General features: G+C 59.4%; 42 protein-coding genes and 2 pseudogenes. 28 read left to right on the forward strand and 16 right to left on the reverse strand.

Annotation, left to right across the window (positions count from 1 at the left end; all coding sequences use genetic code 11):
• The first annotated feature begins 230 nt into the window (after positions 1–230).
• The 22 genes from ACRER8_RS03350 (at position 231) to nuoN (ending at position 26583) form a co-directional block, all read left to right on the forward strand.
• Positions 231–2456 carry an NADP-dependent isocitrate dehydrogenase gene (locus ACRER8_RS03350; RefSeq protein ID WP_431744932.1) on the forward strand — a complete coding sequence of 742 codons (2226 nt, stop codon included), beginning with the start codon at positions 231–233 and terminating at the stop codon, positions 2454–2456.
• Between the two features lie 325 nt (positions 2457–2781).
• The gene (locus ACRER8_RS03355) at positions 2782–3222 is read left to right on the forward strand and encodes an NUDIX hydrolase (protein ID WP_431744933.1); all 441 of its coding nucleotides are present in this window, start codon (positions 2782–2784) and stop codon (positions 3220–3222) included.
• A 70-nt stretch (positions 3223–3292) separates the two neighbouring features.
• A complete protein-coding gene (mnmA, locus tag ACRER8_RS03360) occupies positions 3293–4423 on the forward strand; it encodes a tRNA 2-thiouridine(34) synthase MnmA (protein WP_431744934.1) in 1131 nt (376 codons plus the stop codon).
• A complete protein-coding gene (gene hflD / locus ACRER8_RS03365) occupies positions 4423–5043 on the forward strand; it encodes a high frequency lysogenization protein HflD (protein ID WP_431744935.1) in 621 nt (206 codons plus the stop codon). Before mnmA ends, hflD begins: the two co-directional genes overlap by 1 nt.
• 132 nt (positions 5044–5175) lie before the next feature.
• On the forward strand, positions 5176–6546 hold the full coding sequence (gene purB / locus ACRER8_RS03370; RefSeq protein ID WP_431744936.1) for an adenylosuccinate lyase: 1371 nt from the start codon (positions 5176–5178) through the stop codon (positions 6544–6546).
• An 84-nt stretch (positions 6547–6630) separates the two neighbouring features.
• On the forward strand, positions 6631–7797 hold the full coding sequence (locus ACRER8_RS03375; protein ID WP_431744937.1) for a JmjC domain-containing protein: 1167 nt from the start codon (positions 6631–6633) through the stop codon (positions 7795–7797).
• Entirely contained in the window at positions 7790–8215 is a 426-nt protein-coding gene (locus ACRER8_RS03380) for a GNAT family N-acetyltransferase (RefSeq protein ID WP_431744938.1), read from the forward strand. The genes ACRER8_RS03375 and ACRER8_RS03380 overlap by 8 nt, the downstream gene beginning before the upstream one ends.
• A 176-nt stretch (positions 8216–8391) precedes the next feature.
• Positions 8392–9180 (forward strand): secretin N-terminal domain-containing protein, encoded by a 789-nt coding sequence (locus ACRER8_RS03385; RefSeq protein WP_431744939.1) that lies wholly within the window; start codon positions 8392–8394, stop codon positions 9178–9180.
• A gap of 579 nt (positions 9181–9759) precedes the next feature.
• The gene (gene aceA / locus ACRER8_RS03390; RefSeq protein WP_431744940.1) at positions 9760–11085 is read left to right on the forward strand and encodes an isocitrate lyase; all 1326 of its coding nucleotides are present in this window, start codon (positions 9760–9762) and stop codon (positions 11083–11085) included.
• Between the two features lie 576 nt (positions 11086–11661).
• On the forward strand, positions 11662–12075 hold the full coding sequence (locus tag ACRER8_RS03395) for an NADH-quinone oxidoreductase subunit A (RefSeq protein WP_062380742.1): 414 nt from the start codon (positions 11662–11664) through the stop codon (positions 12073–12075).
• A gap of 10 nt (positions 12076–12085) precedes the next feature.
• Positions 12086–12760, forward strand: coding sequence for a NuoB/complex I 20 kDa subunit family protein (locus tag ACRER8_RS03400; protein ID WP_431744941.1), 675 nt, complete (start codon positions 12086–12088; stop codon positions 12758–12760).
• A gap of 73 nt (positions 12761–12833) precedes the next feature.
• Positions 12834–14615: an NADH-quinone oxidoreductase subunit C/D gene (gene nuoC, locus ACRER8_RS03405; protein ID WP_431744942.1), complete on the forward strand. Its 1782-nt coding sequence runs from the start codon at positions 12834–12836 to the stop codon at positions 14613–14615.
• A 2-nt stretch (positions 14616–14617) separates the two neighbouring features.
• Positions 14618–15115 (forward strand): NADH-quinone oxidoreductase subunit NuoE, encoded by a 498-nt coding sequence (nuoE, locus tag ACRER8_RS03410; RefSeq protein ID WP_431744943.1) that lies wholly within the window; start codon positions 14618–14620, stop codon positions 15113–15115.
• Positions 15112–16470 carry an NADH-quinone oxidoreductase subunit NuoF gene (nuoF, locus tag ACRER8_RS03415; protein ID WP_431744944.1) on the forward strand — a complete coding sequence of 453 codons (1359 nt, stop codon included), beginning with the start codon at positions 15112–15114 and terminating at the stop codon, positions 16468–16470. Before nuoE ends, nuoF begins: the two co-directional genes overlap by 4 nt.
• A 139-nt stretch (positions 16471–16609) precedes the next feature.
• Positions 16610–19327, forward strand: a complete 2718-nt coding sequence (gene nuoG, locus ACRER8_RS03420; protein ID WP_431744945.1) for an NADH-quinone oxidoreductase subunit NuoG — start codon at positions 16610–16612, stop codon at positions 19325–19327.
• Entirely contained in the window at positions 19324–20316 is a 993-nt protein-coding gene (nuoH, locus tag ACRER8_RS03425) for an NADH-quinone oxidoreductase subunit NuoH (protein WP_431744946.1), read from the forward strand. Before nuoG ends, nuoH begins: the two co-directional genes overlap by 4 nt.
• Positions 20317–20327: 11 nt before the next feature.
• Positions 20328–20876: an NADH-quinone oxidoreductase subunit NuoI gene (nuoI, locus tag ACRER8_RS03430; RefSeq protein ID WP_110950571.1), complete on the forward strand. Its 549-nt coding sequence runs from the start codon at positions 20328–20330 to the stop codon at positions 20874–20876.
• 9 nt (positions 20877–20885) lie between these two features.
• Positions 20886–21386, forward strand: a complete 501-nt coding sequence (gene nuoJ, locus ACRER8_RS03435; protein WP_062380728.1) for an NADH-quinone oxidoreductase subunit J — start codon at positions 20886–20888, stop codon at positions 21384–21386.
• Positions 21387–21390: 4 nt separating this feature from the next.
• Positions 21391–21702 carry an NADH-quinone oxidoreductase subunit NuoK gene (gene nuoK / locus ACRER8_RS03440; protein WP_431744947.1) on the forward strand — a complete coding sequence of 104 codons (312 nt, stop codon included), beginning with the start codon at positions 21391–21393 and terminating at the stop codon, positions 21700–21702.
• Positions 21699–23546: an NADH-quinone oxidoreductase subunit L gene (gene nuoL, locus ACRER8_RS03445; RefSeq protein ID WP_431744948.1), complete on the forward strand. Its 1848-nt coding sequence runs from the start codon at positions 21699–21701 to the stop codon at positions 23544–23546. Before nuoK ends, nuoL begins: the two co-directional genes overlap by 4 nt.
• 39 nt (positions 23547–23585) lie before the next feature.
• Complete coding sequence (gene nuoM, locus ACRER8_RS03450) at positions 23586–25118, forward strand: NADH-quinone oxidoreductase subunit M (RefSeq protein ID WP_431744949.1); 1533 nt, start codon at positions 23586–23588, stop codon at positions 25116–25118.
• Between the two features lie 7 nt (positions 25119–25125).
• Positions 25126–26583, forward strand: a complete 1458-nt coding sequence (nuoN, locus tag ACRER8_RS03455; protein ID WP_431744950.1) for an NADH-quinone oxidoreductase subunit NuoN — start codon at positions 25126–25128, stop codon at positions 26581–26583.
• Positions 26584–27281: 698 nt separating this feature from the next.
• Here nuoN and ACRER8_RS03460 read toward each other — a convergent pair.
• From ACRER8_RS03460 to ACRER8_RS03490, 7 genes and pseudogenes are all read right to left on the reverse strand, one after another.
• A complete protein-coding gene (locus ACRER8_RS03460; RefSeq protein WP_431744951.1) occupies positions 27282–28346 on the reverse strand; it encodes an AI-2E family transporter in 1065 nt (354 codons plus the stop codon).
• 167 nt (positions 28347–28513) lie between these two features.
• Positions 28514–29335 (reverse strand): methyl-accepting chemotaxis protein, encoded by an 822-nt coding sequence (locus tag ACRER8_RS03465; RefSeq protein ID WP_431744972.1) that lies wholly within the window; start codon positions 29333–29335, stop codon positions 28514–28516.
• Between the two features lie 36 nt (positions 29336–29371).
• Positions 29372–30241 (reverse strand): annotated as a pseudogene (locus ACRER8_RS03470) (cache domain-containing protein); the annotation flags it as partial.
• Between the two features lie 54 nt (positions 30242–30295).
• Positions 30296–31633, reverse strand: a complete 1338-nt coding sequence (locus tag ACRER8_RS03475) for a sensor histidine kinase (protein ID WP_431744952.1) — start codon at positions 31631–31633, stop codon at positions 30296–30298.
• Positions 31630–32298, reverse strand: coding sequence for a response regulator transcription factor (locus ACRER8_RS03480; RefSeq protein ID WP_431744953.1), 669 nt, complete (start codon positions 32296–32298; stop codon positions 31630–31632). The genes ACRER8_RS03475 and ACRER8_RS03480 overlap by 4 nt, the downstream gene beginning before the upstream one ends.
• Positions 32298–32564: a PepSY domain-containing protein gene (locus ACRER8_RS03485; RefSeq protein ID WP_431744973.1), complete on the reverse strand. Its 267-nt coding sequence runs from the start codon at positions 32562–32564 to the stop codon at positions 32298–32300. Before ACRER8_RS03485 ends, ACRER8_RS03480 begins: the two co-directional genes overlap by 1 nt.
• 62 nt (positions 32565–32626) lie before the next feature.
• Complete coding sequence (locus ACRER8_RS03490) at positions 32627–32935, reverse strand: PepSY domain-containing protein (RefSeq protein ID WP_431744954.1); 309 nt, start codon at positions 32933–32935, stop codon at positions 32627–32629.
• Between the two features lie 283 nt (positions 32936–33218).
• On the opposite strand from ACRER8_RS03490, the gene queD reads away from it, so the two are divergent.
• On the forward strand, positions 33219–33575 hold the full coding sequence (queD, locus tag ACRER8_RS03495; protein WP_074755358.1) for a 6-carboxytetrahydropterin synthase QueD: 357 nt from the start codon (positions 33219–33221) through the stop codon (positions 33573–33575).
• 131 nt (positions 33576–33706) lie between these two features.
• Here queD and ACRER8_RS03500 read toward each other — a convergent pair whose 3' ends face one another.
• From ACRER8_RS03500 to ACRER8_RS03535, 8 genes are all read right to left on the reverse strand, one after another.
• Positions 33707–34660 (reverse strand): omptin family outer membrane protease, encoded by a 954-nt coding sequence (locus tag ACRER8_RS03500; RefSeq protein ID WP_431744955.1) that lies wholly within the window; start codon positions 34658–34660, stop codon positions 33707–33709.
• A gap of 125 nt (positions 34661–34785) precedes the next feature.
• Entirely contained in the window at positions 34786–35355 is a 570-nt protein-coding gene (locus ACRER8_RS03505) for a hypothetical protein (RefSeq protein WP_431744956.1), read from the reverse strand.
• A gap of 535 nt (positions 35356–35890) precedes the next feature.
• On the reverse strand, positions 35891–38554 hold the full coding sequence (pepN, locus tag ACRER8_RS03510) for an aminopeptidase N (RefSeq protein WP_431744957.1): 2664 nt from the start codon (positions 38552–38554) through the stop codon (positions 35891–35893).
• A gap of 49 nt (positions 38555–38603) precedes the next feature.
• Positions 38604–39434 carry a DUF2797 domain-containing protein gene (locus ACRER8_RS03515; RefSeq protein ID WP_431744958.1) on the reverse strand — a complete coding sequence of 277 codons (831 nt, stop codon included), beginning with the start codon at positions 39432–39434 and terminating at the stop codon, positions 38604–38606.
• Positions 39431–39691, reverse strand: coding sequence for a YeaC family protein (locus ACRER8_RS03520; RefSeq protein WP_431744959.1), 261 nt, complete (start codon positions 39689–39691; stop codon positions 39431–39433). The genes ACRER8_RS03515 and ACRER8_RS03520 overlap by 4 nt, the downstream gene beginning before the upstream one ends.
• Positions 39692–39720: 29 nt before the next feature.
• On the reverse strand, positions 39721–40593 hold the full coding sequence (locus ACRER8_RS03525) for a rhomboid family intramembrane serine protease (protein WP_431744960.1): 873 nt from the start codon (positions 40591–40593) through the stop codon (positions 39721–39723).
• A complete protein-coding gene (locus tag ACRER8_RS03530) occupies positions 40590–41561 on the reverse strand; it encodes a metallophosphoesterase (protein WP_431744961.1) in 972 nt (323 codons plus the stop codon). Before ACRER8_RS03530 ends, ACRER8_RS03525 begins: the two co-directional genes overlap by 4 nt.
• Positions 41561–42451, reverse strand: a complete 891-nt coding sequence (locus ACRER8_RS03535; RefSeq protein WP_093459812.1) for an NAD(+) kinase — start codon at positions 42449–42451, stop codon at positions 41561–41563. The genes ACRER8_RS03530 and ACRER8_RS03535 overlap by 1 nt, the downstream gene beginning before the upstream one ends.
• Positions 42452–42852: 401 nt before the next feature.
• Between ACRER8_RS03535 and ACRER8_RS03540 the strand changes: the two genes are divergently transcribed.
• The 5 genes from ACRER8_RS03540 to ACRER8_RS03560 are packed head-to-tail and all read left to right on the forward strand — an operon-like array spanning position 42853 to position 46165.
• Positions 42853–43863 carry a PAAR domain-containing protein gene (locus ACRER8_RS03540; RefSeq protein ID WP_431744962.1) on the forward strand — a complete coding sequence of 337 codons (1011 nt, stop codon included), beginning with the start codon at positions 42853–42855 and terminating at the stop codon, positions 43861–43863.
• On the forward strand, positions 43864–44694 hold the full coding sequence (locus ACRER8_RS03545; protein WP_431744974.1) for a phospholipase effector Tle1 domain-containing protein: 831 nt from the start codon (positions 43864–43866) through the stop codon (positions 44692–44694).
• Positions 44681–45346: a DUF2931 family protein gene (locus ACRER8_RS03550; RefSeq protein ID WP_431744963.1), complete on the forward strand. Its 666-nt coding sequence runs from the start codon at positions 44681–44683 to the stop codon at positions 45344–45346. Before ACRER8_RS03545 ends, ACRER8_RS03550 begins: the two co-directional genes overlap by 14 nt.
• A gap of 5 nt (positions 45347–45351) precedes the next feature.
• The gene (locus ACRER8_RS03555; RefSeq protein WP_431744964.1) at positions 45352–45513 is read left to right on the forward strand and encodes a hypothetical protein; all 162 of its coding nucleotides are present in this window, start codon (positions 45352–45354) and stop codon (positions 45511–45513) included.
• On the forward strand, positions 45500–46165 hold the full coding sequence (locus ACRER8_RS03560) for a DUF2931 family protein (RefSeq protein ID WP_431744965.1): 666 nt from the start codon (positions 45500–45502) through the stop codon (positions 46163–46165). The genes ACRER8_RS03555 and ACRER8_RS03560 overlap by 14 nt, the downstream gene beginning before the upstream one ends.
• A 5-nt stretch (positions 46166–46170) precedes the next feature.
• Here the strand turns inward: ACRER8_RS03560 and ppnK are convergent.
• Positions 46171–46275, reverse strand: a pseudogene (gene ppnK, locus ACRER8_RS03565) (NAD(+) kinase); the annotation flags it as partial.
• Positions 46276–46333 lie beyond the last annotated feature (58 nt).

Here is a 46333-nt window from a genome sequence, read left to right on the forward strand (position 1 = left end):
CCGCCGGTGACCACAGGGTCATTGGGGGCCGAGCCATCTGAAACGAGACTTTCAGCCCTCGAAAGGCCGTACCCTTAACCAGGGTCCAGCCGCTTGATGCTTGACTGAAGTACCTCATTCACGCGACGAAATTCTCGACTTTCGGCTCATCGATACCTTGGGCGAAAGTGCCTACCCTGCGCATCTCGAAATTTTGTGTACGCTCAGCAAAGAAGAGAGTTATCCCGAAAATGTCCAACCGCTCGAAGATCATCTATACCTTCACCGACGAAGCTCCTGCGCTCGCCACCTACTCGTTGCTTCCTATCATCGAAGCATTCACCGCCTCCGCCGATATCACCGTCGAAACCCGCGACATCTCTCTTGCAGCCCGTATCCTGGCCAGCTTCCCCGAGCGCCTGGGTGACAAGAAGGTTTCCGACGATCTGGCCGAGCTGGGCGAACTGGCGACCACTCCAGAAGCGAACATCATCAAGCTGCCGAACATCAGCGCCTCGGTCCCGCAACTGAAAGCGGCGATCAAGGAACTGCAGGCCAAGGGCTACGACGTGCCGGACTATCCGGATGAAGTCGTGACCGAAGCTGACAAGGTCGCTCGTGCTGGCTACGACAAGGTAAAAGGCAGCGCCGTGAACCCGGTTCTGCGTGAAGGTAACTCTGATCGCCGCGCACCGCTTTCGGTCAAGAACTACGCGCGCAAGCACCCGCACAAGATGGGAGCTTGGGCTGCTGACTCCAAATCCCACGTTGCCCACATGGACAACGGCGACTTCTACGGCAGCGAAAAATCCTCGCTGATCGAAACCGCAGGCTCGGTCAAGATCGAACTGATCGGCAAAGACGGCAGCACCACTGTACTGAAGGACAAGACCTCGGTCCTGGCCGGTGAAGTGATCGACTGCGCCGTCATGAGCAAGAAAGCCCTGCGTGCTTTCGTCGCCAAGGAAATCGAAGACGCCAAGAAACTGGGCGTTCTGTTCTCCGTTCACCTCAAAGCCACCATGATGAAGGTCTCCGACCCGATCATGTTTGGCGAATTCGTGGCCGAGTATTACCAGGACGCGTTGAACAAGCACGCTGAAGTCCTGAAAGAAATCGGCTTCAACCTGCACAACGGTATCGGCGATCTGTACGCCCGCATCAAGGATCTGCCAGCCGACCAGCAGGCGCAGATCGAAGCGGACGTCAAAGCCGTTTACGCGACCCGCCCTCCATTGGCAATGGTCAACTCCGACAAGGGCATCACCAACCTGCACGTACCGAGCGACGTCATCGTCGATGCCTCGATGCCTGCGATGATTCGTGATTCCGGCAAGATGTGGAACAACGAAGGCGTCCTGCAGGACACTAAGGCTGTGATCCCGGATCGCTGCTACGCCACTATCTACCAGGCAGTGATCGAAGACTGCAAGAAACACGGCGCCTTCGATCCGACCACCATGGGCAGCGTTCCGAACGTTGGCCTGATGGCGCAGAAAGCCGAAGAGTACGGCTCGCACAACAAGACCTTCCAGATCGAAACCGACGGCGTGGTCCGCGTCACCGACGACAAAGGTCAGGTGCTGATGGAGCAAAATGTTGAGGCCGGCGACATCTGGCGCATGTGCCAGACCAAGGACGCGCCGATTCAGGACTGGGTCAAACTGGCGGTCAACCGTTCGCGCCTGAGCAACACGCCGGCCATTTTCTGGCTGGACCCACAGCGTGCCCACGACGCCGTGATGATCAAGAAGGTCGAGAAATACCTGAAAGATCACGACACCACTGGCCTGGACATCACCATCAAGGCGCCAGTCGATGCGATGAAGGTCTCCCTGGAGCGCATCCGCGCTGGCAAGGACACCATTTCGGTGACCGGTAACGTGTTGCGCGACTACCTGACCGACCTGTTCCCGATCATGGAACTGGGCACCAGCGCCAAGATGCTGTCGATCGTTCCGCTGATGAGCGGCGGCGGTCTGTTCGAAACCGGCGCTGGCGGTTCGGCTCCAAAGCACGTTCAACAGCTCAACGAAGAGAACTTCCTGCGCTGGGATTCGCTCGGCGAATTCCTGGCACTGGCCGCTTCGCTGGAGCATCTGGGCAACGTCTACAACAACCCGAAAGCACTGGTGCTTGCCACTGCCCTGGACAAGGCCACCGGCCAGTTCCTGGACAACAACAAGTCGCCATCGCGCAAGGTTGGCGGTATCGACAACCGCGGTAGCCACTTCTATCTGGCGACCTACTGGGCCCAGGCTCTGGCTGCTCAGACCGAAGATACCGCACTGCAAGCCAAGTTCACCCAGCTGGCCAAGACCCTGACCGACAACGAAGCGACCATCGTCGCCGAGCTGAACAGCGTACAGGGCAAGCCTCTGGACATCGGCGGCTATTATTTCGCCACGCCGGAACTGGCCAGCAAAGCCATGCGGCCCAGCAAGACTCTGAACGACGCGATCAACGCGCTCAAGTAAGGTTTGGCGGATCGGTGGTTAATCCCGCCGATGCAGATCAAAAGCCCCGGCATTCATCTGCCGGGGCTTTTTTGCTAATCAGCGCACACTAAGTGTCCAGAGCAGCATTTCTACGCATGCATAAATGATCAGGTCACTGGCAGACCTCGATTACCCTGTGGGAGCGAATTCATTCGCGATTGGCCAGTGAAGCCGATGCATTTATGTCGGCCGAACAATTTTTCGCGAATGAATTCGCTCCCACAGGGTGTCGGTGCTGTCGCACCCATTCGTATTCATACGAAGCCCCCCTATATCCCCAGTCCTTATCTCGCAGAGCGAACCCATGACCTGGCAACCCCACATCACCGTCGCCACCATCATCGAAGACAACGGCCGCTTTCTGTTCGTCGAAGAATCGAAGAACGACAAGCTGGTGCTCAACCAACCCGCCGGGCACCTTGAAGCCAACGAAACCCTGCGCGAGGCGGCCATCCGCGAAACGCTCGAAGAAACCGGCTGGGATGTCGAGCTGACCGGCGTGGTCGGTATTTACCTGTACACCGCCCCAAGCAACGGCGTGACGTACCAGCGGGTGTGCTTCTCCGCCAAAGCGATCAAGCATCACCCCGAGCGCGCATTGGACACGGGCATTGTCGGCGCACCGTGGTTCAGCCGCGAGGAGCTGGCCAGTCAACCCGAACGCTGGCGCAGCCATCTGGTGCTGGAATGCATCGACGACTACCTTACCGGCCCCATCCACAGCCTGGATGTCGTGCGCAACTGAATAGCTTTTAGCCTTGCGGCCGACTCCCTGTTAGAATCGCGTCCTTTTCCAGACTACCCATCGAATACCTATGTCTGATTCAGCCTTTTCCAATCCAGAGAAGAAGCGCGTCATTGTCGGCATGTCCGGCGGCGTGGATTCTTCGGTCTCCGCCCTTCTGCTCATGGAGCAGGGTTATCAGGTGGAAGGCCTCTTCATGAAGAACTGGGAAGAAGACGACGGAACGGAATACTGCACCGCCATGGATGACCTCGCGGACGCCCAGGCCGTGTGCGACCGAATCGGTATCAAGCTGCACACGGTGAACTTCGCCGCCGAGTATTGGGATAACGTCTTCGAGCATTTCCTCGAAGAGTACAAGGCCGGTCGCACGCCGAACCCGGACATACTGTGCAACCGCGAGATCAAGTTCAAAGCCTTCCTCGATTACGCGTTCATGCTCGGCGCCGACCTGATTGCCACCGGTCACTACGTGCGTCGTCGCGATATCGACGGCCGCACCGAACTGCTCAAGGGCCTGGACCCGAACAAAGACCAGAGCTATTTCCTGCACGCCGTCGCGGGCGAACAGATCGCCAAGACCCTGTTTCCGGTCGGCGAACTGGAGAAGCCGGCAGTACGCGCGATCGCAGAGAAATATGAACTGGCCACCGCCAAGAAGAAGGATTCCACCGGGATCTGCTTCATCGGCGAGCGTCGTTTCACCGACTTCCTCAAACAATACCTGCCTGCGCAACCAGGCGAGATCAAGACCACCGAAGGCGAAGTCATCGGTCGCCATGCCGGCCTGATGTACCACACCATCGGTCAGCGGCAGGGTTTGGGCATCGGCGGCCTGAAAGATGCGGGTGACGAGCCGTGGTACGTGCTGGAGAAGGATCTGGAGCACAACGAGTTGATCGTCGGCCAGGGCAACGAGCACCCATGGCTGTTCTCCCGCGCCTTGCTGGCGTCGGAGATCTATTGGGTCAACCCGATCGATTTGAGCATCCCGCGCAAGCTGACCGCCAAGGTCCGTTACCGCCAAAGCGATCAGAGCTGCACGCTGGAACGCACCGCTACCGGCTACCGTGCAACCTTCAATGAACCACAACGGGCCGTGACACCCGGTCAGTCCGTAGTGTTCTACGATGGCGAAATCTGCCTCGGCGGTGGCGTCATCGAAATCGCCGAACCCTGGCACAGCAAGGACCCTCGTTGATGAGTCCGATCCAAGAGCAACTCACCGCACTGGGCGGCGTATTCCAGGCTGCCGTGCTGGTCGACCGTATCGCCAAGACCGGCCAGGCCAGCGAAGCGACTGTCGGCTGCCTGCTGGGAGGGTTGCTGGTGCTGGACCCCAAGGACACGCTGGATGTGTTTGGCGGCGACGATCTCAATCTGCGCGAAGGCTATCGGGCCCTTGCCAGCGCCCTTGAACGCGACCCCGGCACACTGCAACGCGAACCACTGCGTTATGCCCTGGCGATGCTGGGGCTGGAGCGTCAACTGTCCAAGCGTGACGACATGCTGGACACCATTGGCCGGCGCCTGCCGCAGATCAAATCCCAGGTAGAACACTTCGGTATCGTTCATGAAAACGTGATCGCCGCCAGCGGTGCGCTGTATCAGGAAACCCTGAGTACGCTGCGCCAGCGAATCCAGGTGCACGGCGACATGCGCAACCTGCAGCAACCTAATAATGCCTCGAAGATCCGCGCCTTGCTGTTGGCCGGAATTCGTTGCGCGCGACTTTGGCGACAAGTGGGCGGTCACCGCTGGCAACTGGTCGTCAGCCGTCGCAAGTTATTGAAAGAACTGTATCCCTTGATGCACGGCTGATTGCCGAGCACCGGGAAACAGCGGATTTACCCCATACGACGCGGTCCATCTCGGTCAGTCGGCCTCGGCTGATCCGAATTTTCATGTATGATACGCGCCCCATTTCGTTGCCCGACTGTCCGAGAACACCCCATGCAGCTTTCTTCGCTCACTGCGGTTTCCCCTGTAGACGGCCGCTACGCCGGCAAAACCCAGGCCCTGCGCCCTATTTTCAGCGAATACGGCCTGATCCGTTTCCGCGCCCTGGTAGAAGTTCGCTGGCTCCAGCGCCTGGCGGCTCACCCGCAAATCCCGGAAGTCCCGGCATTTTCCGCCGAAGCCAACGCCATTCTCGACGCGCTGGCCGATGACTTCGCTCTTGAGCACGCCGAGCGTGTGAAAGAGATCGAACGCACCACCAACCACGACGTCAAGGCGATCGAGTACCTGCTCAAGGAGCAGGCGGCCAAATTGCCGGAGCTGGCCAAGGTCAGTGAATTCATCCACTTCGCCTGCACCAGCGAAGACATCAACAACCTGTCGCACGCGCTGATGCTGCGTGAAGGCCGCGACACCGTGCTGCTGCCGCTGATGCGCCAGATCGCCGAAGCCATCCGCGAGCTGGCGATCCGTTTCGCCGCCGTGCCGATGCTGTCGCGCACCCATGGTCAGCCTGCTTCGCCGACCACCCTGGGCAAGGAGCTGGCCAACGTCGTTTACCGTCTGGAGCGTCAAATCGCCCAGGTTGCCGCCGTGCCGCTGCTTGGCAAGATCAACGGCGCCGTGGGCAACTACAACGCTCACCTGTCGGCCTATCCAGACATCGACTGGGAAGCCAACGCCCGCGCCTTCATCGAAGACGAACTGGGCCTGGGTTTCAACCCGTACACCACGCAGATCGAGCCGCACGACTACATCGCCGAGCTGTTCGATGCGATTGCCCGTTACAACACCATCCTGATCGATTTCGACCGCGACATCTGGGGTTACATCGCCCTGGGCTACTTCAAGCAGAAAACCGTCGCTGGCGAAATCGGCTCCTCGACCATGCCGCACAAGGTCAACCCGATCGACTTCGAAAACTCCGAAGGCAACCTGGGTATCGCCAACGCTCTGTTCCAGCACCTGGCAAGCAAACTGCCAATCTCTCGCTGGCAGCGCGACCTGACCGACTCCACCGTGCTGCGCAACCTCGGTGTGGGCTTCGCTCACAGCGTGATTGCTTACGAAGCGAGCCTCAAAGGTATCGGCAAGCTGGAGCTGAACGAACAAAAGATCGCGGCCGACCTGGACGCGTGCTGGGAAGTGCTCGCCGAGCCGATCCAGACCGTAATGCGTCGCTACGACATCGAAAACCCGTACGAAAAGCTGAAGGAGCTGACTCGCGGCAAGGGCATCAGCCCGGAAGCGCTGCAGACCTTCATCGATGGCCTGGACATGCCTGCCGAAGCCCGCGTCGAGCTGAAAAAGCTCACGCCAGCCAACTACATCGGCAACGCCGTGGCCCAAGCCAAGCGCATCTGATCGAACGCCCTACGCTCTGAACGCCCGGCTGAGCCGGGCGTTTTTATTCCAGTCTGAAAAATACGTTTTTTCAATAGGTTACACATGAATCCTGATATTCCTCTGCAGCTGCTTGGTGGCATCACGGCACGCGAATTCCTGCGTGATTACTGGCAGAAAAAACCGCTGCTCATTCGCCAGGCGATCCCGGACTTCGAGAGCCCGATCGACCCTGACGAACTGGCAGGCCTGGCGCTGGAAGAAGAGATCGAATCGCGCCTGATCATCGAGAACGGCGTGCGTCCCTGGGAATTGCGTCGCGGCCCGTTCGCCGAAGACGAGTTCAGCAAACTGCCCGAGACCGAATGGACGCTGCTGGTTCAGGCGGTCGATCAATTCGTGCCGGAAGTCGGCGAGTTGCTGGACAACTTCCGCTTCCTGCCCAGCTGGCGCATCGATGATGTGATGATCAGCTACGCCGCACCGGGTGGCAGCGTGGGCCCGCACTTCGATAATTACGATGTGTTCCTGCTGCAAGGCCACGGCAAGCGTCACTGGAAGATCGGCCAGATGTGCGACACCGACAGCCCGCTGCTGGAGCACGCGGATCTGCGTATCCTCGCCGACTTCCAGGGCAGCGACGAGTGGACCCTGGAACCGGGAGACATGCTTTACCTGCCGCCACGCCTGGCGCACTGGGGCGTGGCCGTGGATGACTGCCTGACTTACTCGGTCGGCTTTCGCGCGCCAAGTGCCGCCGAGGTCCTCACCCATTTCACCGACTTCCTCAGTCAGTTCATGTCTGACGAAGAGCGCTACACCGACGCCGATGCGCAGCCGGTCAGCGATCCGCATCAGATCCAGCGTGACGCGCTTGATCGCCTGAAAGCGCTGCTGGCCGAGCATATGGGCGACGAGCGCCTGCTGCTGACCTGGTTCGGCCAGTTCATGACCGAGCCGCGTTACCCGGAAATGGTCACCGGGCCGGAGCTGGACGACGCCGAACTGCTCGACAGCCTGGAACAGGGCGCGATCCTGATTCGCAACCCGAGCGCGCGTCTGGCCTGGTCGGAAGTCGACGAAGACCTGTTGCTGTTCGCCAGCGGCCAAAGCCGTCTGCTGCCCGGCCGTCTGCGCGAGCTGCTGAAACTGATCTGCGCGGCCGATGCACTGCATATCGACAATCTGGGCCAATGGCTGGCAGATGACGATGGTCGCAACCTGCTCTGCGAGCTGGTCAAACAAGGAAGTCTGGGGTTTGCTGATGAATAAGATCCAAGTACGGGTAGCCGACTGGCAGAAAGACAATGCCGACATCCGGCGTATCCGCGAAGGCGTATTCATTGCCGAGCAATCGGTGCCACCCGAGCTGGAATGGGACGCCGAAGACGCAGGCGCGCTGCACTTTCTGGCCCTGGAAGGCGATTACCCGATCGGTACGGCCCGGCTGCTGCCGGACGGTGAGATCGGTAGGCTTTCGGTGCTCAAGGACTGGCGCGGCCTGAAGGTTGGCGACGCTTTGCTGCAGTTCGTGATTGCTGAAGCGGAAAGCCGTGACCTCAGAGAGCAAAAGCTCAGCGCCCAGGTGTACGCAACTGCGTTCTACGAGCGCTTCGGCTTCACCGTGGTCAGCGAAGAGTTCCTCGAAGCCGGCCTGCCCCACGTGGATATGGTGCGCAATTCGCTTTAAGCGAGCAGCTTCCTGCAAACAGAACGCCCCGTCGTTATCGTCTCCGCGTCTCCGCTGACTATGCTGAAACGAGGACGCCGGGGCGTTTTGCTGTCTGCGATTCAACTTGGTCATATCCAGGCCGACAAACTGGCACACTCAACGCTTTGATGCGCCCCCTCGCGGAGATCACACCGATGTCGTTACGTACCCTGCTCGCTTCTGTGCTGTTGGCTTGCAGCTTCACGGCCGTTGCCGCCACCGAAGTCATCCCCCTGAATTACCGCACCAGCGACGATCTAATGCCCGCCGTCAAATCCTTTCTGGGCAATGAAGGCAGCGTCAACGCCTATGGCAACAAGCTCATCGTCAACGCAGAACCGGGCAAGCTCGGTGAGCTTCGCGATCTACTGGCGCAACTCGATACAGCGCCCAAGCGTCTGCTGATCAGTGTCGACACCAGCGACAACACGATCCAGAGTGACGAGGGTTATTCGGTCAACGGCACCGTGCGTTCGCAGAACGGCCGCGTCAGTGCCGATGGCAAGACCCGGATAATCAACTACGGCACTGCCAGCCGTGACGGCGGCGTGCAGCAGGTCCAGGCCAACGAAGGCACCCCCGCGTTGATCCAGGTCGGCCAGAGTATTCCGATCACCAACGTGCAGACCGACTCCTACGGCTACGCGCAGACCAACACTCAGTACCGTAACGTCACCCGTGGCTTCTATGTCACGGCGAGTATTACCGGCGACATCGTGCACCTGAACATCAGCACCAACAACGACCGCATGAGCCAGCAACAGGCCGATGCGATCAAGGTTCAGAGCACTGATACCCAGGTCAGCGGCCGGCTTGGCGAATGGATCACCCTGGCCGGTGTTAGCGATCAGTCTCGTGCAGACGAACAGGGGGTGACGCGGCGTTATTCGACTCAGGGGCGTGACGACATGACGTTGCGGGTGAAGGTCGACAGCCTCGATTGAGCCCACCTAAAGACACGCCTTACCTGCGGGGTGCGCTTGCTCACGAAATCGGTGTCCTGGCGAAACAAATGTTTCGTCTGACCTGACCTCTTCGGGAGCGAGTTCAAGCCCAAAGTTCTTATTTCTCTCCCGAAAATGTAGTGCCAACTCACGTCACTACATATCCCCGTCCCTTATGACCGCCCAGTGCTGCAGCTGACTTACCCTTCCCAGCACCTAAAGGCCTGAATCTGACTGATGAGTCGTATTAGACAAAAGATGTAGTGCCTAAAAAAACTCACTACAAAGTGTTTGACGACATGAAAAAGCCGAGGCATGATGGCCTCGCTGCCACTGATAAGAGGTCTTGCAGAAAGCCTCATGATCATGCTCATACCCTACCATATTGAGCAGATTCGCGACTTTTAGGCCCAAAAGGCAGTTTCACCGCTTCATTATCTTGAGGCGTAAAAAATCCCATTGAATGCAATGCTGTCCGATCAGTGAGCAGCCCTAGGTGCGCCCGGAGAAACCACAGGCGCTGGCGGAGCGAAGAGCTTCACCTCAAGACCCACAAGACTAAGCGACGAGGTTTACCCCATGACACTGACACGCGAACAACAAATTGCAGCCATCGAGAAAGACTGGGCCGAGAATCCACGCTGGAAAGGCGTAACCCGCACCTACTCCGCTGCTGACGTCGTCCGCCTGCGTGGCTCGATCCAGCCTGAACATACGCTGGCAAAATTGGGCGCTGAAAAGCTCTGGAATCTGGTGACTCAGGGGGCGAAGCCGTCCTTCCGTCCCGACAAGGATTTCGTCAACTGCATGGGCGCGCTGACTGGCGGTCAGGCCGTACAGCAAGTCAAGGCGGGCATCCAGGCGATCTACCTGTCCGGCTGGCAGGTAGCGGCGGACAACAATTCGGCGGAGTCGATGTACCCGGACCAATCGTTGTACCCGGTGGATTCGGTGCCGACCGTAGTCAAGCGCATCAACAACTCGTTTCGCCGCGCTGATCAGATCCAGTGGAAAGCCGGCAAGAACCCGGGCGACGAAGGCTATATCGATTACTTCGCGCCGATCGTCGCCGACGCTGAGGCCGGGTTCGGTGGCGTGCTGAACGCCTATGAATTGATGAAGAGCATGATCGAAGCAGGCGCTGCCGGCGTGCACTTCGAGGATCAGTTGGCCTCGGTGAAAAAATGCGGCCACATGGGCGGCAAGGTACTGGTGCCGACCCAGGAGGCAGTGCAGAAGCTGGTGGCAGCGCGTCTGGCGGCCGATGTCGCGGGCGTTCCGACCATCATTCTGGCGCGCACCGACGCTAACGCGGCGGACCTGCTGACGTCCGACTGCGACCCGTACGACCAACCATTCGTGACCGGCACTCGCACGCCGGAAGGCTTCTATAAAGTGCGCGCAGGTCTCGATCAGGCCATTGCTCGCGGCCTGGCCTACGCACCGTATGCCGATCTGATCTGGTGTGAAACCGCCAAGCCGGATCTGGACGAAGCTCGTCGTTTCGCCGAAGCGATCAAGAAGGAATACCCGGACCAGCTGCTGTCGTACAACTGCTCGCCTTCCTTCAACTGGAAGAAGAACCTGGATGACGCCACCATCGCCAAATTCCAGCGCGAGCTGTCGGCAATGGGCTACAAGCACCAGTTCATCACGCTAGCGGGTATCCACAACATGTGGCACAGCATGTTCAACCTGGCGCACGATTATGCCCGTAACGACATGACCGCCTACGTGAAGTTGCAGGAGCAGGAGTTCGCTGACGCGGCCAAGGGTTACACCTTCGTGGCGCACCAACAGGAAGTGGGCACCGGTTATTTCGACGACATGACCACGGTGATTCAGGGTGGCCAGTCCTCAGTCACCGCACTGACCGGCTCCACCGAAGAAGAACAATTCCACTGAGTTCTGCTCATTCGTCAAAGGCCGCCTTCGGGCGGCCTTTGTCATTGGGTCCGGAACCACGCAGAACTCGTAGAAGCCGACTTGCTCGCGAACCCGACGGGTAATCCGACGGCCGTGGGTCTGCCATACCTTTTTCGCAAGGACAATTAACGCCTTACCCAAGTAGCAGTTCATTAGTCGATAGACATGTCAAATCGACCGACAAAGGTTAATTAACACTGCTGGTTAATAAAGCTTCATTTGACACTACGCAGTAATGCCAACTTCGTCACTTTCCAGTGACAATCCCCAAATGAAGTTTCAAATGATATTAATTATCATTTCTCCCGCGCGTTTTTCATTACCGTTTACGGGAAACATAATTAACGAAATGGCCCGTAATGGCCGGCCGGCAAGGCCCCGCGCACTGAAATCGTGACCTGGCTCATTAATCCCGTGAATAAATTTGATGTAGAAAATTTACTTGCCCTCCTTTTGCACATAAAATCCCGGGATTGAGTGCACTGCGACATATCGTCACTGCTTCTACTTCTTTTCAAGCTCAGAGACCGTTGCTCTCTGTTAAGGACTGCCAGCATGCCCGAATCGACAGGTCTGATTGCCCACAACTGGGGCTTCGCCATTTTCCTTTTGGGCGTCATCGGCCTCTGTGCCTTCATGCTCGGCCTCTCCAGCCTGCTGGGCTCCAAAGCCTGGGGCCGTAGCAAGAACGAACCCTTCGAATCCGGAATGCTGCCAACCGGCGGTGCCCGCCTGCGGCTCTCCGCAAAATTCTATCTGGTCGCGATGCTCTTCGTGATCTTCGATATTGAAGCCCTCTTTCTGTACGCCTGGTCTGTGTCCGTCCGCGAAAGCGGCTGGACCGGCTTCGCCGAAGCTCTCGTTTTCATAGCAATTCTGTTGGCAGGTCTTGTCTACCTATGGCGTGTAGGGGCGCTCGATTGGGCTCCCGTAGGTCGCCGTAATCGGCAGGCGAAGCTAAAACAATGAGGCTTTGGCAATGCAATACAATCTCACCAGGATCGACCCGGATGCTCCTAACGAGCAGTACCCCATCGGCGAACGGGGAACCGTTTCCGATCCGTTAGAAGATCAAGTCCACAAAAACATCTTCATGGGCAAGCTCGAGGACGTACTGAGCGGTGCTGTCAACTGGGGTCGCAAGAACTCCCTTTGGCCGTACAACTTTGGTCTCTCCTGCTGCTACGTGGAAATGACCACCGCCTTCACGGCGCCCCACGACATCGCGCGCTTCGGCGCCGAAGTGATCCGGGCATCGCCGCGCCAGGCGGATTTCATGGTTATCGCCGGTACCTGCTTCATCAAGATGGCGCCCATCATCCAACGCCTCTACGAGCAAATGCTTGAGCCTAAATGGGTCATTTCCATGGGTTCCTGCGCCAACTCCGGTGGCATGTATGACATCTACTCCGTTGTGCAAGGCGTGGACAAGTTCCTGCCTGTGGATGTTTATGTGCCCGGCTGCCCGCCCCGCCCAGAGGCATTTCTGCAAGGCCTGATGCTGTTGCAGGAATCCATTGGCCAGGAGCGTCGCCCTCTTTCCTGGGTCGTCGGTGACCAAGGCGTGTATCGCGCCGAGATGCCGTCGCAGAAGGAGCAGCGCCGCGAACAGCGTATTCAGGTCACAAACCTGCGCAGCCCCGACGAAGTCTGATCCAGTTTTCTTTTACAAAAAGAAGCCTGAACCTGGGTTCATTCTGTACGTTGACCGATAGCGATCGAGACCTATGACTGCAGACACCGCTCTGTACATCCCGCCTTACAAGGCTGACGACCAAGATGTCGTCGTTGAACTACACAACCGTTTTGGCGCAGAAGCGTTCACCGCTCAATCCACTGTCACAGGCATGCCTGTGCTCTGGGTTGCCCGCGCCAGGTTGTTCGAGATCCTCACGTTCCTGCGCAACGTGCCCAAGCCGTACTCGATGTTGTACGACCTGCACGGCGTGGACGAGCGCCTGCGCACCAAGCGCCGTGGCTTGCCGGACGCCGATTTCACCGTGTTCTACCACCTGCTTTCGGTGGAGCGTAATAGTGACGTCATGATCAAGGTGGCCTTGTCAGAAGGCGACCTCAGCGTGCCGACCATCACCAGTATCTGGCCGAACGCCAACTGGTATGAGCGCGAAGTGTGGGACATGTTCGGGATCGACTTCCCCGGCCACCCGCACCTGAGCCGCATCATGATGCCGCCGACCTGGGAAGGTCACCCGCTGCGCAAGGACTACCCTGCCCGCGCCACCGAATTCGACCCGTACAGCCTGACGCTGGCCAAGCAGCAGCTGGAAGAAGAAGCCGCGCGCTTCCGTCCGGAAGACTGGGGCATGAAGCGTTCCGGCACCAACGAGGACTACATGTTCCTCAACCTGGGTCCGAACCACCCTTCCGCTCACGGTGCGTTCCGTATCGTGCTGCAACTGGACGGCGAAGAGATCGTCGACTGCGTGCCTGACATCGGTTACCACCACCGCGGCGCCGAGAAGATGGCTGAGCGTCAGTCCTGGCACAGCTTCATTCCGTACACCGACCGTATCGACTACCTCGGCGGGGTGATGAACAACCTGCCGTACGTGCTCTCGGTCGAGAAGCTGGCTGGCATCAAGGTACCGGAGAAGGTCGACGTCATCCGCATCATGATGGCCGAGTTCTTCCGTATCACCAGTCACCTGCTGTTCCTGGGCACTTATATCCAGGACGTCGGCGCGATGACCCCGGTGTTCTTTACCTTCACCGACCGGCAAAAGGCCTACACCGTGATCGAAGCGATCACCGGTTTCCGCCTGCACCCGGCCTGGTACCGCATCGGTGGTGTCGCCCACGACCTGCCACGCGGCTGGGACAAACTGGTCAAGGACTTCGTCGAATGGCTGCCCAAACGCCTGGACGAATACACCAAGGCTGCGCTGCAGAACAGCATCCTCAAGGGCCGTACCATTGGTGTGGCAGCCTACAACACCAAAGAGGCGCTGGAATGGGGCGTCACCGGTGCCGGCCTGCGTTCCACCGGTTGCGATTTCGATCTGCGCAAGGCTCGCCCATATTCGGGCTACGAGAACTTCGAATTCGAAGTGCCGCTGGCACACAACGGCGATGCCTATGATCGCTGCATGGTCCGCGTCGAAGAGATGCGCCAAAGCATCAAGATCATCGACCAGTGCCTGCGCAACATGCCGGAAGGCCCGTACAAGGCGGATCACCCGCTGACCACGCCGCCGCCGAAAGAGCGCACGCTGCAGCACATCGAAACCTTGATCACGCACTTCCTGCAAGTTTCGTGGGGCCCGGTCATGCCGGCCAACGAATCCTTCCAGATGATCGAAGCGACCAAGGGTATCAACAGTTATTACCTGACGAGCGACGGCGGCACCATGAGCTACCGTACCCGGATTCGCACCCCAAGCTACCCGCACCTGCAGCAGATCCCTTCGGTGATCAAAGGCAGCATGGTGGCGGACTTGATCGCGTACCTGGGTAGTATCGACTTCGTTATGGCCGACGTGGACCGCTAAGCATGAACAGCACGCTTATCCAGACAGACCGTTTCGCCCTGAGCGAATCCGAGCGCTCGGCCATCGAGCACGAAATGCATCACTACGAGGACCCGCGCGCGGCGTCCATCGAGGCCCTGAAGATCGTTCAGAAGGAGCGCGGCTGGGTGCCGGACGGCGCCATCTACGCGATCGGCGAAGTGCTGGGCATCCCCGCCAGCGACGTTGAAGGCGTGGCCACATTCTACAGCCAGATCTTCCGTCAGCCGGTCGGCCGCCACATCATTCGCGTCTGCAACAGCATGGTCTGCTTCATGGCGGGTCACGAAGACATCGTCGGCGAGATCCAGAGCAAGCTGGGCATCGGCCTGGGCCAGACCACTGCCGACGGCCGCTTCACGCTGCTGCCGGCATGCTGCCTGGGCAACTGCGATAAGGCCCCGGCGATCATGATCGACGACGATACTTTCGGCAATCTACAGCCCGCTGGCGTTGCCCAGCTGCTGGAGGGTTACGTATGACCATCACTTCCTTCGGCCCGGCCAACCTGATCCAGCGCACGCCGGAAACCCATCCGCTGACCTGGCGTCTGCGCGACGACGGCGAGCCTGTCTGGTTCGACGAATACGTGGCCAAAGACGGCTATGCCGCTGCTCGCAAGGCCTTCGCCCAGCAATCGCCTGACGAAATCGTTCAGGCGGTCAAGGACTCCGGCCTCAAGGGTCGCGGCGGTGCAGGCTTCCCCACTGGTGTGAAGTGGGGCCTGATGCCTAAAGACGAATCCATGAACATCCGCTACCTGCTGTGCAACGCGGACGAAATGGAACCCAACACCTGGAAAGACCGCATGCTGATGGAGCAACTGCCCCATCTGCTGGTGGAAGGCATGCTGATCAGTGCCCGCGCCCTGAAAGCCTACCGCGGCTATATCTTCCTGCGTGGTGAGTACGTCACTGCTGCCAAACACTTGAACCGCGCCGTGGCCGAAGCCAAGGCTGCCGGTCTGTTGGGCAAGAACATTCTGGGCACCGGCTTCGACTTCGAACTGTTTGTCCACACTGGCGCCGGGCGTTACATCTGCGGCGAAGAAACCGCACTGATCAACTCCCTGGAAGGCCGTCGCGCCAACCCGCGCTCCAAGCCGCCCTTCCCTGCCGCCGTCGGTGTCTGGGGCAAGCCAACCTGCGTAAACAACGTGGAAACCCTGTGCAACGTCCCGGCGATCGTCAACAACGGCAACGACTGGTACAAGTCGCTGGCCCGCGAAGGCAGTGAAGACATGGGCACCAAGCTGATGGGCTTCTCCGGCAAGGTGAAAAACCCTGGCCTGTGGGAGCTGCCGTTTGGCCTGCCCGCTCGTGAGTTGTTCGAGGATTATGCTGGCGGCATGCGCGACGGTTACAAGCTCAAGTGCTGGCAACCCGGCGGCGCTGGCACAGGTTTCCTGCTGCCCGAGCACCTCGATTGCCAGTTCTACGCCGGTGGCGTGGCCAAGGTCGGCACCCGGATGGGTACCGGTCTGGCGATGGCGGTCGACGACAAGGTCAACATGGTGTCGATGATGCGCAACCTCGAAGAGTTTTTCTCTCAAGAGTCCTGTGGCTTCTGCACCCCTTGCCGTGATGGCTTGCCGTGGAGCGTGAAAATCCTGCGCGCCATCGAGAAAGGTCAGGGTCAACCGGGCGATATCGAGACGCTGCTGGGGCTGGTCAACTTCCTCGGCCCAGGCAAGACCTTCTGTGCCCACGCACCGGGCGCAGTGGAACCTCTGGGCAGCGCGATCAAATACTTCCGGCACGAGTTCGAGGCAGGCATCGCACCGACGCGTGCGGGCGACCTCAACCAGGTCGTGACGCCGACCATGGTCGGCGCATAACAAAGACACAACGGTTGGCGGCTCAGAAAGCCGCCTTCCGCATATCCCGATTGCGCCTGTAAGGCTGTCCGAATCGGGGTAGCACCGAGATTCCATTAGCCACGCCCGCTGACACCGGGCCAACGAAGAACTTTGAACCATGGCTACTATCCACGTAGACGGCAAAGCGCTCGAAGTCGATGGCGCAGACAACCTGTTACAGGCATGTCTGTCGCTGGGCCTCGACATTCCTTATTTCTGCTGGCATCCAGCACTTGGCAGTGTTGGCGCCTGTCGCCAGTGCGCGGTCAAGCAGTACACCGACGAGAACGACACCCGTGGTCGCATCGTTATGTCCTGCATGACTCCCGCCACTGACAACACCTGGATTTCCATCGACGACGAAGAGTCAAAGGCGTTCCGCGCCAGCGTCGTCGAATGGCTGATGACCAACCACCCGCACGACTGCCCGGTCTGCGAGGAAGGTGGTCACTGCCATCTGCAGGACATGACCGTGATGACCGGCCACAACGAGCGCCGGTATCGCTTCACCAAACGTACTCACCAGAATCAGGAGCTGGGGCCGTTCATCGCTCACGAGATGAACCGTTGCATCGCCTGCTATCGCTGTGTGCGCTTTTATAAAGACTACGCTGGCGGCACCGACCTCGGCGTATTCGGCGCCCACGACAACGTGTACTTCGGTCGCGTTGAAAGCGGCACGCTGGAAAGCGAGTTCTCCGGCAACCTCACCGAGGTCTGCCCGACCGGCGTGTTTACCGACAAGACTCACTCCGAGCGCTACAACCGCAAATGGGACATGCAGTTCTCGCCGAGCATTTGCCACGGCTGCTCCAGCGGTTGCAACATCAGCCCCGGCGAGCGTTATGGCGAGATCCGCCGTATCGAGAACCGCTACAACGGTTCGGTGAACCAGTATTTCCTGTGCGACCGTGGCCGTTTCGGCTATGGCTATGTCAACCGCACCGACCGTCCGCGTCAGCCTCTGCTGGCACAAGGCAGCGTCAAGCTGAGCCTGGACCAAGCCCTGGACAAGGCCGCCGATCTGCTGCGCGGTCGCAACATCGTCGGTATCGGTTCGCCACGCGCCAGCCTGGAAAGCAACTTCGCCCTGCGCGAACTGGTTGGTGCCGAGCACTTCTACTCGGGCATCGAAGCCGGTGAGCTGGAGCGTCTGCGTCTGGTTGCCCAGGTGCTTAAAGACAGCCCGCTGCCTATTCCGACCCTGCGTGAAGTCGAGGAACACGACGCCGTGTTCATCCTCGGCGAAGACGTCACCCAGACCGCCGCGCGCATGGCCCTGGGTCTGCGTCAAGCGGTGAAGAACAAGGCCGAAGACATGGCCGCTGCGATGAAAGTCCAGCCATGGCTCGATGCCGCGGTGAAAAACATCGGTCAGCACGAGCTGAACCCGCTGTTCATCGCCAGCCTGGCTGACACCCGTCTGGACGACATCGCCGAAGAGTGCGTACACGCAGCTCCCGACGATCTGGCGCGCATCGGTTTCGCCGTGGCTCACGCCATCGACCCAAGCGCTCCAGCCGTTGCCGGTCTGGACAGCGAAGCATTGGAGCTGGCTCAGCGTATCGCCACTGCCCTGCTCGAAGCCGAGCGCCCGCTGATCGTTTCCGGCGCTTCGCTGGGTTCCAACGCGCTGATCGAAGCCGCGGCGAACATCGCAAAAGCCCTGAAGCTGCGCGACAAGAATGGCTCGTTGAGCCTGATCGTGCCGGAAGCCAACAGCATGGGTCTGACCCTGTTCGGTGGCGATTCGGTCGATGCCGCGCTGCAAGAAGTGATTTCGGGCAAGGCCGACGCCATCGTCGTGCTGGAAAACGACCTGTTCACCCGTGTCGATGCAGCTACGGTCGAGGCCGCATTGAAAGCTGCGAAAGTGGTGATCGTTGCCGACCACCAGAAGACCGCCACGACCGACCGCGCCGACCTCGTGCTGCCCGCCGCCAGCTTCGCCGAAGGTGACGGTACGCTGGTCAGCCAGGAAGGCCGCGCCCAGCGTTTCTTCCAGGTCTACGATCCAACCTACCTGGATGCCAGCATCCAGATCCACGAAGGCTGGCGCTGGTTGCATGCGCTGCGCGCCACGCTGCTGAACAAGCCGGTGGACTGGACGCAACTGGACCACGTTACTGAAGCCTGCGCCGCGAGCAATGCGCAACTGGCCGGTATTGTCGGCGCTGCGCCTTCGGCCAGCTTCCGTATCAAGGGCCTGAAACTGGCGCGCGAACCACTGCGTTACAGCGGCCGTACCGCCATGCGTGCCAACATCAGCGTGCATGAGCCTCGGACTTCGCAGGACAAGGACTCGGCGTTCTCGTTCTCGATGGAAGGTTACTCGGGCTCTGCTGAACCTCGCTCCCAGGTTCCATTCGCCTGGTCTCCGGGCTGGAACTCGCCGCAAGCCTGGAACAAGTTCCAGGATGAAGTCGGTGGTCACCTGCGCGCTGGCGATCCAGGCGTGCGCCTGATCGAAAGCACCGGCGACAAACTGAGTTGGTTCGCGGGTGTGCCTCGCGCCTTCTCCCCGGCTCAGGGAACCTGGCAGGTCGTGCCGTTCTTCCACCTGTTCGGCAGCGAGGAAAACTCCTCCAAAGCCGCGCCGGTTCAGGAACGCATTCCGCAAGCCTACGTCGCACTGGCCAAGTCCGAAGCGGACCGCCTGGGCGTCAACGACGGTGCCTTGCTCAGCCTGAACGTTGCGGGTCAGACCTTGCGTCTGCCATTGCGCATCAACGAAGAGCTGGGCGCAGGCCTGGTGGCACTGCCATCGGGTCTGGCTGGCATTCCTCCGGCGCTGGCCGGGAAAACCGTTGAAGGTCTGCAGGAGGCAGCACTATGACCACGTGGTTTACCCCTGAAGTGATCGATTCGATCATCGCCGTGCTCAAGGCCATCGTGGTGCTGCTCGCCGTGGTGGTCTGCGGCGCGTTGCTCAGCTTCGTCGAACGTCGTCTGCTGGGCTGGTGGCAGGATCGTTACGGTCCTAACCGCGTCGGCCCGTTCGGCATGTTCCAGATCGCTGCCGACATGCTGAAAATGTTCTTCAAGGAAGACTGGAACCCACCCTTCGTCGACAAGGTGATCTTCACCCTGGCGCCGGTGGTGGCGATGAGCGCACTGCTGATTTCGTTCTCGATCATCCCGATCACCCAGACCTGGGTCGTGGCGGACCTGAACATCGGCCTGCTGTTCTTCTTCGCCATGGCCGGCCTGTCAGTCTATGCGGTGCTGTTCGCCGGCTGGTCCTCGAACAACAAGTACGCCCTCCTGGGTAGCTTGCGGGCCTCGGCCCAGACCGTGTCGTACGAGGTGTTTCTAGGCCTTTCGCTGATGGGCGTGGTGGTTCAGGTCGGCTCTTTCAACATGGGCGACATCGTCAACTATCAGGCGGAACACCTGTGGTTCATCATTCCGCAGTTCTTCGGTTTCTGTACGTTCTTCATCGCTGGCGTCGCCGTGACTCACCGTCACCCCTTTGACCAGCCGGAAGCCGAACAGGAACTGGCCGACGGTTACCACATTGAATATGCCGGCATGAAATGGGGCATGTTCTTCGTCGGTGAGTACATTGGCATCATCCTGATCTCGGCGCTGTTGGTAACCCTGTTCTTCGGTGGCTGGCACGGTCCGTTCAACATCCTGCCGCAACTGTCGTTCATGTGGTTCGCCCTGAAAACCGCATTCTTCATCATGCTGTTCGTCCTGTTGCGCGCATCGATCCCTCGTCCGCGTTACGACCAGGTGATGGATTTCAGCTGGAAGTTCTGCCTGCCACTGACCCTGATCAATTTGCTAGTGACCGCTGCGGTCGTCTTGGCGGCTCAGTGAGGATTTGACCCATGTTCAAATATATTGGCGACATCGTTAAGGGTACCGGTACCCAGTTACGCAGCTTGATCATGGTCTTCGGCCATGGCTTCCGTAAGCGTGACACCCTGCAATATCCGGAAGAAGCGGTTTACCTGCCACCGCGTTACCGTGGCCGTATCGTCCTGACTCGCGACCCCGACGGCGAAGAGCGCTGCGTGGCCTGCAACCTGTGCGCCGTGGCCTGCCCGGTCGGCTGCATTTCGTTGCAGAAAGCCGAGACCGAAGACGGTCGCTGGTACCCGGACTTCTTCCGCATCAACTTCTCGCGTTGCATCTTCTGCGGTCTCTGTGAAGAAGCCTGCCCGACCACTGCGATCCAGCTTACGCCGGACTTCGAGATGGCCGAGTTCAAACGTCAGGATCTGGTGTACGAGAAGGAAGATCTGCTGATCGCAGGTCCCGGCAAGAACCCTGACTACAACTTCTACCGCGTTGCGGGGATGGCGATCGCTGGCAAGCCGAAAGGCGCTGCGCAGAACGAAGCCGAGCCAATCAACGTCAAGAGCTTGCTGCCTTAAGGAAGAAAGATGGAATTCGCTTTCTATTTCGCATCCGGCATCGCTGTTGTGGCCACCCTGCGGGTGATTACCAACACGAACCCGGTGCATGCCCTGCTCTACCTGATCATTTCGCTGATCGCCGTGGCCATGACCTTCTTCAGCCTCGGCGCGCCGTTCGCCGGTGCTTTGGAAGTGATCGCCTACGCTGGCGCCATCATGGTGCTGTTCGTGTTCGTGGTGATGATGCTGAACCTGGGCCCGGCCTCGGTTCAGCAAGAACGCGCCTGGCTCAAACCCGGCATCTGGCTCGGCCCGATCCTGTTGGGTGGCCTGCTGCTGGCCGAATTGCTGTACGTGCTGTTCGCCAACTCCACCGGTGCCGGTATCGGCCACACCACGGTGGACGCCAAGGCAGTCGGCATCAGCCTGTTCGGCCCTTACCTGCTGGTTGTCGAACTCGCGTCGATGCTGCTGCTCGCGGCAGCCGTGACGGCGTTCCATGTCGGCCGCAACGAGGCGAAGGAGTAAAGCCATGAACTCAGCAATTCCTCTCGAGCATGGACTGGCAGTCGCCGGTGTCCTGTTCTGCCTCGGTCTGGCGGGCCTGTTGGTACGCCGCAACATTCTGTTCGTGTTGATGAGCCTGGAAGTAATGATGAACTCTGCCGCACTGGCCTTCGTCGTGGCGGGTAGCCGCTGGGCGCAGCCGGATGGCCAGATCATGTTCATTCTGGTGATCAGCCTTGCCGCAGCCGAGGCCAGCATTGGCCTGGCGATCCTGCTGCAGCTGTATCGCCGCTTCCACACTCTCGATATCGACGCTGCCAGCGAGATGCGCGGATGAACCTACTCTTTTTGACTTTCGTATTCCCTCTGATCGGCTTCCTGCTGCTGTCGTTTTCGCGCGGCAAATGGTCGGAAAACCTGTCGGCCCTGATCGGCGTCGGCTCCATTGGTCTGTCGGCCATCGTCGCCGCCTACGCGATCTGGCAATTCAACGTGGCACCACCGGAAGGCGGTCATTTGACCATGGTGCTGTGGCGCTGGATGGCGGTCGATGGCTTCGAGCCGAACCTGGCCCTGTATGTCGATGGCCTGTCCATCACCATGCTCGGCGTCGTGGTCGGCGTGGGCTTCCTGATTCACCTGTTCGCGTCCTGGTACATGCGCGGTGAAGAAGGCTATTCGCGGTTCTTCTCTTACACCAACCTGTTCATTGCCAGCATGTTGTTCCTGATCCTGGGCGACAACCTGCTGTTCATCTACTTCGGTTGGGAAGGCGTGGGCCTGTGCTCGTACCTGTTGATCGGTTTCTATTACAGCAACCGCAACAACGGCAACGCGGCACTCAAAGCCTTCATTGTGACCCGCATCGGCGACGTGTTCATGGCCATCGGCCTGTTCATTCTGTTCCAGCAACTGGGCACGCTGAACATTCAGGAACTGCTGGTTCGTGCTCCGCAGCACTTCAAGGTCGGCGACTTCTGGATCGTTCTGGCGACCCTGATGCTACTGGGCGGCGCTGTCGGTAAATCCGCGCAACTGCCGCTGCAAACCTGGCTGGCGGACGCGATGGCCGGTCCGACACCGGTTTCGGCACTGATCCACGCCGCGACCATGGTGACCGCGGGCGTCTACCTGATCGCCCGTACCCATGGCCTGTTCGCCCTGGCGCCGGACATCCTGCATCTGGTCGGCATCGTTGGTGGTGTGACCCTGGTACTGGCTGGTTTCGCGGCACTGGTGCAGACCGACATCAAACGTATCCTGGCCTACTCGACCATGAGCCAGATCGGCTACATGTTCCTGGCGCTGGGTGTGGGTGCATGGGAAGGCGCGATCTTCCACCTGATGACTCACGCGTTCTTCAAGGCCTTGCTGTTCCTTGCGTCAGGTGCGGTGATCGTTGCCTGCCACCACGAGCAGAACATCTTCAAGATGGGCGGCCTGTGGAAGAAACTGCCACTGGCCTACGCCAGCTTCATCGTCGGCGGCGCGGCCCTGGCGGCGCTGCCTCTGGTGACCGCGGGCTTCTATTCCAAGGACGAGATCCTCTGGGAAGCCTTCGCCAGCGGCCATCAGTATCTGCTCTATGCAGGTCTGGTCGGTGCCTTCATGACCTCGCTGTACACCTTCCGCCTGATCTTCATCGCCTTTCACGGCGAGGCGAAGACCGAAGCTCACGCCGGCCACGGGATTTCCCATTGGTTGCCGCTGGGCGTGCTGATCGTGCTGTCGACCTTCATCGGCGCCTGGATTCATCCGCCACTGGCCGGCGTACTGCCGCAAAGCGCGGGTCATGCCGGCGGCGAAGCCAAGCACAGCCTGGAAATCGCCTCGGGCGCCATCGCCCTGTCCGGCATCCTGCTGGCCGCGCTGCTGTTTCTCGGCAAGCGTCGTCTGGTCACGGCCATCGCTAACAGCGGTCCAGGTCGTTTCCTGTCCGCCTGGTGGTTCGCGGCATGGGGCTTCGACTGGGTTTACGACCTGCTGTTCGTCAAACCTTACCTGGCTATCAGCCGCATCCTGCGTGGCGACCCGCTCGACCACACGATCGGCTTGATCCCGCGTCTCGCCAAAGCCGGTAACGGTTTGATGAGCCGCACTGAAACCGGTCATCTGCGCTGGTATGCCGCTTCGATCGCCGCAGGTGCCGTACTGGTACTCGGCGCGATTGTGTTGGTCTGACATGAACCTTGCGACTTTGCGAAAGGAATTGAGCCCGTCATGATTCTGCCTTGGCTAATCCTGATCCCCTTTATCGGCGGCCTGCTGTGCTGGCAAGGTGAGCGCTTCGGCCCTACCCTGCCGCGCTGGATTGCGCTGTTGACCATGTCTCTCGAGACGATCCTGGGCCTGTGGCTGTGGAGCACCGGTACTTATACCTATGCCCCTGCCCCCGGCGTCGACCCGACCTGGGCGCTTGAATTCAAGCTCCAGTGGATTCAACGCTTCGGCATCAGCGTTCATCTGGCGCTCGATGGCCTGTCGTTGCTGATGATTCTGCTGACCGGTCTGTTGGGTATCCTTTCGGTACTCTGCTCCTGGAAAGAGATTCAACGTAACGTCGGCTTCTTTCACCTGAACCTGATGTGGATCCTGGGCGGTGTGGTTGGCGTGTTCCTCGCCATCGACTTGTTCATGTTCTTCTTCTTCTGGGAAATGATGCTGGTGCCGATGTACTTCCTCATCGCGCTCTGGGGTCACAGCTCGGCAGATGGCAAGAAGACCCGGATCTACGCGGCGACCAAGTTCTTCATCTTCACTCAGGCCAGTGGTCTGATCATGCTGGTGGCGATTCTCGGTCTGGTACTGGTGCACTTCAACCAGACCGGCGTGATCACTTTCGCTTACGCCGATCTGCTGAAAACCAAGCTGTCCCACAGTACCGAATACGTGCTGATGCTGGGTTTCTTCATCGCCTTCGCGGTGAAGCTGCCGATCGTACCGCTGCACTCCTGGTTGCCTGACGCTCACGCCCAGGCACCGACCGCAGGTTCCGTGGACCTGGCGGGCATCCTGCTGAAGACCGCGGCCTATGGTCTGCTGCGTTTCGCCCTGCCGCTGTTCCCGAACGCTTCGGCGGAGTTCGCGCCGATTGCCATGATCCTCGGCCTGATCGGTATCTTTTACGGTGCCTTCCTGGCATTCGCGCAGACCGACATCAAGCGCCTGATCGCCTTCTCCAGCGTCTCGCACATGGGCTTCGTGCTGATCGGTATCTACTCCGGCAGCCAACAGGCTCTGCAAGGTGTCGTGGTGCAAATGCTGGCGCATGGTCTCTCGGCAGCGGCACTGTTTATTCTCAGCGGCCAGTTGTATGAGCGCACTCACACCCGCGACATGCGTGAGATGGGTGGCCTGTGGAACAAGATCGCTTACCTGCCGGCCATCAGCCTGTTCTTCGCAGCCGCCTCGTTGGGTCTGCCGGGTACCGGTAACTTCGTGGGTGAGTTCCTGATTCTGATCGGCACCTTCGTCAGCGCGCCATGGATCACCGCCATTGCCACTTCCGGCCTGGTGTTCGGTTCGGTCTACTCGCTGATCATGATCCACCGTGTCTACTTCGGTCCTGCAAAGACCGAAGAGATTCTCAAGGGCATGGATGGACGGGAATTGATCATGGTGTTGGGCCTAGCTGTACTGCTGGTCCTGCTGGGTATCTACCCGCAGCCGGTCCTCGACACATCTTCGGCGACCATGCATGGCGTGCAGCAATGGCTCGGCACTGCCTTCACTCAACTCGCTTCGGCCCGGTAAGAGCGCTATGGACCTGACGATTCAACACTTTATTGCGCTGGCGCCGCTGCTGATTACCAGCATCACCGTTGTAGTGGTGATGCTGGGGATCGCATGGCGTCGCAGTCACTCGCAATCGTTCCTGCTGACCGTAGCGGGACTCAACCTGGCATTGCTGTCGATTTACCCGGCCCTCAAGGTCGCGCCGCTGGTGGTCACCCCTCTGCTGCAGATCGACAACTTCTCCTGCCTGTACATGGCGATCATCCTGGTCTCGACCCTGGCCTGCGTCACCCTGGCGCACGCCTATCTGGGTGAAGGCAAGGCTGGCTATCCAGGCAACCGCGAAGAGCTTTACCTGCTGATCCTGATGGCCGCTGCCGGTGGCATGGTGCTGGTCGCCGCGCAACACCTGGCCAGCCTGTTCATCGGTCTGGAGCTGCTGTCGGTGCCAGTCTACGGTTTGGTGGCTTACGCCTTCTTCAATAAGCGTTCGCTGGAAGCCGGTATCAAGTACATGGTGCTGTCAGCCGCGGGTTCCGCGTTCCTGCTGTTCGGTATGGCGCTGCTGTACGCCGACGCCGGCAGCCTGGGCTTTGCCGAGATCGGCAAGGCCCTCGCGGCCACCGGTCTGCCAAGCCCGATCGCGAGCCTGGGTCTGGGCATGATGCTGGTCGGTCTTGGCTTCAAGCTGTCGCTGGTACCCTTCCATCTCTGGACCCCCGACGTGTACGAAGGCGCCCCGGCCCCGGTTGCGGCGTTCCTCGCGACCGCCAGTAAGGTCGCGGTGTTCGGTGTGCTGGTTCGTCTGTTCCAGATCTCGCCTGCGGCCACCAGCGGTGTGCTGACCGATGTCATGTCGGTCATCGCCGTGGCCTCGATCCTGATCGGTAACCTGCTGGCGCTGACTCAGAACAACCTCAAGCGTCTGCTGGGTTACTCATCCATCGCTCACTTCGGCTACATGATGATCGCGATGGTGGCGAGCAAAGGCATGGCCGTCGAAGCCATCAGCGTTTACCTGGTGACCTACGTCCTGACCAGCCTCGGCGCGTTTGGCGTTATCACTTTGATGTCATCGCCGTACAGCGGTCGCGACGCCGACGCGTTGTTCGAATACCGCGGTCTGTTCTGGCGTCGTCCGTACCTGACCGCAGTATTGACCGTGATGATGCTGTCGCTGGCGGGTATCCCGCTGACCACCGGCTTCATCGGCAAGTTCTACATCATCGCCACAGGCGTTGAAGCGCATCTGTGGTGGCTGACCGGTTCGTTGGTCGTGGGCAGCGCCATCGGTGTGTTCTATTACCTGCGTGTGATGGTGACGCTGTACCTGCAAGACTCGAAGATCCAGCGCCACGATGCTCCGTTCAACTGGGCACAGCGTGCGGGCGGCGTGATGCTGTTGGGAATTACGCTGCTGGCGTTCTTCCTGGGTGTTTATCCGCAACCGCTGCTGACTCTGGTGCAACACGCCGGGTTGTGATGGTTCGGTGAAACGCGAAAAGCCCTGCTCTTGAGCGGGGCTTTTTTTGGGTGGTCTTTGGTTTTCTGTGGGCCTTGAGATAGTGGGTAGACCGGTATGTCTGGACTATTGCGTACGAAGAGCACTGCGAGCTGGAGCTAACGCTCTTCGCGTTGTGATGCCCAACACAATCCTTCGCTGCACCGATTCACTGTAGGAGCCGGCTTGCTGGCTCCTACAGGTTCTGCGGTGTACCGGAATTCTGCGAACGCACTTAATCCCTTGTAGCAGTCCGGCTTACGGCGGTAGTGATCTCAAGGACATCATCGCCGGCAAGCCGTGCTGCTACAGAGCGTGCGGGGTATCGGGGGTGAGCGATCCACACACTTCACTGTGGGAGCGAATTCATTCGCGCGGGGACAGTACCGCCGACACAGTTTATCGCCTGGAAATTTTTCGCGAATGAATTCGCTCCCACAGGAGAATGTGTTTGCTGCAAAAGACCGTGCTCGCCCCTAAAGCTGAACCGCTGAGCTTTTGATCTTGTTCTTGGTGCGCGATCGTCCAGACACCACCAAACGCGACTTGGACGCAGGCCGAACGCAGGCGATGCCCAGTGGGACGCCAGGACGGATCCGAACCAGCGCCAACGCCGATACCAGATATACACATCTCTCCAAACGCCGAAAATCAGACCCACCACTAAAGCGAACCCAACTCTACCCCGGCAATCTCACCGTTTTCTTGGCACTGGTAAACAACCCCCACGTCGACATGAACAACGCCGCGATCATCGGCCCAATCACAAACCCGTTCAGCCCGAACACCGCCATCCCGCCCAGCGTCGAAATCAGAATCAGATAATCCGGCATCCGCGTATCCTTACCCACCAGAATCGGCCGCAGCACGTTATCGACCAGACCAATTACAAAAATCCCGAACAACCCCAGCACCACACCCTGCCAGATCATCCCGCTGAGCAAAAAGTAAGCCGCGACCGGCGCCCAGACGATCCCAGCGCCCACCGCTGGCAACAACGACAGAAACGCCATCGCCACCGCCCACAGCAACGCGCTCGGAATATCCAGCGCCCAAAAGATAAAACCACCCAGCGCACCCTGCGTGATCGCCACCACCACATTGCCTTTGACCGTAGCCCGCACCACCCGAGTGAACTTCAATTGCAGGCGGCGCTTCTGCGGTTCGGCCAGGGGCACGGCGATGCGGATCCTGCGGGTCAGTTCCTGACCGTCGCGCAGGAAAAAGAACAGCAGGTACAACATGATGAAGAAACTCACCACGAAATCGAACGTACCCTGACCAAAGCTGAACGCCTGCGTCGCCAGGTACTGGCTGCCCTGCATCGCCCCTTTGGAAATCTTGTCCTGCAAACCCTTGAAGTCACCCATGCCCAGACGGTCCAGCCAGTGCTGGGTCGAGGTCGGCAGCAGGGCCTTGAACTCAGCCAGGTACTTGGGGATGTCCAGTTGGCCACTTTCCACGCTCTTGTAGAGCGCCGCGCCTTCCTGAACCATCAACATGCTGATGATGATCACCGGCAGAATCGCGATCAGCAGACAGATCATCAATGTGCACAGCGAAGTCAGATTGCGCTGCCAACCGAAGCGCGCCAGCAGACGGCGCTGCAAGGGCGCAAAGATGATGCCCAGCACCACCGCCCAGAACACCGCGCCATAGAACGGCAGCAGGATCCAGATGAATGCGAGGGTCACCAGCACCAACAACAACATCAGGGTTTTATTTTGTAGCGAGGTTTCGTTCATATCCGTTCCGTGTCATTGAGCCGCGCTGAACGCACGGCCTAATGATTAGTCCGCCAATCGTTACAGGAGTGCCGCCTGTAACACGGGCAAAGCAGGGGGCTGGAACCGACAGAAGAGCCAGGATGGCGGGCCATCGCGGCCCGCCACGAGGGCAATCAAAAACCTCGTCAGATGCGGAACTGACCCACCAGTTGGCCGAGGCGTTGGTTGAGTTCGGTCAGGTTGCGCGAGGTCGTGGCACTGTGACGGGTTTCATCGGCAACGCTTTCCACCGCGACGGCAATCTGATGCACGCTGCGGTTGATCTCTTCGGCAACCGCCGTCTGCTCTTCCGCGGCACTGGCGATCTGCGCATTCATCGAGTTGATCGTACCGATCAACTGGCCAATGGTGTCCAGTGACGCACCCGCTTCATTGGCGCGCGCCGAGGTGCCATCACCGGCCTCACTGGAACGACGCATCGCCGCTACCGCTCCCTGCGTGCCCTGTTGCAGGCGATCGATCATGCCCTGGATTTCCTGAGTGCTCTGCTGTGTGCGGCTGGCGAGGGCGCGAACCTCGTCGGCGACGACTGCGAAACCGCGTCCCGCCTCCCCCGCGCGTGCCGCTTCGATGGCGGCGTTGAGCGCCAGCAGGTTGGTCTGTTCGGCGATGGAGCGAATCACTCCCAGCACGCCAACGATCGATGTGACGTCGTTCTGCAGGCTGTCCAGTGACGTGCCGCTATGGCGGATATCGCTCACCAGCGCATGAATCTGCTGAATGCTGCCATCGACCACGCGCCTGGCGGCCTGGCCTTCCTGATCAGTCTGTTGTGCGGCCACCGACGCGCCCTGCGCGCTCTTGGCGACTTCCTGCGCCGCTGCCGACATCTGATTGATCGCCGTGGCTACCTGATCGGTCTCGTGGCGCTGACGCTCCATGGCCTGCTCGGAGCGTTGCGCCTGATGAGTGACTTCACCGACGAGCCCTGTCAATTGCGAGGTCATCTCAGCGATCTGCCGCACCAGGCCATGGATCTTGTCGACGAAGCGGTTGAACGAACCTGCCAGTTCGCCAAGCTCATCCTGCGAACTCACCGTCAGACGTCGGGTCAGGTCACCCTCCCCGGCAGCGATGTCGTCCAGGTTGGCTTTCATCAGACGCAGCGGTCGCAGAATGCTGCCGGAGGTCCAGACGCCGATCACGGCAATGATCACCAACACCAGCAGGGCGATGCCAAGGATCGTGATCAGCATTTGTTCCGTACGCTCGACGATGGCCTGACGGACTTCGGCGACCTTGGCGTCAATATTGTCCAGGTTCACCGACGAGCCGACCGCCATATCCCATTTGGCAAGGTATTCAGAGTAGCCAAGCTTGGGCACCAACTCATTGGAGCCAGGCAGCGGCGACGAGTATTCGAGGAAATGGGTGCCAGCTTTCGCGACATCGACCAGCCCACTATTGACGTAAACCCCATTGGGGTCGCGAGCATCTTTGAAACTCTTGCCGATACCATCCGGGCTGTCACCCTTGAACAGGCGCACGGCCTGTGAGTCGTAGCCGAAGAAATAGCCATCTTTGGCGTACTTGACCTGCGAAAGCATCTTGATGACTTGCGCGCGGGCTTCCATGTCACCAGGGGCCGAGGCGTCATACATGGGCTTGATGGTGCCGATGGCCACCGCGACGTAGCTCTGCAGCGTTGCCTTGGCTTCGTCCAGCAGGTGCTGACGGGTTTCTTCCACTTCACGCTTGGCCTGCTCGCGAAGCATCAGAACGGTGCTAACGCTGATGATCAGCGCGAACAGCACCACTGGAAGCACCGCGAGGGAAAGGACTTTGGCTTTCAGATTTAGCCGCATAGGTATCGGGACCTTTTTTATTGTGAGCATTACGCCGTTGGGCTCCATATCAGTTAACGGCGCAGTACCGCAAAAGTTGAGGTCACGAAAGCGATCAATCAGTTAATAGATACCCTGTTGCACGGCCTGTCGCTCAGGCAAGTCGATACGCACCTGCAAGCCGCCAAGTGGGCTGCCCAGCAGTCGAATCTGCCCGCCCCATGCCTGGACGATGTCCTTGACGATGCCAAGCCCCAGCCCGTGTCCAGTCACCTGCTCGTCCAGAGGGTTGCCGCGCCACAGCACCTCAGCACGTTGCACATCGGGAATTCCGGGACCGTCATCATCGATCAGCAGGCAATAACCGCCAGGCTCCTGAGTAGCAGACAGGCACACCGCGCTGTCAGCCCATTTGCAGGCGTTGTCCAGCAGATTGCCCAGCAACTCCAGAATGTCCTCCCGGTCCCAAGGCAGAACCAGGCCTGGGGTGGCGTGATTATTCAATTCCAGATGTTCCCCGTGGATCATCCGCAACGTGGAAAACAGGCCCGGCAATTCGGCGTCGCAGTCAAAACGTACGCCCGGCAACGCATCGCCGGACAGACGCGCACGATTGAGTTCACGTTCCAGGCGTTGCTGAATCTGCTGCAATTGATCGCGCAACGTCGCTCGCAACTGCGGATGCTGCTCAAGCTTTTGCCCTTCGGTGAGGCTCATCAGCACCGCCAATGGCGTTTTCAGGGCATGACCGAGATTGCCCAGCGCGTTGCGCGAGCGCTTGAGGCTGTCTTCGGTGTGAGCCAACAGGTGATTGATCTGAGCCACCAGCGGCTCAAGCTCCAGCGGCACCTGTTCATCGAGTTGCGAGCGCTGGCCTTGTTGCAACTGGAAGATCTGCTCCCGGGCTTTGTCCAGCGGGCGCAAGGCACGGCGCACGGTCATGCGCTGCAAAATCAGGATCAGGATCAGCGCCGCCAACCCCAGACCAAGGCCGATGCGCTGTACAAGGGCGAAGCTGGCCTGCACCGGGGTGTAATCCTGAGCGACGGTGATGGCGATCTTCTGCCCGAACTTGCGGTATTCGGTATGCAGCAGCAACAGCGATTGCCTGCTCTTTTCCAGCTTGAAGTCGGCGTGCAGACCAGCGTCATCGGGTTGCGGCAACTCAAGGTCCCACAACGATCGCGAACGCCAGTGCCCGCCATCGAAATCGATACGGAAGTAATGGCCGGAGTACGGCCGTTGATATCCCGGAGACAAGCGTTGCTCATCCAGTTGCAAGCCGTTGGGGCCGCGGACGATGGCCACCAGCAGTAATTCGGCGTCATTGCGCAATCCGGATTCCAGATAACGCTGCAGGCCGACTTCGAACAGCCAAAGACTGACTTGCGCCAGCACCAGTCCGACGATCAGCAACACGCTGATCAGGCCGAGACTCAGGCGTCGCTGAATGGACCTCACCCGCCGCTCCCGCCGAATCGATAGCCCTGGCCGCGTCGGGTCTCCACCACCGCACGCCCCAGTTTTCTACGCAGATGGTTGACGTGCACTTCGATCACGTTGGAGTCGCGCTCGTTTTCACCGTCGTACAGATGCTCGGCCAGATGGCTCTTGGAAAGGATCTGCTCGGGGTGCAGCATGAAATAGCGCAGCAGACGAAACTCGGCGGCGGTGAGCTGAATGTCTTCGCCGTCACGGCTCACGCATTGACGACCTTCATCCAGATGCAGCCCCGCCGCCTCGAGCTTCGGCAGATTGGCCAGCCCCCTGACCCGACGCAACAAGGCCTGAATGCGCAGTTGCAGTTCCTCGGGATGAAAGGGTTTGGTCAGGTAGTCATCGGCGCCGGCCTTGAGCCCTTCGATCCGCTCGGCCCAGGAGCCGCGCGCGGTGAGAATCAGCACCGGCGTCGACAGCCCGTGCGCACGCCATTGCTGCAGAACCTCAAGCCCCGGCAGACCAGGCAGTCCGAGGTCGAGCACGATCAGATCGTAGGGCTCGCTCGCCCCTTGATGAATCGCGTCGCGCCCGTCCGCCAGCCAGTCCACGGCATACCCCTGACGGTTCAGCGCACTGACCAGCTCGTCCGCCAGGGGAACGTTGTCTTCAACCAGTAACAGACGCATCAATCATCTTCCTTGTCTTCCAGCAGACGGCTGTCGCGGGCATCGAATTTCAACTCGCGCACTACGTGATCTGACGTCAGCAGCTCGATTTCGTAGACCAGCACGTCGTGCTTTTCCTCCAGCTCCGCTTCCAGGAGCTTTGAGCCGGGATAACGTCCCAACGCCTGCTCAATGAATTGCTCCAACGGCAGGATCACGCCCTGTTGCCGCAGCCTGAGCGCTTCATCCTGATCCAGATCCCGCGCCGTACACACAGTGCAGGCCATGACGGCGCAAGCGACCAGCAGGCAGTAAACGAAACATTCAGCGGGACGTTTACCGGCAATCATCAGGTGTCCTGGTGATCTTTGAGTATCTGCCCATTGGTGGCATCGAGTTCGACATCCCATTCGACGCCTTTGGCGTCGCGTAACTCGACCTGATAAACGTATTTGCCATATTCCTGTTCCAGTTCAGTCTCGGTCACCGTTGCGCCTGGATGTTTGGCCAGCGCGGCGGCATTGAGTTTCTCGAAAGACTGAATAGTACCTGCATCTCGCAGCCTGAGCGCCTCATCCGGGCCGAGGTCCTTGGCTTGTACGTAACCGGCGGTGATGGCGAAGGCGGATGCAGCGATAAGGGCAGTAAGGGTTTTCATGGCGAATCTCCGTTGTGGTTGTCTTGTTGACGGAAACAACGATAACCAACCGAACTTAATTGAAGCTGAAATGCTCTTGTCACATGCCACCCTGTTCGCCAGGAACACGTCTTTTGATCGCTCGCCAGCGGACGCTTGACCAAGCGGCTCGAAGGGCAGATCTGCCTGTGTTGATTTAACCAGGCGGTCAGGTTGTGCCTGTCGCTCGGCAAACCATTGCTGGTAAACTCGCCACCTGCATTTTTCGCCCAGGCGATCGCCACCTTTCAAGGCTCTCAATACCGTGGAAATCTTCAAGGAATTTACGTTCGAATCGGCCCACCGCCTTCCCCATGTCCCGGAAGGTCACAAATGCGGGCGCCTGCACGGCCACTCCTTCCGTGTCGCGATCTATCTTCAAGGCGAGCCCGATCCGCATACCGGTTGGATTCGTGACTTCTCCGAGATCAAGACCATTTTCAAGCCGCTCTATGAGCGCCTCGATCACAACTACCTCAACGACATCCCCGGCCTGGAAAACCCGACCAGCGAAGTGTTGGTGAAGTGGATCTGGAACGAGCTCAAGCCCCTGCTGCCAGAGCTGTCGGCCATTCGCATTCATGAGACCTGCACCAGTGGCTGCGTCTATCGCGGGGATTGATCGGTAGCACGATTCAAACGCTACCCTGCGAGACGCATGAACCCCGGTAGCAGCATGGCTTGCCGACGGTGACGCTTTGAGATCGCTTCCGCCAGCAAGCCGGATTGCTACAGGATGGGACGGCAACGTCCTCAGAACCGGTAATTCAGCGCCAGACTCGACAGCACGGTTCGGCTGGCCTGTGAGCCGGACTTGCCGCCGTAATACGTCTGCTCTCCATTTGACAGATTCTTGAGCGTCGTACTGCCCTTGGCTTCGGCATAAACCTGATAATCGACCCCCGCCTTGATTGAGAACTGCGGGTTGATTCGATAGGAAAGCCCCAACGCCAGGCTCTGCATTCGCCCCCGATTGCCGTTATCGCCAGTGAACGTCACACCGCGAAGATGATGCTGGTCATGATCTTTTGCCTTGACCCACTGGCTGTACTTGAAACGACCTTCCAGCGTCCAGTCGCTGTAGTTGTAAACGCCGACGAGACCAACGTAGGGCGTAGCGTAGGTCTGTTCATAGGTGATGCCTTTCAGCCCGGCGGGAAGCCTGCCGGAGATATCACGAAAACCGTCGTCTGACGAATAGGTGAAACTCCCGCCCCTGGCTTGCCAGCTGAACTCGCTGCGTTGATAGCCAAGCATGACGCCGACGGCGAGATCCTCGCGTTTCAACGCCCAGGCAGTGGCCGCGAATTCCGCCTGCCAGGCTTTTTTCAGTCGGGTATCAGGGTGGTCTGAGCGGTCAGTCCAGCCTTCGTCCTCTCCATCCAGCCAGTCATAATCCTTCATGTGCCCGTTGCCCTTGGCCACTCGGGTCCAGCCCCGTACATCGAGTGATAGCCAGTCAAGCGGGTGATAAGTCATGCCTAGATGCAGCGTCGGGACCTGTTTGAGATCCCAGTTGAGCTGACTGAGCTTCTCGCCCTCGTCATAGACTTTTTCCTTCGCCAGCCCGTTCAGCACCCCAACGCCCAGACTCAACTCGACACTACCCAACTGAAACCGTTGCTCATCCGCCATCTGCGCATCGGCCAATGCCTCTTGCCCGACCATCACCAGCCCCAGCAAAACCCAAGTATTCCGTCCCGTCATCAACACATCCGCGGCTTTTTATTAAAGAGATGCCCGCTGCCAAGCAATGCTGCAGCAAACGGCGACAGGATGAACGTGAAAGCAGGACGTTTCTGCCAGCTGACTCGTAACCGCGTGTGTGAAACCTAAACGCCAGACCCAGGAAATTGCCTACAGAAATGCGAGCGGCTACAGCGGATTGATTGCCTACGCGATAGCCAGGCTGCTACAGAGAATTGGGCGTACATGACAAACTCCAACACGCCGCTGAACGTGTAGGAGCCGGCTTGCTGGCGAACACGGAGTGCCAGGCAATCAATCTGTAACTGCCCCACCGCTTTCAACAGCAAGCCGGCGCCTACAGTTGATCGGTCGTGGCGAAAAATTGTGTTCGGCATCATAAATGCGAAGAGCGTTAGCGCCAGCGCGCATTGCTCTTCTACCGCGATAGGCCAGGCTGCTACAGAGAATTGGGCGTACATGACAAACTCCAACACGCCCCTGAACGTGTAGGAGCCGGCTTGCTGGCGAACACGGAGTGCCAGGCAATCAATCTGTAACTGCCCCACCGCTTTCGACAGCAAGCCGGCGCCTACAGTTGATTGGTCGTGGCGAAAAATTGTGTTCGGCATCATAAATGCGAAGAGCGTTAGCGCCAGCGCGTATTGCTCTTCTACCGCGATAGGCCAGGCTGCTACAGAGAATTGGGCATGCACGACAAACTCCGGCACGCCGCTGAACCTGTAGGAGCCGGCTTGCTGGCGAACACGGAGTGCCAGGCAATCAATCTGTAACTGCCCCAACGCTTTCGCTAGCAAGCCGGGGCCTACAGTTGATCGGGTCGTAGCGAAAAATTGTGTTCGGCATCTGAACGCGAAGGACCTTAACCCCAGTCACCAGGATCTTCTTACGCGATAGTTCAAACGACACAAATCGCGACTTGGACGCAGGCCGAACGCAGGCGGCGAATGGGCCGAGCGGCATGGATACCGCAAGAGCGCCGCCAGGACATGGATGTCCATGGCGCATGTCCATGGAGCATCGCCGAAGTGGGCAAACCCGACGAAGGTACCGAATCGGGAGCAAGCACTGTTGGTTACTTTTGGGACTTTTCAAAGTGACCCACCCGGGGGGCGGACAGGTGAATCAGCATCATCAATAACCGATATTCATCCAGCCCCAGCGCCCTCCAGGCCATAAAAAAGGGCTGCCCGATCTCGGGCAGCCCTTTTATTCAACAGCCCACTCAGATCAAGCCAGGCTCTTGCTCACCACCTCATACACATCCGGCGACAACTGCCCGGAAGCACGAATGCGCTCCAGCTCGCCTTTCATCAGCTCCTGCCGCTTGCTGTCATATTTGCGCCAGCGGGTCAGCGGTGCCAGTTGGCGCGAGGCGATCTGCGGGTTGAAGCCGTTCAGTTCGATGACCAGATCGGCCAGGAAGTGATAGCCCGAACCGTCCGCGGCATGAAAGTTGATCAGGTTCTGCCCGGCGAACGCGCCAATCAGTGCCCGCACCTTGTTCGGGTTCTTCATGGTGAACGCCGGATGCTGCATCAATGCTTTCACCCGCTCCAGACCGCCCGGCAAAGTGCTGCCGGCCTGGACGCTGAACCACTGATCCATGACCAGCGCGTTGTCCTTGAAGTTCTCGGCGAACACCGCCAGCGCCTTGGCTTTCTCGCCCTCGAATGGTGAGTTGACCAATACCGCCAGCGCGGTCAGGCGCTCGGTCATGTTGTCGGCGCTGTCGAACTGCTCGATGGCTGCGGCCAGCACTTCAGGTTTGCCAGTCAGCATCAGATACGACAGTGCGATGTTCTGCAAGGCGCGCCGGGCGAAGTGCTCGGACTCGGCGACGTAAGCAGTGTTTTTCGACAGCTCGCGATTGGTCTGATAACGCTTCCACAGCGCATCGCGCAAGCTGTTGGCCAGTTGCAGACGCGCGAACTCACGGGCTGCATGGATGGCATCGACGTCCGCCACTTCGCTGATTTCGGTGAGGTAGGCCTCGCCCGGCAGCGAGAGCATTTCCGCGACCATGGCCTGATCCAGACTTTCGTCGGCCAGTACAGTGCCCAGCGCCGTGATCAGACGTTGGTCCAGCACCAGCGGCTCGCCTTTCTGATGCTGATCGATCAGTTCCTGCAGCACTTGAACCGACAATTGCTGACCGGCATCCCAACGATTGAAGCCGTCGCTGTCGTGCTGCATCAGGAACATCAGCTGATCGCGATTGTACGGGAAGCTCAGTTTCACCGGCGCCGAGAACCCGCGCAGCAGCGACGGTAGAGGTTGTTCGGCGACGTCGACGAAGGTGAAGGTCTGCTCGGCTTCGGTGACCGCGATCACCCGCGAGGTACCCGATGCCGAAGACTCGCCCTGCAGACGCAACGCAATTTCCTGACCCTGCTTGTTCAGCAGGCCCAGCGATACCGGAATCACGAACGGCTTTTTCGCATCGCCCGGCTGACCTGGAGTGGTCGGCGCGCTCTGGCGGAAGGTCAGGCTGTAGGTTTTGCTCTCTGCATCGTAGGACTCGGTCACCGCCAGACGTGGGGTGCCGGCCTGTGAGTACCAGCGCTTGAACTGGGTCAGGTCGATGCCGTTGGCATCCTCCATGGCCTTGACGAAATCGTCGCAGGTCACGGCCTGGCCGTCGTGGCGCTCGAAATACAGGTCGCTGCCTTTGCGGAAGCCTTCGGCGCCCAGCAGTGTATGGATCATGCCGACCACTTCCGAGCCCTTTTCGTACACGGTCAGGGTGTAGAAGTTGGAGATCTCGATGAAGCTGTCCGGACGTACGGCGTGGGCCATGGGGCCTGCATCTTCGGCGAACTGATGGGTGCGCAGGTAGGCGACGTCCTGGATGCGCTTGACCGTGGCCGAGTTCATGTCGGCCGAGAAGCCGGAATCGCGGAACACGGTAAAGCCTTCCTTGAGCGACAGCTGGAACCAGTCGCGGCAGGTCACGCGGTTGCCCGACCAGTTGTGGAAGTATTCGTGGGCAACGATGGCCTCTACCCGCTGGTGCGCGGCGTCGGTCGCGGTCTCGGCGCGAGCCAGCACGGCGCTGGAGTTGAAGATGTTCAGGCCCTTGTTTTCCATGGCCCCCATGTTGAAGTCGTTGACCGCCACGATCATGAAGATGTCCAGGTCGTACTCGCGACCGTAGACCTCCTCGTCCCAGCGCATGGACTTCTTCAGGCTGTCCATGGCGTGCTGGCATTTGTCGATGTTTTCCTGCTCGACATAAATACGCAGGGTCACCGAGCGATTGGTCATGGTGACGAAGGTGTCTTCGATGCACCACAGGTCGCCCGCCACCAGCGCGAACAGGTAGGCGGGCTTCTTGAACGGGTCTTCCCAGGTGATCCAATGGCGGCCGTCTTCCGAAGGTCCGGCGTCAATCGGGTTGCCATTGGACAGCAGGATGGGGAAATCCTGCTTGTTGGCGATGACCGTGGTGGTGAAGCTGCTCATCACGTCCGGGCGGTCGAGGTAATAGGTGATCTTGCGGAAGCCCTCGGCCTCGCACTGGGTGCAGAACATGCCGCTGGACTTGTACAGCCCTTCCAGCGCGGTGTTGGTTTCCGGGTGGATCTTCACGCTGGTGTCGAGGGTGAAGGTCGCGGATTGAGGCCGCACGGTGAGGTTGTCCGGGGTCAATTCGTAATCGGCCGGTGCTAGATCGACGTCAGCCAGCTTGACCGACAGCAGTTCCAGCAACTGGCCGTCCAGCACCAGTGGTGGCAGGCCGGCGCCCCGCTCAGGGTTGCGGCGCATGACCAACTGCGCATGGACCAGCGTGTGATCGTCGAACAATTCGAAGGTCAGGTGCGTCTCGTCAATGAGGTACTCAGGCGCCTGATAATCCTTCAGGTAAATCATTTTCGGCTGTTCGGTGCGCATGATTCTGTCCTTATGCTTTGAGCTACTAGCTACCAGTACACGGCTACTGCTAGTGATGGACGGCGAGCTGATATGCCGTGTATTTGCGGATGTTGATTACGCCGGTGTCGAAGATCAGGTATTGACCCTTGATGCCCAGCAACGTGCCTTCGGCGATAGGGTCCTTGTCCAGATTGAAGCTGACGATCTTGGTCGGATATGCCTCGACCGGATACCGAATCTCGATCGGTTCGACATCGTTCAGCAACTGAATGGCTTGCAGGCCGAAACGCGTTTGCAACGCGGCCAGCCCCTCGGCGCAGGACTCGAACAATTGCTGACGGATGGCCGCCAGGTCAACCGCCGGTGCATCACCCTTGAGCAGCGCGCGCCAATTGGTACGGTCCGCGACCTGGCTGCGGAATAGGTCTTCGACGAAGCCCGACTGCTGACGGGTCGCCACACGCACGATCGGCAGCGCCTGGCTTGCGCCCTGATCCAGCCAGCGCGTCGGCAGCTGCGTGGAGCGGGTTATGCCGACTTTCACGCCTGACGAGTTGGCCAGATAGACCATGTGGTCGGTCATGCAGAACTGCTCGCCCCACGACGGATCACGGCAGGTGCCATGCTCGTGGTGGCATCTTTCCGGGCTCATGATGCAGACATCGCACTGCGCCAGCTTCTGCATGCAGGGGTAGCAGTAGCCCTGGCTGAAGCTGGTTTTGGTACGGCGGCCGCAATGGCTGCAGTGGATCGCGCCCAGGTATTCCAGGCGCACGGTCTTGCCGATCAGCGGATTGACCGGAATTTCCGACTCGCCCAGACGAAACGCATATTCAACCCGCGTTGCATCGAGCCGCGCGGACATCTTGTTGACGGAGCCTCGACCAATTTCGATCAATGGATGGCATCCGACTTGAACAGGATGTTAGGCACCGGCGCCGACTTGGACGCGCATTCCTGCGGGCCCATGTAGCCGATGCGCTGCTCTTCGGGCACGTTGCGCACTTCCCAGGCGATCAGTGCCTGCAGCGACAGTTCACGTTGTTCCTGAGACAGCTTGCGTCCGTCGGACCACTTGCCGATTTCCACCGCCAGTTTCAGGCTCTCGTAGATGTCCGGGGTGATGTTTTCGATCATTTCGACAAAAGAGGACATTGGGGTCTCCCAGAATTAAGCGGGCAATTTTAATGTTTACGGCGCGCTAATGCACCGCCCACAAGACCTGTTGCACAACCGATGATCAGTCCGCCGACATGGGCCCCGTTGGCGATCTCGCCGAACCCCAGCAAACTGATCAGCCCGGACATGCACAGCACCAGCCACGCCAGCATCATCACCAGTACGCCGCGCGGCAGACGATAGATGGGGTTGGGCGCCAGCAATTGAAAGATCCAGCAGTGACCGAGCAGACCGTACAGCACCCCCGACAGGCCGCCGAACAGGGTCGGGCCACTCCAGAAATACTGGCCGTAGTTGGAAAACGCGCCGAAGGCCAGGGTCAGACCGAGCAGTTGCCAGCTACCCTGACGCATTTCGATGCGTCGCCCCAACTCCCAGAACCACAGCGCGTTCATCACCAGATGCAGCACGCCGAAATGAATAAACATCGGCGAAACCACCCGCCACCACTGCCCCGCCGCCAGTGTCACCTCAACCGGGGTGAACATGACGTAATCGCCGCTGACCCGGAAATCGTTGAAGGTCAGCCAGCTCAACGCCTCGAAGTTGTCCCCCAACAAGGTCACGCCGGCGACGATCAGGCACAGCAGCAGGACGATGCTCGTCACCGGACTGCTGCGCACCTGGACCAATGGGCTGGGGCGAGTCAGGGCCACCACTTCACGGCCCGGAGGCAGTTGCACGGTGGGATCGCCTTCAGGATATTGCTGATACAACTGGCGGATGTCATCGGCCAGTTGCGGCGCATCCGGCACCCACAGCACTTGCTCGCCGGCTTCTTCACTGACCCGATGGGGCACGTTGAGTCGTCGCAGCAATTCGACGAAACCACTCAAATCGGTGCTCAACGGCAGGCGCAATACGGCAACCGGATTCATCGGGCTGTCTCCGGCCGCGTGACATCGACCCAGACGAACTTGTTCGGGTCTATTTGGGTTTCCTGATCGAGCCGGTATGCCACCAGTTTGCCGTACAGCACGGCGCTGTAATCCAGGCACGCCAGGTTTGGCCGGATCGCGGCGGGTATGCCGCTGCGCCAGTAATGGCCGACGAATAACAGCGGCTCATCGACGCCGTAACGCAGCAAGGCGTTTTTCTCGCTGTCGGACAGTGGCCGTTTGGCTACCGGCTCTGGAAGAGCGTCGGGCTGGAACACCACGTCGCCGTAGGTCTGCGGATCGTCCTCCCAGAACTTGGTGCGAAACGAGGCACGCGTCAGCCCATCGCCGCCGGTCAGGGTCATGCCGTGGGGCAGGCGCATGTCAGTGCCGCGCAGCAACCTGTCGAACACCGCGCTGGCGAAACTGCCGTGCACCGCGGAGGCTTGCACGAAATGCTGATCGATCCGGCCGTCGCCATGGGCGCTGCGCAGGGCTTCGATCAGGCTGGCGTCCCAACAGGCGTGAACCAGGCGGAAACGCTCGGCGTCGATGAACAGTGGCAACTCATAGAACCACTTGAGAAAGTCGTTCCAGTCGCCAGGATGCTGTTCGAATTGCGCCAGGGTTTCGCCCAACAGACGGGCATGGCGCGGTGTGTGCTCGCGCACGAACTGCTTGCCGCTATCCGGTGGCGCAGGCGTGCTCCAGCCCAGCGCGTTGAACTCATGGTTGCCCATGATGCAGAACGCCTGGCCGGCCACGACCATGTCGTGAACGATATGCAGTGCCTCGCGAATGCGCGGACCGCGGTCGATGATATCGCCCAGAAACAGGGCGATGCGTTCAGGATGGCGCCATACGCCGGCCTGAAAGCGATAACCAAGGGTGTCGAGCAAGTGCTCAAGGGTCTGGGCACATCCATGCACGTCACCGATCAGATCGTAGCTACGCGCGGGATCGAGCATCAGTCGCTCCCGCCGCCAAGCCGACTGCCCCAACCGAGTTTGGTCCGGCAGACTTCGTAATAGTTGTGATCGAGCGGGTGAATCAGACGCAGCTTTTGCGGTTTCTTTTTCACGGTCACGGTGTCACCGGGCGCGCAGGTGAAGTGGTTTTGTCCATCGCAGGAGACCTGTGGATAAATCGTCATGTCCTTTGAGACAACGATTTTCAGCTCACTGTTGCCGTCGACGACAATTGGCCGTCCGGACAGCGTGTGCGGGTACATCGGCACGATGACGATGGCGTCCAGCTTGGGGTGCATGATCGGCCCACCCGCCGACAGCGCGTAGGCGGTCGAACCGGTCGGCGTCGCGACAATCAGCCCATCGGCCTTCTGGCTGCAGACGAACTGGCCGTCGATGTAGATTTCGAATTCGATCATGCGTGTGGATTTGCCGGGGTGCAGCACCACGTCGTTGAGCGCGTCGCCCTGGCCGATGGCTTCGCCGTGACGGCGGACTTCGGCCTGCAGCAGGAAGCGGTTTTCCACCAGATAGTGGCCGTCCAGCACCTCGGCGACCTTCACTTCCAGCTCGTCGGGGCGAATGTCGGTCAGAAAGCCCAGGCTGCCACGGTTGATCCCTAGCACCGGCACGTTGTGCTTGGCCAGCGCGCGGGCCGCGCCCAGCAGACTGCCATCGCCACCGACGACAATGACCATGTCGCAGACTTCACCGAGCATCTTGCGCGACGAGGTCTGCAGGCCATGACCGGGTAGCACCTCGGCGATGGTGTCTTCGAGGATCACATGCAGGTGCCGCGAAATCAGGAATTTCTTGAGTCGGCGAACGGTCTCGAGCACTTGGGAACTGCCCAGGCGACCAATGATGCCGATATTACGAAATTGCTCCATGGGGCTCCCGCGGGGTTGATGCGTGTAAAGAACGCGATTATGGGCGAAGGGGTCGGGTGCGGCAAATCAGGCTCGGTGCAGATTCATCCTTGAGAGCCTCCATGTTTGGGGCAGCGATGACCAACCGCTCCTTAAGGCGCCGCTTCGATGGCTTGAGCCACGAATAAACCCATCACTGTCTGTAGGAAAACGCCTGCGACCTTAACGCTTTTCACTGACGACTCCGGACGCCTGCCGTTGAGTCAGCCTGCATCTTGTCGATCCACCATTCCCCGCTGTGCCCTCGCCCATCTTCATGCGGTGAGATGCCCAATGAGCGAACATCGGCAACCCGATCGTCGAAGCGTTCCTGCCTTAACCAAACCGCATGGACGCTTTGCTTAGATAGGGATTTATCACGAATGGCTACAGGTTATTACATTCGCCAATTCGACAAGACCAGCTGTGGTGGAACCGTGCAGGAGGCGACCTCCAAGATGATCATGCACGGCCAACCGGATGCTCGCGAATTCGATGCGGTCAGTTGCGGCGTCGACGGCAAGCTCTATCAGATCGTCGGCGCAATTCCTCATATGGAGAGTGGGGGCAGAGGTCTGGCCGGCACGCTCCACAGTCATAGCTCATGCCCCTGCAGAGCCACGATCCAGCACTCGCTGGGTGCTGCCACTTACACCATTACGGACCCTTGGCAGGGCCCGGCCCCTGATTCACCGGCCAAGCGGGCGTCAACCTTCACCTCGACAAGTACGTCTCCCAATACCCATGCAAGCCAACCAGACTCCGACATCGAAGAAGAGGAAGAAGAAGTCGAGCAGGAGCAACTCATCACCCTGCGCATCGGGGTGTTCTTCGACGGCACCGGTAACAACCAGGCGAACAGCGAAACCGTTGCCGGCTGCATGGCCCGGGATGTGGGCCTGCAGGATCAAAGTGAAGACATTCGCCAGTTCTGCGCAACGTACGGCTACGGCGTGGACGGCAGTACGCCCGACAACAGCTATGGCAATGACACCAGTAATGTGGCGCGGTTGTATGAGCTGTATGTGGATCGGGCGGATGTCAGCCTTGGGCCAGAGGATGAAGAGGCTTCCCTGAAGGTTTACCTGGAAGGCATCGGGACCGTCAGTGGCGGCGACGATGCTCGCTACGGTCAGGCGACGGGGCGGTGGAGAACGGGGGTGTTGGCGCGGGTGGAGCAAAGCCCCCGGTTGATTCTCAGACGTCTGACGCTGTTCAAGGACAACAACCCCGATATTAAGATCAAGCGCCTCGAAGTGGACGTGTTTGGCTTCAGCCGAGGCGCCGCTGCAGCTCGCCACTTCGCCAATGACCTGCTCCGCGCCAACGACAGCCATCTGGCGAAGACCCTGTCAGCCGCCAACGATGTATTTGCCGACGGCTTTGCCTGGTGACTGCAACAGGATGTCAGCCTCAACTTCATCGGTCTGTTTGACACCGTGGCCGGAATCGTTTCGCCTCTTGTCGGCGACTTTAGCCCCGGTAATGCCCGCGTGTCCGGGCTAAATCTGGCGCTACCGACAGGTGTCGCCCGCAAGATCGTGCAGTTCGTCGCGCGCGATGAGCATCGCCATAACTTCGCCCTGACCCGGACCGATCACGACATCCTGCTGCCGGGTGCCCACTCCGACATCGGCGGCGGGTATCTGCCGCGCGCCCGTGAACGGGTATTGCTCAGCAAACCGTTGCACAGCCTGGAATACCTGCATTTGACCCGCGAGCGCTCATCCGCCTTTTACCAGCTGCGGACCAGCGGCGATCCATGGCTCAGACGCCTGGAGGCCAACGGCATCGAATGGGGCATCGAAAGCTGGTCAGTGGAACAGCCACGCAGTCGAGACGACGTTCATCCCATGCAGCGCGTCTACGCGGCCGCCAAGGTAGAGCGCGAGGTGTACGGCGATCTGTCAAAGATCTATTTGCGCATCATGCGCGAACTGGGCGTGCGACATCGAGTGCCGTTCATAGCTATCGACGACCTCGACGCCCGCTTCGCGCTGCCCAAAGAGCTGAAGTCGATCGCCGAAAAGCTTCGGGCTTATGTCGTGCACGATTTGCCAGCCCCCAACCTGTCAACCGCCGAAGAGCAGTTGCTGCTCCATCGATACATCCATTTTTCCGCGAACTGGAACGCCTTGATGAACTTCAGAAACAGCGATCTGGACCTCATCTTCATCAGCCGGCCCGCCCAGAACTACCAGCGGGTGATGCATGCCAATCAGTAAGCTGAACAGGTTGGCGGTTTTGGCGCTGCTCTCGCTGCTAAACGCCTGCGGGGCCAACAACTACGGCGCGAAATTGCCTTACGACGCTTGGCGGCTGGGCTTTTTCGCTCCCAACTATATGGAGGTGTGGATTGAAACCGCCAACGTCATCGACATCAACGACCGGATATTCAGACGCGCCATGAGCGGTGTTGCCGCGGTAGGATCGCCCCGTAATTTCAGAGGAAATCCGAAAGGCTGGCCAAAAAGACCTGCAGACGGCGCAGGCAAGCATGTCTTCGGTGCGGATGTGCCGCAGTTGATCTATGTACGTTGGCAATCGTTGGCTGAACCGCAGACCTATGAGGCGTTTATCGAGATACCCGACGCCATGCGACAGAAAATGCTCGAAGGCGGAAACACCTATTGCAAGGCCAGCAAATTCTGGCTGATGGATCATCGAAATAACGTTGTCATCGGCTTGGCCCCCGGCGGTATTGCCAAGACCTGGATCAGAGGGACGTGCCTCGACCCTATAGAGGTCAGCCGCGTCCAAGGCACAGTGGCCCCAAAAGGTCCCTACGAAGGCTACTCGAACGGTCTGTACCGCGATCTGGATCCTGAGGCTAAGGCCTACATCGACAAGTTCGGCATTCCCTTCGATTCGTGGTGAAGCCATTGGATCTCGTGCAGGTGCTGCGACCTTTGCTGCTCCATCGATACATCCATTTTTCCGCGAACTGGAACGCTTTGATGAACTTCAGAAACAGCGATCTGGACCTCATCTTCATCAACCGGCCCGCCAAGAACTACCAGCGGGTGATGCATGCCAATCAGTAAGCTGAATAGGTTGGCGGTTTTGGCGCTGCTCTCGCTGCTAAACGCCTGCGGGACCAACAGCTACGGCGCGACATTGCCTTACGACGCTTGGCGGCTGGGCTTTTTCGCTCCCAACTATATGGAGGTGTGGATCGAAACCGCCAATGTCATCGACATCAACGACCGAATATTCAGACGCGCCATGAGCGGTGTTGCCGCGGTAGGGTCGCCACCTAACCTCAGGGGAAATCCCAAAGGCTGGCCCAAAAAGCCGGGGGACGGCAAAGGCAAGCATGTCTTCGGTGCGGACTTGCCTCAACTGATCTATGTACGTTGGCAATCGTTGGCTGAACCCCAGACCTATGAGGCGTTTATCGAGATACCCGACGCCATGCGACAGAAAATGCTCGAAGGCGGGAACACCTATTGCAAGGCCAGCAAATTCTGGCTGATGGATCATCGAAATAATGTCGCCATAGGCTTGGCCCCCGGCGGTATTGCCAAGACTTGGATAATGGGTACTTGCCTCGACGCCATCGAAGTCAGCCGCGTTCAAGGCACAGTGGCCCCAAAAGGTCCCTACGAAGGCTACTCGAACGGTCTGTACCGCGATCTGGATCCTGAGGCTAAGGCCTACATCGACAAGTTCGGCATTCCCTTCGATTCGTGGTGAAGCCCGGCCACGGTGTCTTCGAGGATCACATGCAGATGCCGCGAAATCAGGAATTTCTTGAGTCGGCGAACGGTCTCGAGCACTTGGGAACTGCCCAGGCGGCAAATGATGCGGTGACGGCCGAACGCCTTGACACCGATCCATAGCCTGACTCGGTCTCTGTAGGAG

Source organism: Pseudomonas sp., assembly GCF_050739935.1.
Classification (GTDB): domain Bacteria; phylum Pseudomonadota; class Gammaproteobacteria; order Pseudomonadales; family Pseudomonadaceae; genus Aquipseudomonas.

Coding starts and splice junctions, on each gene's coding strand:
- ACRER8_RS03350 (WP_431744932.1), top strand. CDS start 231: ATGTCCAACCGCTCGAAGATCATCTATACCTTCACCGACGAAGCTCCT.
- ACRER8_RS03355 (WP_431744933.1), top strand. CDS start 2,782: ATGACCTGGCAACCCCACATCACCGTCGCCACCATCATCGAAGACAAC.
- mnmA (WP_431744934.1), top strand. CDS start 3,293: ATGTCTGATTCAGCCTTTTCCAATCCAGAGAAGAAGCGCGTCATTGTC.
- hflD (WP_431744935.1), top strand. CDS start 4,423: ATGAGTCCGATCCAAGAGCAACTCACCGCACTGGGCGGCGTATTCCAG.
- purB (WP_431744936.1), top strand. CDS start 5,176: ATGCAGCTTTCTTCGCTCACTGCGGTTTCCCCTGTAGACGGCCGCTAC.
- ACRER8_RS03375 (WP_431744937.1), top strand. CDS start 6,631: ATGAATCCTGATATTCCTCTGCAGCTGCTTGGTGGCATCACGGCACGC.
- ACRER8_RS03380 (WP_431744938.1), top strand. CDS start 7,790: ATGAATAAGATCCAAGTACGGGTAGCCGACTGGCAGAAAGACAATGCC.
- ACRER8_RS03385 (WP_431744939.1), top strand. CDS start 8,392: ATGTCGTTACGTACCCTGCTCGCTTCTGTGCTGTTGGCTTGCAGCTTC.
- aceA (WP_431744940.1), top strand. CDS start 9,760: ATGACACTGACACGCGAACAACAAATTGCAGCCATCGAGAAAGACTGG.
- ACRER8_RS03395 (WP_062380742.1), top strand. CDS start 11,662: ATGCCCGAATCGACAGGTCTGATTGCCCACAACTGGGGCTTCGCCATT.
- ACRER8_RS03400 (WP_431744941.1), top strand. CDS start 12,086: ATGCAATACAATCTCACCAGGATCGACCCGGATGCTCCTAACGAGCAG.
- nuoC (WP_431744942.1), top strand. CDS start 12,834: ATGACTGCAGACACCGCTCTGTACATCCCGCCTTACAAGGCTGACGAC.
- nuoE (WP_431744943.1), top strand. CDS start 14,618: ATGAACAGCACGCTTATCCAGACAGACCGTTTCGCCCTGAGCGAATCC.
- nuoF (WP_431744944.1), top strand. CDS start 15,112: ATGACCATCACTTCCTTCGGCCCGGCCAACCTGATCCAGCGCACGCCG.
- nuoG (WP_431744945.1), top strand. CDS start 16,610: ATGGCTACTATCCACGTAGACGGCAAAGCGCTCGAAGTCGATGGCGCA.
- nuoH (WP_431744946.1), top strand. CDS start 19,324: ATGACCACGTGGTTTACCCCTGAAGTGATCGATTCGATCATCGCCGTG.
- nuoI (WP_110950571.1), top strand. CDS start 20,328: ATGTTCAAATATATTGGCGACATCGTTAAGGGTACCGGTACCCAGTTA.
- nuoJ (WP_062380728.1), top strand. CDS start 20,886: ATGGAATTCGCTTTCTATTTCGCATCCGGCATCGCTGTTGTGGCCACC.
- nuoK (WP_431744947.1), top strand. CDS start 21,391: ATGAACTCAGCAATTCCTCTCGAGCATGGACTGGCAGTCGCCGGTGTC.
- nuoL (WP_431744948.1), top strand. CDS start 21,699: ATGAACCTACTCTTTTTGACTTTCGTATTCCCTCTGATCGGCTTCCTG.
- nuoM (WP_431744949.1), top strand. CDS start 23,586: ATGATTCTGCCTTGGCTAATCCTGATCCCCTTTATCGGCGGCCTGCTG.
- nuoN (WP_431744950.1), top strand. CDS start 25,126: ATGGACCTGACGATTCAACACTTTATTGCGCTGGCGCCGCTGCTGATT.
- ACRER8_RS03460 (WP_431744951.1), bottom strand. CDS start 28,346: ATGAACGAAACCTCGCTACAAAATAAAACCCTGATGTTGTTGTTGGTG.
- ACRER8_RS03465 (WP_431744972.1), bottom strand. CDS start 29,335: ATGACCTCGCAATTGACAGGGCTCGTCGGTGAAGTCACTCATCAGGCG.
- ACRER8_RS03480 (WP_431744953.1), bottom strand. CDS start 32,298: ATGCGTCTGTTACTGGTTGAAGACAACGTTCCCCTGGCGGACGAGCTG.
- ACRER8_RS03485 (WP_431744973.1), bottom strand. CDS start 32,564: ATGGCCTGCACTGTGTGTACGGCGCGGGATCTGGATCAGGATGAAGCG.
- ACRER8_RS03490 (WP_431744954.1), bottom strand. CDS start 32,935: ATGAAAACCCTTACTGCCCTTATCGCTGCATCCGCCTTCGCCATCACC.
- ACRER8_RS03500 (WP_431744955.1), bottom strand. CDS start 34,660: ATGACGGGACGGAATACTTGGGTTTTGCTGGGGCTGGTGATGGTCGGG.
- pepN (WP_431744957.1), bottom strand. CDS start 38,554: ATGCGCACCGAACAGCCGAAAATGATTTACCTGAAGGATTATCAGGCG.
- ACRER8_RS03520 (WP_431744959.1), bottom strand. CDS start 39,691: ATGTCCTCTTTTGTCGAAATGATCGAAAACATCACCCCGGACATCTAC.
- ACRER8_RS03525 (WP_431744960.1), bottom strand. CDS start 40,593: ATGAATCCGGTTGCCGTATTGCGCCTGCCGTTGAGCACCGATTTGAGT.
- ACRER8_RS03530 (WP_431744961.1), bottom strand. CDS start 41,561: ATGCTCGATCCCGCGCGTAGCTACGATCTGATCGGTGACGTGCATGGA.
- ACRER8_RS03535 (WP_093459812.1), bottom strand. CDS start 42,451: ATGGAGCAATTTCGTAATATCGGCATCATTGGTCGCCTGGGCAGTTCC.
- ACRER8_RS03540 (WP_431744962.1), top strand. CDS start 42,853: ATGGCTACAGGTTATTACATTCGCCAATTCGACAAGACCAGCTGTGGT.
- ACRER8_RS03550 (WP_431744963.1), top strand. CDS start 44,681: ATGCCAATCAGTAAGCTGAACAGGTTGGCGGTTTTGGCGCTGCTCTCG.
- ACRER8_RS03560 (WP_431744965.1), top strand. CDS start 45,500: ATGCCAATCAGTAAGCTGAATAGGTTGGCGGTTTTGGCGCTGCTCTCG.